Consider the following 55,837-nt stretch of genomic DNA (forward strand, 5'->3'; position numbering starts at 1 on the left):
ATACCTTGCCGGCCCAGGGCAACCGGTATTTCGCGATCTGCGAGATACCGATATTCCGGTATTCGGGCCTGGTGGATAGTTGCTTTTCCATGGGGCGCTGATTCTTGTCGTGGGGTGATTCGCCGCCTTTGCCGCGAACAACACGGTCTTCGACACCGTGAAGTACCCGGCAAGGGGTGATACGCGCGTATTTTGGCCTTCCGCTGATATACTGTCCAATATCTATCGCATCTTTCTGATATATAAAACGGCAGATATCGCATGGAGCTGCGGCATATTCGGTACTTCCTCGCCGTCGCCGACGAGCGCAACGTCACGCGGGCGGCGGAAAGGCTCGGCATTGGACAGCCGCCCCTCAGCCAGCAGATTCACGCGCTGGAGGAGGAGTTGGGCGTCAAGCTGTTTCGCCGGACCGGGCATGGCGTGGTACTGACGGAAGCGGGCGAGGCGTTCGCAACGGATGCCAGGCGCATCCTCCATGACACGCGCACAGCCGTAGAAAAAGCGCAAAGCGCCGGACGGGGCGAGATCGGGCGACTCAATATCGGATTTACCGGCTCCGCCGCGTTCAACCCGGTGGTCTCCAGGCTGATCCGCGCGTTTCGGCAGGATTACCCCAACGTTGTCCTCACCCTGGCGGAAGGCAATACATCCCAGCTCCTCGCCTTTCTCAACGATGGCCGGGTCGATGTGGCCTTTGTCCGATTGAGCGGGCAGTCGCCGGCCGGGGTTCAACTGCAGCACATTGCGGTGGAACCGATGAAGGTCGTGCTCCCTGCAACCCATCCACTTGCCAGGCGGCGCCGGATATCCCTCGACGCACTGGCGGAAGACCAGTTTGTCCTGCTGCCCCGCGAAGCGAGTCCGACCTTGCATGACGTCATTGTGGGCGCTTGCAAGCAGGCCGGATTTGATCTCATCGCCGGGCAGCAAGCGCCGCAGCTCTCTTCGGTCGTCAATCTCGTGGCAGCGGAGTTCGGCGTTTCCATCGTTCCTGCCTCGGTTTGCCAGATACAGGTCGAGGGCGTTGTCTATAAGGACATCGTTGGCAGCCCGGTCTCGATCCGGCTGGCACTGGCTTCCCGGATCGAGTCGACGCCTGCGAAAACGGCCAATTTTCTGGCAATGGCTCAGGGATTCCGTGCCGGCGCCAACGCAGGCTGAGCCGTAGGGCACCGCAGTCGTTCGAACGGACGCGCCGGGCACGCAGGTACAATCCCCGGAAAATCGACACATAAATAAGAGGGGACAACACCATGACTGGTGTGGTTTCAGGCCGCCTGGCGCAGAGGTGCCCTTGAATACACGTTTCATCGAGGCCTTCATGTGGGTCGCGCGGCTTGGCAGCTTCCGCGCCGCTGCCGACCACCTGCACATCACGCAGGCTGCCATGTCGAACCGCATCGCCTCGCTCGAGCAGGAAATTGGAGCCCGCGTCTTTGAACGCGAGGCCCGCGACCTGCGGCTGACGCCGGTTGGCCTGCGCCTGCTCAGCTATGGCGAGCGGATGCTCGAACTGCAGCGCGAGATCATGGTGCTGGGCCGCTCCGACCAGCAACTGCTCGGGCTGGTGCGCATCGGCGCCATCGAAACCGTGGTGCATACCTGGCTGGTCGACTTCCTGCGGCACCTGAGTTCGACCTATCCCGGCATCGAGGTGCAGATCACCTCCGAGACGACCGAAGGGCTGCACAAGAGCCTGCGCGCCGGCGCCATCGATATCGCGCTGCAGACCGACACCGCTGTCGGCGAAGGCATTGCCAGCATGCCCTGCCTGCCGATGGCGATGGGCTGGGTCGGCCCGCCGGGCGGGCCGCAGCCGGGTGAGGGCGTGCTGGCCGGGCTGCTGCAGCATCCGACCATCACCATGAGCCGGGGCTCGCAACCCCATGTTGCGCTCAAGGAGCTGTATCGCAAGGCCGGACTGCCGGTGGGCAAGGTGCATTGCGTCAGCTCGATCGCTGCCATTGTCAGGCTGGTCAGGGGCGGTTTCGGCAATGCCCTGATGCCGCTGGCGCCGGTGCGCGAGCAGGTGGAGCGTGGCGAACTGCGCCTGCTTGCCTGCGATGTCCCGCTGCCACCGCAGCGCGTCGTGGTCAGCTATCACGACCACGGCGTTTCCGAGGCCATCCGTTTCGTTGCCGAACTGGCCTGCCGCGAATCGGACCGGTTCGTCGAGTCGCTGCCCGCACCATATTCGGGTGCCTAGAGCGGCCATTGCGCCAGCCTGGTGCGGTTTCCCGGCCGCATCCACAAGAAAAACTGATCGGAAGGACCAACAATTTCCCGTTTGTCCTGACTCGCTGCTGCAACGATCATCGACTCATCCGCCGAACACGGCGATCACCCCATCAGAGGAGATAGAGTCAGATGAGCAATCCTGCGGCCATTCCCCAACATGGCTTGTTGTTCGTCGCGTCCGATGTGGACGCGGCGGATGAAGCCGATTTCAACCTGTGGTACGACCGCGAACACGTAGAGGAGCGTGCGCGCGTGCCGGGCTTTATCTCGGCCGCGCGTTACCAGGCGGTGCACGGCGGCCCGAAGTACCTTGGCCTCTATCGCACCGAATCGCTGGCCGCGTTCACCTCGGCCGCCTACAGGCAATCCTTCCGGCACCAGACCCCGTGGTCGGTCACCAATCTCGGGCGCATGCGCAGGCCGATGCGCCGCGTGTGCGCGGTCAACGCCTCGGTGGGGCAGGGCAGCGGCAGCTGGATCGCGGTCCTTCCACTGCCGCGTGCAGACGATGCCGTGTCCCTCATCGAACGGGCCGGCGAGGTTGGAGATGAACTCTCGCTGCGCGCGGGGTATGTCCGCTCCTATCTTCTGGTCCCCGACGACGAACTCAGTCAACCCTTGCCCAACGAGAGCCTGGAAGGCCGCGAGCTGCTTCCCCTGTTCGTCGTGGAGAGCAGCGATGAACAGGCAAGCGAGCTTGCGCTGAGCATCGCGGCGCAGGGCCTGCACGCCGATGCCGCAGGCGCAACGCGCTACATCCTCAAGTGGAAACTCTACGCAAAGGAACTGACGTCATGAGCGAAATGATCTCTACGGCAGCCGACGTCGGCTCCGCAGCCGGCGCGCACGAGGCAAATGCAAACGCAAACGCCAACGCCAACGCCAACGCCAGCGCAAGGATGCGCCGCCTGGCCGCGGCCAGCTCGATCGGGACCACGCTGGAGTGGTACGACTTTACCGTCTACAACCTGATGGCGGCGCTGGTCTTCAACGTCATCTTCTTTCCGTCCTTCGATCCGCTCACGGGCACGATCCTGGCGTTCTCCACGTATGCCGTCGGCTATGTGTCCCGGCCGCTCGGCGGCATGGTGTTCGGCCATCTTGGCGACAAGCTCGGCCGCCGCTTTGTGCTGGTGACCACGCTGATCCTGATGGGCATCGCCACCGGCGTGATGGGCCTGTTGCCGACCTATGCATCGTGGGGCATCTGGAGCCCGCTGCTGCTGGTGGCACTGCGCTTTGTCCAGGGCGCCGCCATCGGTGGCGAGTGGGCCGGCGCGGTGCTGCTGGCGATGGAGCACGGCAGGCAGGACCAGCGTGGGCGCAATGCCTCCTTTACGCAGGTGGGTCCGTCGGCCGGCACGCTGCTGGGCACCGGCTTCATTGCGCTGGTGTCGCTGTTCCTGAGCCCGGAGGACTTCCTGGCGTGGGGCTGGCGCATTCCGTTCGTTTCCAGCGTGGCGCTGGTGGTGTTCGGCTTGTGGCTGCGGCGCGGCGTCGAGGAAACGCCGGCGTTCAAGGAAATGGCTGCGCACAATGCGCAGGCCAAGACCCCGCTGAAGGAAGTGTTCGTCTCGCACTGGCGGCGCCTGCTGGTGGCCGGCGGCGTGCGGATCGGCTCGGACGTGCTCTATGCGCTGGTCGTGGTGTTTACGCTGACCTATGTCACCAGCGTGCTGCACCTGTCGCGACCGCTGGCACTGACCGCGACCATGCTGGGCGCGGCCGGCAATGCGCTGACGGTGCCGCTGTTCGGTGCGCTGTCCGACAAGCTCGGCCGCCGGCCGGTCTACATCGTCGGGGCGCTGCTGGGGATCGTATGGGCGTTCGTGTTCTTCGTGCTGATGGACAGCAGCCAGCCGTGGCAGATCTGCGTGGCGGTGGTGCTGGGGCTGCAGATCCACGCCGTCATGTACGGCCCGCAGGCAGCGTTCGTGACCGAGCAGTTTCCGACGCGGGTGCGCTATGCAGGCTCGTCCCTGGCCTACACCCTGGCAGGCATCCTCGGCGGCGGCTTCGCTCCGCTCATCATCACCAGCCTGTACAAGGCGTACGGCACGACCGGCGCGGTGTCGCTCTACGTCTGCGCGGCACTGGGCGTGACGCTGGTTGCGCTGCTGGTTGCCCGCGAAACGGCGCACAAGCCGCTCGAACACTAGGCCGGCCATGGCCCGCCGGCTTGTCCGGCGGGCCGCGCCCAGCGGCTGCGTTGCGCTCGCAGCCCCATCATTCCAACCACTTGTACCGTATGCCTACTTTGGAATTCCAGCTCGCCGGCGAAGGACCGCTGGCGCTGCATATCGACCGGCTCGTCATTGCCGGCTGGACCGGGCGCGATGCCGACGCCGTCAACCACCACATCCGGGAACTCGAAGAGATCGGCGTGAAGCCGCCGTCGACCGTCCCGTGCTTCTACCCGCTTGCCGCGTCGCTGCTGACGACCGCGCCGTTGCTGGAAGTGCCGCGGGAGGATTCATCGGGCGAGATCGAGTTCGTGCTGATGGCGGGCCCCGACGCGCTCTATGTCGGCGTGGGCTCGGACCATACCGATCGCAAGGTCGAGGCCTATGACGTCACCGTCTCCAAGCAGATGTGCGCCAAGCCGGTCGGCAGCAAGGTCTGGCGCTTCGACGATGTCGCGGCGCACTGGGACCGGCTCGAGATGCGCTGCTGGCGCACCCGGCATGGCGTGCGCGAGCTTTACCAGGAAGGGCTGGTGACGCGCCTGCTCGATCCGCGTGACCTGATCCGGCGCTTGCACGGCGATGTGCATGGCGCAGACGCGCTACCGCCCGGTACCGCGATGTTCTGCGGCACTCAGGCCGTGATCGGGGAACTGGGAGGCGGGGAGGCGTTCGAAGTCGAGCTGCACGATCCGGTATTGCGGCGTTCGCTACGCCATGCGTACCGCGTGGCAAGCCTGGAGGTGGCTCCTTGATGCGTACCGATCTTCCCACCATCGCCGAACTGGCCGCCAGCCTGGATGCCGGGCGGACGACCAGCGTCGCGCTGACCGAACAGGCGCTGGCGCGTATCGACAGCCATCGCAAGTCGGGCGGCGCGGCTTTCGTCGAGGTCGATGACAAGGGCGCCCTGGCGGCGGCCGCGGCGGCAGACCAGGCGCGTGCCGCCGGCTATGTGGCATCGCCACTGGCCGGCCTGCCGGTGTCCGTCAAGGACTTGTTCGATGTGCGCGGCCAGGTGACGCGGGCCGGCTCAAAGGCGCTGGATGGCGCCGCTGCGGCCGCCGATGCGCCGGCCGTGGCGCGCCTGCGCGCGGCAGGCGCGGTGCTGATCGGGCGCACCAACATGAGCGAGTTCGCGTTTTCCGGGCTTGGCCTGAACCCGCACTACGGTACGCCCCGCACGCCGTTCGACGAAGCCTGCATCGCCGGGGGCTCGACCTCGGGCGGCGCCGTCAGCGTGGCGCTCGACATGGCCGTGGCCGCGCTCGGTACCGACACGGGCGGCTCGATCCGCATCCCGAGCGCATTCTGCGGGCTGACGGGCTTCAAGCCCAGCGCAAGGCGCGTGCCGCTGGCGGGCGCCGTGCCGTTGTCGACCTCGCTCGACTCGGCCGGCCCGCTGGCGCGTTCGGTGGCTTGCTGCGCGGCCTTCGATGCGGTCCTCAGCGGCGAAACGCTCGACAGCGAGCCCGCTGCGCTCGCCGGCCTGCGCCTGTACGTGACGCGCGATTTCGTCACCGAGGGTCTGGACAGCGAAGTCGCGCGTGGTTTCGACGCAGCGCTTGCCAGCCTGTCCCGGCACGGTGCGCACGTCATCCCGTTCGATTTCCCCGAACTGCACCACCTGCCCACGATCAACGCCGGCGGCGGCCTGACCGCGGCCGAGGCGTGGCACTGGCATCGCGCGCTGCTGGACGAGCGCGGCGCTGCCTACGATCCGCGTGTGGCGACACGGATACGCCGCGGCCAGCAACAGGGCGCTGCCGACTATCTGACGCTGCTGAAAGAACGGGAAGCGATGCGCCAGAGCGCAGCCAAGCTGCTGCGCGATGCCGACGCCTGGCTGATGCCGACCGTTGCCGTCCGGCCGCCGCGGCTCGATGCACTCGGCAGCGATGAGGCCTTCTTTTCGATCAACGGGCTAGTGCTTCGCAATCCCAGCGTCATCAACTTCCTCGATGGCTGTGCGGTATCGCTACCGCTCCCCGCAGCCGTGCCGGGCGTCGCGCTCAGCGTCTGTGGCTTGAACGGTGCCGACGCGCGCATCCTGCAGGTTGCCGGGGCGATCGAAAGGGGCCTTTGCTGAAGGCATCGTGCGCGCGTGCGCAAGACATCGGGTTGCCGGCCGCCGCTGGTTATGCAGCGGCCGTTGATCAGATGTCCAGCACGATCTTGCCGATGTGCTGATTCGCTTCCTGGTAGCGAAAGGCGTCGGCCATCGCTTCCAGCGGGAAATGCCGGTCGATGACCGGGCGGATGCCGGTGGTATTCAAGGCACGCACCATGTCGAGCTGGTGCTGGCGGCTCCCCACCAGCAGCCCCGTCAGCCGCAGGTGCTTGCGCAGCAGCTGGGTGACGGTGACCGGCCCGGTCGGGTTTCCCAGTGACCCGATCACGGCGATATGTCCGCCGACACGGGCTGCCGTCATCGACTGGTCCAGGGTGGCGGCGCCGCCAACCTCGATGACATGGTCTGCGCCTGCGCCATCCGTCATCTCGCGTACTGCCTCGCCCCACTGCGCCGTCTTGCGATAGTTGATCAGGCAGTCTGCGCCAAGCTTGTGCAGCCTGGCCAGCTTCTCGTCCGAGGATGAGGTGGCGATCACCCGCGCGCCGGCCGCCTTGGCGAATTGCAGCGCAAAGACCGATACGCCGCCGGTGCCGAGTACCAGCACGGTCTCTCCCGGCTTCAAGCCGCCATCGGCAAACAATGCCCGCCAGGCAGTCAGGCCGGCCGTGGTCAGCGTGGCGGCCTCGGCATGGCTGTAGCCGTGTGGAGCATGCGTGAAGCACGCTTCGGGCAACGTCACAACCTCCCGCGCAAAGCCGTCGACGCCATCCCCGGGGACGGTAGCAAAATCGCACAGGAACGGCCCTCCGTCATGCCACGTCGGAAAAAAGGTGCTGACAACATGGTCGCCGACCGAGAATGTCTTCACGCCGGCACCAACGGCGGTGACTTCACCGGCGCCGTCCGCCATCGGAATGCGCCTTTGCGCCAGGGCCCGACGGCCTGAAACCACGGCGTAGTCATGATAGTTGAGCGAACTCGCATGGATGCGCACGGTGATCTCCCCCGGTCCGGGAGGGGCGGCCGTGGCTTCCCCGACGACGATGCGCTCGAAACCGGCAGGTGGATCGAGATATATGGCTTTTGCAGCAGTCAAGGCATTCCCCAGGTCGCCGACAGAAGATGCGGGCCGAGTTTAGCTGCCGAACGCCGGAAAGACCACCGGCTCGTCAGGGTGGCTTGCCAGATCTCTACAGGGTTTTCCCTCTGTTTGCGCGAATTGGTAAAAGCATGTCGTGATCGGCCTAGCCGGTTGACGTGCCGCGCTCCGAGAATAGAAAAAAAGAGGTGAGCAGTCCTCACGCGCGTGGCCCGTGGTGCGATATGCCGCTTCCGTCATCGACAAAGCTTTCCAAACACGCAAAGCAGCAATCAAGAGGTACAGACATGAAGAAGCAGGCCAATAGCTTATGGTGGCAAGGATGCGCCCTGGCATTCGGTGTTGGTGTCGTCGGCTGGCTGCCCGTGGCTCACGCCCAGCAGGCCTGGCCAACGAAGCCGATCCGCCTGGTGGTGGCGGGGCCTGCCGGCGGCAGCGCTGACGCACTGGCGCGGCTGCTCGCGGAAGGCCTGCATAAGGCATGGAGCAAGCCGGTCATTGTGGAAAACAAGCCTGGTGCGGCCGGTGCGCTGGCGATCAGCGACATGCAGTCCACCGGCAAGGATGGCCATACCCTCCTGGTCATCCAGGGCGGTGTCGTAAGCGAGGCGCCATTGGCCTACAAGGTCCAGTACAAGCCGTTTGCAGACCTGAAGCCTCTTGCCCAGATCAGCCGCACGGGGCTGGTGCTGGTTGCCAACAAGGACCTTCCTGTTTCCAACCTGAAGCAGCTTGTGGACTATGGCAAGTCGCAAAAAGACGGGCTCGTGTTTGCTTCTTATGCTGCCGGACTGAAGGGGCACACCTCGGGCATATTGCTCGGACAACTCACCCATGTGCCAATGCGGCACGTAGGCTACAAGGGCTCTCCACCCGCGTTGAACGACCTGATGGGTGGGCATGTGCCGCTGATGTTCGATGGGGTGACTACCTCGTTGCCGCTGATCAAGGCGGGGAAGATCAAAGCGATTGCGGTGGCCTATCCGGCCCGGATCGCGGGCCTGGCGGATGTACCTACCTTCAAGGAGCTTGGCTACCCGCAGCTGGCGCAAGCTGGCTGGTTCGCCGTGTGGTCACGCCCGGATGTCGACCTGGCGGTACAGCAGAAAATCCGCGACGCCACGCTGGCATATTTCAAGCAACCCGCCGTGCAGAGTCGCATCAAGGACATGGGCATGGAGCAGGGCGATCCCGCGACGTCGGAAGAGATGATGACGGACCTGAAGCAGGCATACCAGCAACAGGCCGCGCTGCTGAAGTCCATCAACTACCAGCCGGAGTAAGCAGAAGGAGCCGTGAGCGAACTTGCCACGGCTCCTCCGGCGTGCATGGCACGATCACCGGCGCCGCGGGCCATGTCCGTTACGAGCGGCCTGTGGCACCAGGCGGTGATCCGCTTTACGAGAGCTCGAGGATGAGCGCTTCCGCCTGCGGCCATTCACCATAGCCGGAAGCCGGATTCAGATGCCCGACGTCGCCGAGTTCGACGAAACGGCTTCCCCAGGCCTGCGCCAGGTCGCGGGCGCGCTCGAGGCGAGTCAGCGGATCGTTGCTGCTTGCCGCAACGATGCTCGGGAACGGCAAGGCGGCGCGAGGGATCGGCAGCCAGCCGTGATCGCGCAGTGTGTCGGTCGCCGGGTAGCCTGCCGGCATGGGCGTCTCGAGGTCCGCAGGTGCCGCAAGCAGTGCGCCGAGGATCTCGCGTTTGCCGCCTCGGGCTGCCCAATGGACGACCATCATCGCGCCGGCGCTGTGTGCCACGATGATGACCGGCCCCTCGATAGTAGCCAGGGCGCGCTCGATCGCATCCACCCGGGCAGCGCAGCTCAGCTTGTCTTGCTCGAGTGGGGCGACGGAGACCACGCGGGGCAGCTTCGCTGCCAGCAGGGTCTGCCAGTGTTCCGGCACATGGTCACGCAGGCCGGGGACGATGAGAACGGTTGGTGTCGTAGGGTTCATGTCAGACTTTCAAGATGGCGCGTCACCGATGATGGCGGTTCGCTCCATCTTTCGGTGGCACGGGGATAAGGCTGCGGTGCTCGATCAGACAGATCAGCCCTCGTGAGTTTGGATGTTGCGGGCTGCGTCCGCTTGACGGGACGTGACAAGCATTTACCATTTCATGGCACAAAGCTGACACGCGCGTCTGGATCGCCCTGCCTCCGGGCGAGTGCGGCCGGCTCAAAAAGCAAGAGCCTGCTTCCCCCTCCGATATCCCAAAGGTCCTAGGCACTCCCCTCGCTTTCGAGCCACTGAATCGCAAAGCGCATCAACTCCTTGCCACTGGAAATGTCGAGCTTTTCCTTGATGTTGGCTTGATGTGCCTCGATGGTCTTGACGCTCCGATTCAGCTTCATGGCGATCTCGCGCGTGCTGAAGCCGAGCCCGATCAGGTGCAGGACTTCGAACTCACGATCAGAAAGACTTGCAATCGAGCCTGCCAGGTTGTTCCTGGGGACGGCCAGTGCCCGTGCAAGCCTGGTATGCATGGCGGCGCTGAGGTAGATATTGCCGGCCAGCACCTCGCGGATGGCACTCATGACATGCCCGGTGGCCTCGAGTTTCATCAGATACCCGTTGGCGCCCGCTCGCAATGCGCGTTCGGCAAACAGGGCTTCGTCGTGCATGCTGAGGACCAGTATTGCCAGGTTCGGATAGTGTTGCCGGAGCGTCTTGATAAGATCCAGGCCGGAGTCCGCCTGCAGGCTGAGATCCACAATGGCCATGTCAGGCCCGCACGCCATTGCGGCCAAAGCCTCTTCCGTACTGGCTGCCGCGCAGCAGACGTGCAGATTCTCCTGCTTCAGCAAGTGGGTCAATCCTTCCCGGATGATAGGGTGGTCGTCGACGATCAGGACCCTGGTTGCAGGGCGAGGGCTAGGTGGCGTCTCTGGCATGGCCGGGCCCCCTGCGTATCGGATAGCTGATGGCAACCGTGGTGCCACCCATGGCATTGCGGGTGACGGTGCACGAACCGTCCAGCAGGCTTGCCCGGTGACGCAGGTTGTGAAGTCCCAGTCCCGAAGTGCGTTCCATCTGCTCCGGGTCGATCCCCACGCCATCGTCACTGATCGAAAGCGTCTGGCCGTCGCCTTCGCGCTCCAGGTCGATCCAGATATGGCTGCCGTGGCTGTACTTCAGGGCGTTATTGACGGCTTCCTGTGCGGCACGGTAAAGGTTGGTCTGCATTGGCGGATCCGGCAAGTCCACATCCGTCGCGATGCGAAGCGTACAGCCAATGCCGTTCAGCGAGCGTGTCGATTCCGCCAGGCCTTGCAGGGCGACCGAGAGGTCACCGGAGTCCATGGTGACGGGGTCCAGCCCATGGGCAATCCTGCGAGTCATCAGGGACGCCTGTTTCACCAGTTCAACAACGGTTGCCGCATCCGCCGCTGCCGGGTTTCCCTGCCTCTGCAGTTCCTGGCTCACAGTGGTGCAGTAGAAGCCCAGGCTCGTGAGGTGCTGCCCGAGGCCGTCATGCAGTTCCCGGCCAATGAGCCGCTGTTGGTGATCGCCGATCCGGATCAGTTCCGACTCCAGCCGGCGGCGCCTTTCCATCTCCTGCTTCAGTTCGTTGTTGGCTCGCTCAAGGTCCTGGGTTCGTTCTTGCACGCGCCGTTCAAGTTCCTTGTGGGATGCCATCAGGAGACGATGAATGCGCTTCTGCTGGGCATGTGTCGCCACCAGCAGCAGCCCGGTGATCGCCACCACGTTCGCGAACACACACCATCTCACAAGGCTATCCACCGGTGATTCCGCGACAAAGGGACCAGTGCCGTGCGTGGTGCCCCGGACGGCGATGATCGCGACCAGCAAGGTCGCGAGGCTGGTACCAAGATGGTCAAAGCGCAGGGCGGCCCAGATAACGAACGGAAAGATCGCCATGGCCGCAGGATAGTAGCCGTGCCCGGCAAGCTGCGGGGCGCCGAAGATCAGGTGACTCACCCCGAGGATCACCACGGCAAGTCCGCACGCTTCCACGGCCTGGCTCGCCGAACGGACGGGACTTGAATGGGTGAGCAGGTTGAGCAGCGGCGGAGCTACCACGAGCACCCCCATCATGTCGCCGAGCCACCATTTCAGAAAGGCGCCGCTGTATTCGTCGACTGACAGCATACCTTCGCCCCGGAGGGCGCTCGTGCCGATCCAGGCGCTCAGTGCCGAGCCAAGCGTCGCAGCCAGGATGATCAAGGCCAGCACGTCCCTGATGCGATCAAGCGATACCTGGAAACCGGCGACCCGCTTCAGCAGCCATGTGGCCGTCAAGGCGGCCATCGTTGCGCCGAGGCCGATTACCGCGGCAACATGCGCAGGTATGCCCACCGACATGTTCGCCAGCATCGAGCCAATCGCAACGCCAGGGGCAACGCCGACGCCCATCGTGAGCAGCGCAACGAGGGCAATGCCGCTGGATGGCCAGACCAGGGACACCGCACCGCCCACTACCGCATACGCAAGACCCAGCTTTGCACCTGCAAAATACGCCAATGCGACAAATGCGCTTCGAATGAAGAGGTTGAGCCTCGCTTTATGCAGAATGATGGTCATTGTTCGATTCAAACCATCGAGACATGCCCTGGCAACACCAGCCATTGTCACGTTATCTGAAATGACAAAAGTCTTGCAAAAAGCCAACGTGTCTAAATTTGTTGAAAATCGCCAATTTCTATCGAATCCGGGCAATGTGTAGGCGGATCGAATCCATTCGGTGTTGCAGTGCACCCTACCAATCTATGCCAGAATGCTGCTGCGCGGTAAGCCTTCTTGAGGGAATTTCGAAAAGTTCCCGTCCGCCTTCCGAATAGGGCATTCCCCTAGCCCCTTTTCGGAAACAAGCCCTATTCATCTACCTACCGCCAGGACATACATTGCAGTCGTACGAAGCTATGTCCTCACACGGGAGCGAAGCGGATTCGCTGCCGGGCCCTTGCAACCGCATAAGTAGGAGGTGAAAAAATGGTAAAGACACTCATTTTGCTAGCTGGCGCGTGCGCGGCGCTTGGCTCCAGCCTGGCCTATGCCGGCATCGGGGCGCGAGATGTGTACACGGACGGCGCGAGCGTATTGGGGCCGCGGGATCCGTATGCCGATGGAAGCGCAAAGTTTGACGTCTACTCGGATGGCGCGAGAGTGGTAGACAGGCGAGACGTGTTCACCGACGGTGCGAGAATTACCAATCGCGACGGGCTGACAGACTAGGGTAAATAAGCAACTACGTAGTTGCCTCGAGACGTCTGGACTTACATGCGTGGACCGCGCCACGTCAGCGGCCACAACCCGATATCCCCCGAGCACGGCTCGGGGATTTTTTTGCTCTTTACCGATTATTTGAGGAAAGGCCGCCGTTGATCAGCCAGGATGCCATGCTGGCAAGAGATCGAGTCGACGCCGCAATCGCCTGGAGGGACCTCAGCGACCTAAATACGCGCTTTCGCGCGCTGCTCCTGCGCGCCTCATCACTTGCTCGACAGCCCAGGCCAGGAAGGGGGACTGGTCACCGACCCGGTAGCTCATGATGACCGGCGAGACGAAGCCGGGCGCATCGATCGGGCAATAGCGAACATCATCGCGGTGCAGCCGCTGGATCGACGCGGGCACCAGCGTGATGCCGACCCCTGCGGCAACCAGGCCCAGCGCCGTCTGCAGTTCGTTGGCCTCTTGGGCCACGCGCAACTGGATCCCGTGTGCACTGAATAGCGACAACAGGTGGTCAGCGTAGCTCGGACGCGGCCGGGCCGGATAGAGGATGAAGGATCGCGCGGCCAGTTGCCGGGGCGTCAGCTGGGCGATATCGGGGATCGGGTCAGACGCGGGTATCGCCGCCACCAGCGGCTCCGACATGACCTGCTGCTGCCGGATGGCCGGATCGTTGAGCGCGATGCGTCCGAAGCCAAGGTCGATGCGGCCTGACTTCAGCGCTTCCACCTGCTCGATGGTAATCATCTCCGCCAGGCCGACTTCCACCTGCTGCTCGGACTCGCGCAGCTCGCGAATCAGTTCGGGAAGGACGCCGTACAACACCGAGGGTACAAAGCCGATGCCGAACCAGCGTTTGTCCTGCTGTCCGATGCGCCGCGTCGTCCCGATGACCTCTTCCAGCCGCACCGTCAGCTGCTTGCTCTGTTCCAGCAGGAAACGCCCGGCTTCCGTCAGTCTAATGCCCCGGCCGACCCGGTCGAACAACGCCACGCCGACTTCCTCTTCGAGCTGGCGGATCTGGCGTGAAAGCGGTGGCTGCGCCATATGCAGCCGCTCTGCCGCGCGGGTGACGTTGAGTTCCTCGGCCACGACCTGGAAGTAGCGCAGATGTCGGAGTTCCATTCCAATACCTTGAAGGTATCAATCGCAACATCATCGGTCTTGGACGTGGTCTCAGTCAAGCGCCATACTTGCCTGGCCACCTTCAGCCTGCGCGTGCCGCAAGGCCTGAATCTGCTGAGCGGGTGGCACGGACAAGCCGCCCAAGCGCGGCAATGCAGAGAGGAGACCATGGATACGTTGTTTCAGGGGCTGGCCCGTACCGGCCGGGCGGGCGCGCTTGCCCTGGCGGCAAGCCTTTCGTTTGCTGCGCCCGCGGCGAAGGCGGCATACCCCGACCATCCGATCCGCTGGATCGTGCCGTTCCCCGCGGGCGGGGCAATGGACAACATCGCGCGCACGCTCGGAGAAGACATGTCGCGTACGCTGGGCCAGTCGATCGTGGTCGAGAACCGCCCCGGGGCGGGCGGTAATATCGGCGCTGAACTGGTGGCGCGCGCGCCTGCCGACGGCTATACGCTGATCATCGTGGCCAACGGCATGGCAGTGAACCCGGCGCTGTACGGCAAGCTGTCGTATGACCCGGTCAAGGATTTCGCTCCGGTGTCGCTACTGGCCGTAGTGCCCAATGTGCTGGTCGCCAACAAGTCGCGCCGGCAGGAGACCACGGTCAAGGACGTGATCGCCCATGCCAAGGCAGCACCGGGCAAATATACCTATGCTTCCGCCGGCAACGGCACCTCGATCCACCTTGCGGCCGAACTGTTCACGTCGATGGCCCATGTCGAGATGCTGCACATTCCCTACAAGGGCAGCGGACCGGCCATGACCGACCTGCTGGGTGGGCAGGTGGACTATATGTTCGACAGCATCACGTCGGCCAGGCCACAGATTGAATCCGGCAAGCTGACCCCGATTGCCGTCACCACAAGCAAGCGCTCCAGCGCGCTCCCCAACGTTCCCACTGTGGCCGAAGCCGGGCTGCCGGGCTACGAACTGTCGCCCTGGTTCGCCGCCTTCGTGCCGGCGAAGACGCCGCAGCCCGTGATCGACAAGCTGAACGGCGCGATACTCGAGGCGCTGCGTAATCCTGCCGTGCAAAAACGCCTGGCGCAGATCGGCGCCGAGCCGATCGGAAGCTCGCCGGCGGTATTGCGCGACCACCTGACCAGGGAAACGGAGAAGTGGGGTACGCTGATCCGCCAGCGGGGGATCAGGGCCGACTGATTTAAACCGCGCCTGGCAACCCCGGGCGAGCACCACGGGGAAGACACAGTACCTCCAACACAAAGAGGCCCTTGGCAATCAAAGGGCCTCTACCTTGGTTCTGCGCGGTGCAAGCGACTATAGCTTGCGAATCTTCGAGGCTTGTGGGCCTTTCTGGCCTTGGGTGACCTCGAATTCAACTTTCGCGCCTTCATCGAGTGACTTGAAGCCAGTCCCCTCGATTTCGCTGTGATGCGCAAACAAGTCCTTGCCGCCATCATCCGGCGTGATGAACCCATACCCCTTTTCGCTGTTGAACCACTTCACAGTGCCAGTCGCCATCTCGTCCTCGGATTTTGGTACGCACGGGCCTGGTGCCCAGAAATCCTTTCATGACTTCGGCGCACGCCAGACATCGTTGATTGTCAGCATAGGCGAAGCGGTGAGCAGGTGCCAAGTGAGGCGGTATCGGAGCGGGCACATTGCCGTCAGCCGATACGGCCCACGAGCGGGATGACCCCGAAGGCAACTGTCGCAACCAGCATGACCACCGCCGCCGACAGCGCCCACAGCAGGGTGTAGCGCTGATGGTCGCCGAACTCGACTTCCGCCAGGCCGACCAGCAGATAGGTGGATGCAACCAGCGGGCTCAGCAGGTGGACCTGCTGCCCGATCAGCGACGCGCGCCCGATCTCGGCGGCGCCGATGCCATAGACCGCGGCGGCCTTGGCCAGGATCGGCAGGATGCCAAAGTAGAACGCGTCGTTCGAAATAAAGAACGTGAACGGGACGCTCAGCACGCCGGTCACCAGGGCCATGTAGGGGCCCATCCAGTCAGGCACGGCGCTGATCACGCTGTGGGCGATGGCGTCGACCATCTTCGTGCCCGACAGGATGCCGACGAAAACGCCGGCAGCAAAGATCAGCGATACCACCGGCACGACGTTGGCAGCGTGGGCGCCGATGCGTTCCTTCTGTTCCTGCAGCGTCGGGTAGTTGACCATCAGCGCGATCGCGCAGGCCACGATAAACAGGGCCGGCAGCGGCACGGTGCCGAGGATCAGCATGGCCATCAGGCCGACGGTCAGCAGGAAGTTGAACCACAGCAACCTGGGCCTGGCGATTTGCGGATCGCCGGCAGCTACCTCCGGGTCGGTGTCGCCGGCGCGGCCCGAAAACAGGCCGGCATGACCTGGCCCGGTGCTCATCAGGGCCAGGGTGCCAAGCCGGTTGCGCTCGCGGCGGCCCAGCACGAAGGCCACGAACACGCCCCACATGCCGGTGACGATCATCGGCAGGATCATCGGCACGAACAGCGAGCCCACGTCCACGCCGAGCGCGCTGGCCGCGCGCGCGGTGGGTCCGCCCCAGGGCAGGATGTTCATCAGCCCGCCGGCCATCATGATCACGCAGGCCAGCACGAGCCGGCTGATGCCCAGCCGCTTGTAGAGCGGCAGCATGGCGGCGCAGGTGATCATGTAGGTGGTCGAGCCGTCGCCGTCCAGCGATACGAGCGCGGCCAGCACGAAGGTGCCGACCACGATCTTGACCGGGTCGCCGCCGACGAGTTTCAGGATGACGCGCACCACCGGGTCGAACAGCCCAGCGTCGATCATCAGGCCGAAATACAGGATGGCGAACATCAGCATCACGCCGGTCGGGGCCAGCTTCCTGACGCCCTCGAGCATCATCGGCCCGAGTTCCGGGCCGAATCCGCCGACGGCGCCGAACGCAATTGGCACAAGGATCAGCGCCACCATGGCAGAGAGCCGCTTGGTCATGATCAGTGCCATGAACACGATCACCATCGAGTAGGCGAGCAGGGTCAACATCTTGTTCTGTATCTCTTTGCCGGCCAGGCCACGAGAACACGAATGGCCCCGAGGGAGGAACCAGGGGGTACCCGAGCCGGCTGTGTGCGTCCGTCCGGCGCACGGATTTCAAGGCAAGCCGATCCTGCCGGCACGGGACAGCGTGCCGGAACAACGAGGAACGACCGGGGAGAGGCAGCCTTGCGCGCTGGCAAGGCGTGCCAGGCGTGGGCGGGTCAGCCCGCGGAAACGATGCGCTTCGTTACCGCGTCGGCAAACTGCAGCGTTGAGGCAGTACCGTGGAGGTCGCCAGTCTTCACCTGGTCCTGGTTGAGCGTCAGCTCGATGGCGCCGCGCAGCCGCGTGGCGAGGTCCTGCCGTCCCACGTGGTCGAGCATCAGCCCGGCGGCCAGCATCAGCGAGATCGGGTTGGCAATGCCCTGGCCCGCGATGTCGGGCGCCGAGCCATGGACCGCCTCGAAGATCGCCGCGTCGTCGCCGATGTTGGCGCCCGGCGCCATGCCGAGCCCACCGACCAGGCCGGCGATCTGGTCCGACAGGATGTCGCCGAAAAGGTTGGTACAGAGCAGCATGTCGAAGCGCCACGGGTTGAGCACCAGCTGCATCGCGCAGGCGTCGACGATGATGTCGTCCATCGCTACGCGGCCGGCGTAATCGCTGGCCACTTCCCGCGCCGCTTCCAGGAAGATGCCGGTGAGTGCTTTCAGGATATTCGCCTTGTGCACCACCGTGATTTTCTTGCGGCCGTTCTTGACGGCGTACTCGAACGCGAAGCGGGCAATGCGGCGGCAGGCGTCGCGCGTGTTGGTGCCCGTAGATACGGCCACCGCATGCGGGTCGTCGCCGACCGGGATGTAGTAGTCGTGCGCCACGTAGAAGCCGCCGACGTTCTCGCGCACCAGCACCAGGTCGATGTTGTCGAAGCGGCCGGGCACCAGCGTTCGCGCGGGGCGCACATTGGCGTAAAGGTTGAATGCTTCGCGCAGGCGCACATTGACGGAGCGGAAGCCGCCGCCCACCGGCGTGGTCAGCGGGCCCTTCAGCGCAAGGCCGGTGCGGCGGATGCTATCCAGCGTGTCTTCCGGCATCGGATCGCCGCTGTATTCCACACCGGCCATGCCCGCGCGCCGCAGGTCCCAGGCGAACGGGGCACCGAGCGCGTCCAGCACCCTGACGGTGGCATCCACCACTTCGGGACCGATGCCGTCGCCGGGGATCAGTGTGGCCGGGATCTGTTCGCTTGCTCCGTTTTCCATCTGTGCTCCTGTCGAGGTGTCCGAACCGCTGGCTCGCCGAGGCCGGACGCTATCCGGCTCGTGCCGCAGGTCCGGCTTGCGAGGGGCAGATTCTATGGGGGGAAGCTGTCAGCAAACTGTCAATGTAACGATTGTGTCCTCGGGGTTTACGCGGAGTCTTCGCCCGGGTGCGCGGCAGCCTGTAGCGCCGGTTGTCAAAGGGCTTCCCCAATCAAGCCTGCGATGCGCCCTCCGTCAGAGCAGCTTGCATGCCTCGTCGAATTCCAGGCGAGGGCCACGCGGAAACAGCTTGGCGGGGTCGCCATAGCCCAGATTGCACAGGAAGTTCGATTTCACATGGCTGTCCGGGAAATATTCGAGCTGGAAGGCATTCTCCTTCGGGTCCGCGGGAAAGAACTCGTGATCGACCTTGGCGTTGTCGAAGCCGGACATCGGCCCGCAGTCGAGTCCCAGTGAGCGGGCCGCAATGATGAAGTACGCGCCCTGCAGGGAAGAGTTGCGCCTCGCGGTGGTGAGCGCGAGTTCCGGTGTGTCGGCAAACCATGAGCGTGCGTCCGCATGCGGGAACAGCTTGGGCAGAAGTTCGTAGAATTTGACGTCATAGGCGATGATGGCAGTGACTGGCGCCGCCATGGTCTTCTCCACATTGCCCGGCGCGAGTGCGGGCACCAGGCGCTGCTTGGCCTCAGGGGTGCGCAGGAACAGGATGCGTGCGGGAGAGCAGTTGGCGCTGGTCGGCCCCCATTTCATCAAGTCATAGAGTTGCCGCAGCGTCTCGTCGCTCACGGGCTGGCTCAGCCATGCGTTGTGCGTGCGTGCCTCGCGAAAGAGCAGATCCATGCCGTCTTCACTCAAGCGCTTGTTCATGGTTGCCTCCTTGTACTGGGATGGACTCCGCGGCTGACCGGCCAGCCCGCCGCTCCTGACTAGCATAGTCACGGATGCCCCTCCGTTCAGCGCACTGCTGATCTGTCCCATCGCCTTGTGGGTCGATCAACAAATGCTTATGGTCGGCAGAAGAATCTTTGATTGTCATTAATGTTTTGCCGGGTCTAGGCTTTTCTCAAGTTCACGTGATTGCTTGAGTGTTTGAACATGGACCACCCCACCTCCAGCCAAGGTCGCACTCCCAATGCAGTGCCACCGGCTGCTGACCAATAACTGCGAGCATTTCTGCGCCTGGTGCCTGTATGGGGAAAGCCGTAGCGAACAGGTGCTCGCGTGCTTCATCGACCCGCGCGCGGCCTTTCGGACTCCCTTGCGCTTCTTCACTGCATTTGTTGCGGCGGCATGGTCGATGTGGCGCACCGGAGCTTGCGTGAGCTGATCATCGATTCTTGCCGGTCGTGGCCGATCACCGTGGTCAGGAACTGGTCGAAGGCCGCGTGGAAATGGCCGCGCGGAAATGGCCGCGCGATTTCACCACCACCGTGCGGGTTTGCGCTGCATTTGGCCGCGACTTCATCTAGGCCGTTTGTTGAAAGGGCGCTGCGGTGCTAGGCTGAAGGCGAATCTTGCCGCCCAGGCGGAGACACCAATGGTCGAAGCTTCCGGACTGAAGCCGGGCATGGTCATCATGCTCGAGGACGAACTTCACAGCGTTACCAGCGCCGGTTATCACGCCGGCAGTGGCCAGCAGGGAAGCGCAGTTTTCGCCAAGTTCAGGAACCTGAAGACCGGTCACATCAAGGAGTTGCGGTTGCGCCCGAGCGACAAGCTCGAGGAGGTCGCGCTCGTTCACCAGGAGATGGAATATCTGTACACCGATGGTGCCGCCTTTTATTTCATGAATCCCGAAACCTTCGAGCAGATCAGTTTTCCCGCAGAGACCATAGGCGCATATCAAAAATTTCTTCGCCCCAGCATGCGAATCCCGGTGCAGCTTTATGAGGGCGAGCCGGTCACCATCGCATTTCCCCCTGCAGTCGAGTTAACCATCGTGTCCACGCCGCCGGGCTTGCGCGAGCATGAAACCTCTACCTTCAAGACCGCGACGCTGGACAACGGCATGGAGGTTCTCGTTCCTCAATTCATCAAGGAAGGGGACACGGTGCGAATCGAGGCTGCTTCAGGAAAATACCTGGAGCGGGTAAGGCACGGGACGCGGAAATCGTGAATCCCATGCTGCGGCATCGCTCCCGGCATGTGCAGCGCCGCGTACAATCGCGCCGGGACGGGCCGGCAGCGGCGGCGGCAGTACCGTATCCGGTACCTGTCCTTCACTTTGAGCCTCGCGTCTGCATATTATGCAAGTATGCGCATGCCATGCATGCCGCATGACCATCGTCGTCGCTCAGGAGTTGTTCATGCACAAGCCACCCAAAGTGGATTTGGGCGGGACGCGGCGAAGCGGACCACCGCGTCGGTCTCACGCCAATCGCTCCATGCCCAGCATCCTGGATCCGATCGAACCGGAAGAGGTATGGGAAGACGTTGAACGGGCCGTCGAGCAGATCGTCGAACGGGTGGTGGAGCCGGTCGATTTTCCCCATGGCCACCATCCGGATGATGACGATGCGCCGGAGGACGGCCGCAACGAGATCACCCGCGCTGCAGAGAGTATTCCCTCGGACAGCCCGGCAGACAGGGCGGACCATAGCGCCGTGCGGGAAGAGCACCCGCCAATGCCGCCAAGCATCGATGACATCCTGGACCAGGATCTGGTCCCGGACCGGATGTACGGCGCGCGGCACGCCGGGAAGGCGGGCAAGCGATAGCCCTGCGGCTGCAGCCAGGGGCGGGCGTCGTGCCCGGCCGGCTTCGGCATACCTGTTGTCGCCAAGCTGGCTGACTTGTTCCCGAGGTTAGCAGGAACCCCGGGCTCACAGCGAAGCGGTTGGCCGATTCTGACCTAGACTGAAAAAGTGTCCTTCGCGCGCTTGGCGGCCGCTTTGGCGCAATGCAACTTCGCTGGCAGCCCGCTCGCGGGCGAATGACAATGGCACGGGCAACGCACTGTTATCTGCTGCCTGAATTCATGTGGATGGATGTTCACGAAGGGGGCATCATGTTGCAAGCCAGCGAAATGCAGCAACGCTTTAGTCATCTGCAGCAAACCATCAGCGAGACATCACGGACTTGTCATGCCGAGGCGGCGATTCCACCGGACTTGATGAACTGGGTGGATGAACTCGACAAGGAATGCAAATCGGCATCGAAGGTCATGTCGTCCAAGGACGAGGACCGGATCCGGCAGTGGGTCGATGATCTCGAACGGATCGGCGATCGTGCAGACCGCGCTTGCCAGCAGGCCGGCGGTCTCGATGCAAAGGTCAAGGATGCAGTCAGTTCGATGCATTCGGAGCTTGCTGACCTGAAGCGCCAGCTGCACTAACCACACTAACCACACTAATCACATTAACCAGCCTGACAGCCCCGGTGCAACCCGCCGGGGCTGATTTCAATTCGCCGCGTTCAAACTTAGGTGATGCACGACAGGTGTCGCCCCGGTTACGCCGGAGGTGCCGGCGGTGGCCCCACCCGTTGCTCCGCCTGGCTTTCCAGCCATTCGCGCCATACGGCAAGCAGCACCGCGAGGATCACCGGCCCGACGAACAGGCCGATCAGGCCAAATGCGGCGAGTCCGCCCACAACGCCGAACATCACCAGCAGGAACGGAATCTTGGTGGCCCCACTGATGACGAGCGGACGAACGACGTTATCGACCCAGCTCACGGCGGTAGCGCCCCACAGCAGGAGCCCGATCCCCGCCACGGTGTGGCCGGTGATGAGCAGCCATGCGCCGATGGGGACCCAGACCGCAAGCGCACCAAAGGGAATCAGCGCAAGGATGGCCGTGGCAATGCCCCAGAACACCGGCGCTTCGACGCCTGCCGCCCAGTAGCCGATTCCGGCGAACGACCCTTGCGCGACTGCGGCGAGGAAGAGGCCGAACACCACGGCCCGCGCGGTGTCGCCCACTGCGATGACATACCCGTGCGCGCGCGGCCCGAGCACCCCTTGCAGGACCAGGCGCAACTGCGCAAGCAATTTCTCGCCGTCGCGGAAGAAAAAGAATGCCGTAAGCAGCGTCACGCCAATGAGCCCTGCGTTGAGTCCCACGCCGCCGGCCAGCCTTGCAAGGGCGCCGCCCCATCGTTCGATCAGCGGCGTGACCTGGGCACGCAGGGCTGCGCGGTCACCTAACAGCACTGATACCCATTCCTGCAGCCATTCGCCAACCCAGGGCAGGCGTGCGAGCGAATCCGGCAGTGCCGCACCCGCGTTCAGGATTTCAGCCGCCTCGCGGTAGGCCGCGACCATCTCGGCACGCAGGAGGATAGTGAGCCCGATGAGCGGCACGCCCAACAACGCGGAAAGTATCAGCGTGGAGATCAGCGCAGCCCAGGTTCGCCGCTGGCGCAGCACGCGGCGCAGCCGCGCGTTGAGCGGCCAGGTGATATAGGAGAGGATTGCGGCCCAGGCAAGTGGCACAAGGAACGGCCGTACCACGACAAAGGACAGGGCGAGCAGCCCGCCGAGCAGGCACACCAGGAGAGTCCGGCGTACCCATACGGCTGCTTGGGAATCGGTCATGGAAGGGCACCTGGGCACGGCATCCGGGCGATGCACGTTGCCAATATGCTAACCGCGGCGCATCACGCCGCATAGGATGCGGTAGCAGCAGCGCGCACATGGGTCAGAAATCGGCGCCAGCCTGCGCGCTGCCTTTCTATGCTGGAAAGCAGCGTGCAGACGCATTCCCGGGGATGGCAAAGCCATGAACGCCATGAACGACAATGCAGCCCTGGCCGGCCGGATCCTGGAGGTCGCCCTGATGCTCGGCGAGCGCCGCGGCTGGGACGCCCTGCATCTGCATGATGTCGCCGACGACATGGGCATCGGCCTGGAAGAGATCCACCGGCATTACCGGCAGAAGGACGACCTGGCTGAAGCCTGGTTCGAGCGCGCTGACCTGGCGCTGGTGCGCGTGTCCGCGCGTGAAGGCTGGGGCGCCCTGTCCCATCGCGAGCGGCTGGAGCAGGCCATCCTCGCCTGGCTGGAGGCGCTGGCCCCGCACCGGCAACTCACTGCCCAGATGCTGCGCTACAAGCTGCAGCCGGAGCACGTACACCTGCAGGTGCAGGGCCTGCTGCATATCAGCCGCACCGTGCAGTGGCTGCGCGAAGCTGCCCGCCTGCCGGAATCCGGCTGGCGCCGCGAAGCGGGCGAGGTCGTGCTGACCGGCATCTTCGTTTCCACCTTCGGCTGCTGGCTGCGCGACCATTCACCGGATGCAGGCCGCACGCGGGCCTGGCTCGATCGGCAACTGCGCTGCGCCGAGCGCCTGGCGTGGCGCCGTCCTGGCGACACCGGAGCGCGGCCCGGATGGACACGATCACCCACGCCTTGATGGGCGCGCAGGTTGCGCTGGCCGTCCCCATGGACGAGGCTCCCGGCCGGCGCCTCGGCACGCGCGAACGACTGCTGCTTGGCGCTGCCGCCGGAGCCTTTCCGGATATCGATTTCCTGGGCTTCCTGGTCCATCCGCTGCGTTTCCTGGCCCAGTGGCACCAGGGGCCGACGCATTCGCTGCTGCTGCTTCCGGCCTGGGGCGCATTGCTGGCCGGACTGTTCTGCCTGGTGACGCGCCGGCACCAGGCCTGGCGCGAAGCGCTTGCCGTCAGTTGCCTCGGCGTGGCCAGCCACATCGCGCTGGACCTGATCACCGTTTATGGCACCCGCATCTTCTATCCCGGCTCCGAACGGCGCTTCAGCCTCGGCACCACCTTCCTGGTCGATCCGCTGCTGAGCGGCATCGTTGTATCCGCCCTGGGCCTGGCACTGTGCCTGGCACCGCCGCTGCGTGCGCGGGCAGCCCTGGCGGGCATGGTGCTGCTGTGCGCCTATGTCGGCGCCCAGGGCGTGCTCAGGCAACGCGCGCTGGAACTGGGCAACGAATCCTTGCATGCTGCCGGCATCCAGGCGCAGGGTGTGGACGCGCTGCCACAGCCGTTTTCTCCGTTCAACTGGAAACTGATCGCCCGCGCGGGGAGGGACTACCATGTCGCCCACGTCAACCTGGCCGGGCATCCTGCCTGGCTGCCGCCATGGCCGGTGCTGGGGCGCCTGCCCGCCATGGCCAGGGCCTATGTGCCGCCCGCGCACGTGGAATGGACGCTGCGGCCGCAGCTGCTGCAGCTTCCGCTGGCGCGGTCCGGGCAGGCGCTCGCATGGCAACTCTGGGTGCGGCCGGACTTTGCCGATTTCAGGCGATTCGCTGTCTATCCGGCCCTTTCCGCCATCACTGCGATGCCGGCAACGGACCTGCCGCCGCGCGAGCCAGGCGAAACGGCCGCCTGCGTCTGGTTCACCGACCTGCGCTATGACCTGCCCGCGGTGGAAGACATCTTCCGCTATGGCTATTGCCGCGACAGTGTGCAGGCACCATGGCGGCTATACCGGCTTGCCTATTTCAGCCAGGAGCAGCGCCAGCGACTTGACTAGCACGACATGCGAAATCCCGTCTGCGCCCCCCACAGCTCTCCTCGACGCGCGCGGTCACCATGATTTCAGCGACCGGGATATCCATCTCCCGGCACACGTCCAGTAGCGGCATGCCATTCCTGCCGGCCCCGACCTACCAGGCCATGACCAGGACGGTGGGGCTCAAAATGGAGTGAAGGCCGCGCTGGAACCGGCGCGCTGATGGCGCGTCGTCAAAGCTATGTGCTTGCACTGTTGGGGCTCGGGATGCGGCATGAGTTCTGAGCCGAGCTCCGGCAGTGCCGCGAAGCGACCGACGTTCAGCGCATGGCACAACGATCGGTGCCGTTGTCGTAGTTCACCCGATCTCCCCGCTGGCCCCCGCTATCGGGACCGCATGAGCTGATACAGGGAAAGCGCCCTGGATGGTGTCTTCGTAATCCGGAAATAGGGTCTCTGAACAGCACCGAATCCCCGGAAGAAGCGTTCCACCGATTCCAGCATGGAACCTGAAAAGTCATAGATCCTGGTTACCGTCGAGGCGAATTTGATGGTTTCCCATATGCAGTAGCTGCCGGCTCCGGTATTGGGTGGCAGGTCCCGGTTTGCGCCACCCATCAGGCCATAGGCGCTCTGCTCATCCCACACGAGATAGGCGCTATAGTGAGCCCGTCCCTCCTCGTCCTCGACGATGAATATCTTGCGCTGCCCACGCTCCTTGCACGCGGCATCGATTCGCCTCGCGACGTCATCGGAATAGCCTCGTCGCCATCTTGGGTCGGTGCCGACATTGCGGTTCAAGGGCAGGAATTCATCAATACTATCGGTGTGGCGCACGTGAAGATTGAAGCGGCCAGTCGCTTTCCGGATGTCCTGTTTCACGGTGGGCTGCATGGCGTTCCAAAGCGATGTCTCGTCGCTAAGGTCCGGGAGAACGTAGGTGTATCGCGTGGTCTGCCGGTAGCCTTTCCAGAAAAAAGGCAGCCAGTTGGTATCGGTGTAATGCCACGCCTGCGCGAAATGATCGAACCTCGGCAATTGTTCAATCAACTCGGTCATCAGCTCCTTCTGCTGGCTGAGCAATTTTGTCGGTTTCGCGTCCTTGCACGCCAGCCAGGGACCCAAGCCATGGCCAGCGGGAGGCTGGGTAAGAATGACAAAACCGTATCTTGTTTTTCTGACATAGGGCATTGCCGCGATCACCTTCCCTGCCCGTTCCACCAGGGTCGCGCTCCACCGTTCAGGCCCGACCGTCGCGTCCAGCCACCAGGCCTGGCTGGAAAACGGGATTGAGCGTTCGATCTCGCAGAGCTCTCTGTACTTCTGCTGATTGATGTCCATATGTCTCAGTCACCGGTGAATGGCCGTTGTCGCTGTACGGCTGGCCCAACCAGACTAGCGGATCCATGGCCGGCGCAACATCATGCCGATGGCGATCAGCCGTCGGACGGACGGTATCGCGGATGCCCCGCAGAAATGCCGGCGCGGCATTGCATTCATCGGCTGGGGAAACGGACTTGCGTGCCCACGGTTAATCGAATGGTGCACTCACGTTGCCGCCTTGTATTTGTTCGATTTGAGTCAGACCGATTGCGGGACCAGCCGCTTTGGGCAGGCAAAAAGTCATGCCGATAAGGCAGAGCAAGATTATGAAGCTTGGTCGCAGCCCCTTGCGCCTGATCGTACGGCTAATGTAGCCGCTCGGTAACATCAATTGGTGAGCCTGGAATGAGACACCGTGCGCCATCGCACCCAGTGCCGTTGTAACGCCTCCCGGTGATCTCGATAATGTGCTCAACCTGAACGGCTGCCTCACGATGCTGTGGCACGACTCCTCGCTCGGCACTGCAAAGGAACGGGCCCGGTATCTGGCGGTGCTCGCACACACCTGAGCCCTTTTGTCGGACAACGGCTTCGGGACCGGTCTGCACAATGTTGGCGATCGCGCCTGCTTCGAGGCAAAGGCGATCGCGGTCGGGCTGGGGCTCTTCACGGAGACCTTCGGCATCCCTCCAAGGCGTGGATATAGGATGTGAGGAGAAGTGACCATGGCGAACACTACCGGCACGGATATGCAGCAAGCGGTCTCCCTGAAATTCCTGGGTCATAACGGCTTTCTGGTCGAGTCGTCAACGGAATATCTTGCGATAGACCCCTGGCTCACCGAGAACGGGGCATTCCATGGCAGCTGGTTCCAGTATCCGAAAAATCATCATCTCCAAGCGGAATTCATAGAGATAAGCCAAAGGAAGAAGGGCTGGATATATATCTCCCATGAGCATCAGGATCATTTTGACGTGGACACCCTGAGCAAGATCGGCCGGGATGCGGTATTTGTTATTCCACGATTTCGCGATGATGCCCTGAGGAGCGAGATCGACAAACTGGGATTCCAATATATCGAACTTCTCGATGGCCGGCCAAGCTTGATGAGCGCATGGTTGACGCTGACCTGCTTTGTGTCGGACATTGGAGTGAATCATGACAGCGCGCTTCTGATTGAAACGCCTGCTTTCAGTTTTTTCAACCAGAACGATTGCAAGATATTTGATCGGCTTGATCAGCTACCCCGGCCGATAACCTACTATTCGGTTCAGTTTTCCGGCGCGACCTGGCATCCGGTCTGTTATGAGAATTACAGTGAAAGCGAACGAGCGGAGCTCAGCAAGGAAAAATCGATCAAGAAGCTCGACAATGTGGTTGGCGCGATGCAAAGGCTTAAGCCGAGATTTTTCATCCCGGCTGCGGGGCCTGCAATTTTTCCTTTTCTGCCCCTGTCCCTGTCATACGGGGTCGGCACCATTTTCATTCACCAACCAGAGCTTCATCAATATTTATTGGGCGCCAATATTGAAAACATCCTGTACCCAAGGCCAGGGGATGAGATAAATGAACTCACCGCACGGGAGCCTATCGCCCCACCCGGGGAGCGCGATATTCTTGATTACAAAAAGAATATTCCAGATCGCTGGGAAGGTCTTGCTATCGATTTTTCAAAGGAAAGACTGATAGATGAAATAAATAACAGACTGGACCAGATCTGGGACCTGGAATTCCAATGCGAGTCTCTTCTGGTACTGGCCTGGGGTGATGGCGAGGATGACTCCATATGTATTGATTTGTCAGAGAAATCCATTATTGATTTGCCTGGTTCCATGCCGGCATTCTGGCGAATTACCGCGGACAGGAAATACTTTGCCCTGATGTGCGGTCGCGACCGATGGCAGAACATTCACCTCTCGCTGAGGGCAAAGCTATATCGCGCTCCTGACAGGTTCGACAACATCATAAACATATTCCTGCTTTCGGATGTCTCGAATCTTCGCGATTCCATACTCCAAACACTCGCCATTCCGAAGGAAAGAATAACGATTTCCCGGGGCAGTGGAATGCGTTATGAGATCAATCGATATTGCCCTCATCAAGGAGCAGATCTGTCTTGCGCCACTATTACGGAAGATGGCAAGCTCATATGCCCGCGCCATGGGTGGGCTTTCTCGCTTGAGGATGACGGAAAGGCATTGGATGGAAGTTGCAGCCTGGAAGCGAAAATTATAGAGCTGGAAGGATGAGACCTGCTGCAGCTTTATCCCACCGGCGCGTCATCGGCGAGGCGGCTGGATAGCGGGGACCGGTCCTTTGTTTGCCCGGCTGCAGCGCGTCCTGCTTCTTGCCATCCGTCTGTGGCAAGTCCATCAGATAGGAAACTGCGTCGTCGATAGCACCTGCTTGAGCACCATGAACGAGCGGATCTGCCTGACACCTGGCAGGTAGAGCAATTGTTCCGCGTGGAGGCGGTTGAAGCTCTCACTGTCTCTTGTGCGCACCAGCATGAAGTAATCGAATTCGCCGGTCACGACGTGGCATTCCATGCAACCGGATACTTTTTGCGCGGCAGACTCGAACTGCGCGAAGGACTCGGGCGTGGAGCGATCCAGCACCACGCCGATCATCACGAGCATTCCCGCATCCAGCGCAGAGGGGTTGAGCAGCGCCACGATGCCGCGGATCAGCCCCATTTCCTTGAGCCGCTCCACGCGCCGCAGGCAGGCGGGCGGGCTTAGGTTGACCTTTGCGGCCAAGGCCACGTTGGAGATCGATGCGTCCTGCTGCAGGGCTCTCAGGATCGCCTTGTCGGCGCGGTCGAGCGAGTCCACGTGGGGTGCGGGTGGCAGCGTCTGCGATGGCGCCTGGGAGGGTGCGGCCCGCGCGGATTTGGTGCGAAATTTTGTTTCTTTCATTTTGATTATGGGAGAATTTTCCGACTGAATGAATGGTGATGACTTACTAATGGTGTTCAAAAGCGCGCTTCTTTGCAAGCACGTTTCGTGGCTTTTTTTCTAGGATAGAGTCCGTCGCCGCATCGTTGGCCTTGCTGCAAGCCGCACCGATGACGGAACCACACCCTAACCCTGGAGCTGCCACCATGAATCTCAAGCGCTTTGCCCGTTACCCCCTGACCTTCGGCCCCACGCCCATCCAGCCGCTCAAGCGCCTCTCTGCCCACCTTGGCGGCAAGGTCGAGCTGTACGCCAAGCGTGAGGACTGCAACAGCGGCCTGGCCTTTGGCGGCAACAAGACCCGCAAGCTCGAATACCTGATCCCGGACGTGCTGGCGCAAGGCTGCGACACGCTGGTCTCGATCGGCGGCATCCAGTCGAACCAGACGCGCCAGGTGGCCGCCGTGGCCGCGCACCTGGGACTCAAGTGCGTGCTCGTCCAGGAAAACTGGGTCAATTACTCTGACGCGGTCTATGACCGGGTCGGCAATATCCAGATGTCCCGGATGATGGGGGCCGACGTGCGCCTGGTGGCCGACGGCTTTGACATCGGCATCCGCAAGAGCTGGGAAGAGGCCATGGAGAGCGTGCGCAAGGAGGGTGGCAAGCCATATCCGATCCCCGCCGGCTGCTCGGAGCATCCGCTGGGGGGCCTGGGCTTCGTCGGCTTTGCCGAGGAAGTGCGCGCACAGGAGGCCGAACTGGGCTTCAAGTTCGACTACATCGTCGTGTGTTCGGTAACGGGCAGCACGCAGGCGGGCATGGTGGTGGGCTTTGCCGCCGACGGCCGGGCTGATCGCGTGATCGGCATCGATGCCTCCGCCAAGCCCGCCCAGACCCGCGCGCAGATCCTGCGCATCGCCAGGCACACGGCGGGGCTGGTGGAACTGGACCGCGACATCGCCGACGCCGACGTGGTGCTCGACGAGCGCTATGGCGGCCCCGAGTATGGCCTGCCGTCCGAAGGCACGCTCGAAGCCATCCGCCTGAGCGCCAGGCACGAAGGCATGATGACCGACCCGGTCTACGAGGGGAAATCGATGCACGGCATGATCGACATGGTCCGGCGCGGCGAATTCCCCGAAGGCTCGCGCGTGCTGTATGCCCATCTCGGCGGCGCACCGGCCCTGAATGCCTACAGCTTCCTGTTCCGCAACGGCTGACCGACGCACGGAGGTGCTGCGATGAATCCCACTCTACATTCGTCCCTGCGCAGAGCCTTCGTGGCAGCCCGGGCGCTGGCGCTGCCAGCGCTGGCGGTTGCCGCCGTCGGGGCCCACGCTGCATCGGCGTATCCGGTCCGGCCCGTCACGCTCGTGGTGCCGTTCCCGGCCGGCGGGGCGGTCGACATGATCGGCCGGCTCGTCGGCAAGAGCCTTGGCGATGCGCTGGGCCAGCCGGTGGTCATCGAGAACCGCGCCGGTGCCGGCACCATCGTCGGGGCCGGCTACGTGGCCAAGGCCGCGGCCGATGGCTACACACTGCTGGTCAGCTCGGGCTCGACATTCACTGTCAATCCGGCCATCAACGCGAGCCTGCCGTATGACCCCGTGAAAAGCTTCGAGCCCGTCGGGCTGGTGGCGCGCGTACCGCTGATTGTGCTGGCGAACAAGGCGGTACCGGTGGATACGCTGCCGCAGATGGTTGCGGCGGTCAACGCTGCGCCGGGCAAGTACGTCTATGGGTCCTTCGGTACCGGCACCACCGGGCATTTCGCCGGCGAGATGCTGCTGGGCGCCACCGGCATGAAGCTGCAGCACATCCCGTACAAGGGCAGTGCGCCGGCCGTGGCCGACCTGATCGGCGGGCAGATTCCGTTCTCGGTCGATACGGTCGCCGCGTCGTTGCCCCATATCCGCAGCGGCAAGATCAAGCCGATCGCGGTCATGGGCGCCCGCCGCGCCACGCTGCTGCCTGACGTGCCCACCGTCGCGGAAGCCGGTTATCCCGGCTTCGATGCCGACTCGTGGGTAGCCATCGCGGCGCCGCGCGGCTTGCCGGCCGACGTCAAGGCCCGGCTGGAAAAAGCGGTCGCGCAGGCGATGAAAGACCCTGAGGTCCAGCAAAAGCTGCTGGCCAACGGGCTGGAGCCGAACTACGCGGGCCCGGAGCAGGTCAGCGCCATGATCAGCAAGGAGCTGCCGCTGATGCGCGCCACCGCACAGCGCGCGAGCATCACGGCGAATTGATGGTTTCCATCGCCTTGCCTGGCGGCAGCAGCATTCGAGCCGGCAACCGGACAGTGCCGCCGGACATTGTCCGCCGCAGCCGTCCTATGTTGCCTGCTCCCTGATCTTGTCGACGACCTCCGGATTGGCAAGCGTGGACACGTCGCCAGGTTCCTGCCGGTTGGAGATCGCTGCCAGCACGCGGCGCATGATCTTGCCCGAGCGTGTCTTGGGCATGTCGGGAACAATCACGACCCGATGCGGACGCGCAATGGCGCCGATCTGGGACACCACCGAGGCCGAGACTTTGTTCGCGATCTTGGCGGAAGGCGACAGTCCCGGCTTGAGCGACACATAGAGATCAGGCACCTTGCCCTTGACCTCGTCGGCCACCGGCACCACCGCCGCCTCGGCGACCTCGGGCACGAGCAGCGCGGCCGATTCGATCTCCTTGGTGCCGAGGCGATGGCCGGAGACGTTGATCACGTCGTCGATGCGGCCAAGGATTCGAAAGTAGCCGTCCGCCGCCTGCATTGCCCCATCGCCCGCCATATACGGCCAGTCGCGCCAGTCCTTGCTGTCGGGATTCTTGCAGTAGCGCGCATAGTACTGGCGCACGTAGCGGTCCGGATCCTTCCAGACGGTCTGGAATATGCCCGGCCAGGGATTGCGGATGCAGATATTGCCCGCCTTACCCGAGCCGGCCGGGACCTCCTTGCCTTCCTCGTCAAAGATCACCGGATGGATGCCCGGGATCGCCGGGCCCGTGCTGCCGGGCTTCATCGGGTGGATGCCCGGCAGCGTGCTGCAGAGGAAACCGCCATTCTCGGTTTGCCACCAGGTGTCCACGATGACCGCTTCGCCCTTGCCGACTTCGCGGTGGTACCACTTCCAGACTTCGGGCTCGATCGGCTCGCCCACCGTGGTCATGTGCTTGAAGTGGTAGTTGTATTTCGCCGGCTCGTCCGGCCCGTTGCGCCGCAGCGCGCGGATTGCGGTGGGCGAGGTGTGGAAGATATTGACGCCAAGGCCTTCCGCAATACGCCAGGGTCGGCCGGCGTCGGGCCAGGTCGGCACGCCCTCGTAGACGACAGACGAGGCGGCGAGCGCGAGCGGGCCATAGACGATGTAGGAATGCCCGGTGATCCAGCCAATATCGGCCATGCACCAGTAGACGTCCTCGGGGTGGATATCCTGGATGTACTTCGAGGTCCACGCCACATAGGACAGATAGCCGCCGGTGGAATGCTGGCAGCCCTTGGGCCGGCCCGTGGTGCCGCTCGTGTACATCAGGAACAGCGGTGCCTCGGCCGGCATCGGCTCGGGCTCGACACGCCTGCCGCGGAAACCGGCGAGCATGTCATTGAGAATGAGATCGCGGCCCTCCACCAGCATGGCGGCGCTGGAATACTTGCCCGGGTAGCGCTGCCAGATCAGGACCTTCTCGACCTGCTGACCGGCGCTGGCGGCCTCTGCCACGGCGATGTCGGCCTTTTCCTTGTGACCGAGCAATTCACCGCCGCGGTAATAGGCGTCCATGGTGATTAGCAGCCGGCTCTCGGAGTCCGCGATGCGCTCGGCGCAGGCCTTGCCGCTGAAGCCGCTGAATACCTGTGAATGAATCACGCCGATGCGCGCGCATGCAAGCATGGTGATGGGCAGTTCGGCCACCATGGGCATATGCAGCGTGACGCGGTCGCCAGCCTTCAGGCCGCAGAAATCGCGCAGCAGGGCGGCCAGCTCGTTGACGCGAACAAAGAGCTCCTGGTAGGTGAGGTGATGCACCGACTCATGCTCCGGCTCGGGCACGAAATGAATCGCGGTCTTGTTCCCATACGCAGCAAGGTGGCGGTCCACGCAGTTGTGGCAGGCGTTGATCCTGCCGCCGACGAACCAGCGCCAGAAAGGCGGGTTGCTGGTATCCAGCGTCGTTTCCCAATACTTGTACCAGTCCAGCAGGTCTGCGAACTCCTTGAAGCACTCGGGGAAGCGATCGAGGGAGAAGCGTTCGAAAATGCGCGGATCGGTCAGATTGGCCTGCGCAATGAACTGCGCGGGCGGCGGGACATAGTCTTCCTCGGGCCAATGGACCGCGATTTCCGCCTCGGACACATCGGCCGATTCCTGCTGTGTAGCATGATGTGGCGCTTTGTCTTCAGGCATGACGATTCCCCTTCACTTTCCATGACATCCATCCAGGCAGGTGCCACTATCCTGCGATAGCCGCCTGAAATAACGACTAGTCCATATTAAGTCCGGGCACGGGGAGTTGCCAGGGAATCGGCCGCCGCTGTCCGCCGAGCCCAGAGCTTGCCTGCCGGCCGCGATACGCTAGATTCGTATTGGGGGCATTGGAGAATCAGCAATGACCAACGATCTTCTTGTGGAACGCGTGGACGTTTGGGCGGCAAGCATACCGGACCGGCCCGGCGGCCTCGCGGAGGTACTGGAGGCCCTGCGCGATGCCGGCGCGGACCTGCAATTCGCGATTGCGCGCCGCACGCCGGAGGATCCCGGCAAGGGTGTCGTGTTCGTGACACCGCTGCAGAATGACAGGGAAATCCGTGCAGCTGCCCAGGTCGGCTTCAATGTCACGCACAGCCTGCACTCGGTGCGTATCATGGGCGGGGACCGGCCCGGCATCGTGGCGGAACTGACCCGCAAGCTTGCGGAAGGCGGAATCAATCTACGCGGATTCTCTGCCTCCGTCATCGGGGTACAGTTTGTCGCGTACGTGTCAGTGGACTCGCTCGACGATGCGAACAAGGCAATGGCGATCTTGGGCAAAGGCTGACGAGGCGCGGGCCTTCTACGGCAAAACGGGTTAGGTACTGAGGGCCATTCACTACCGCCCGTCATCTGCTATCAGGGGGACGTATGCGCATACTGGTCATTGGAGCCACAGGGCTCCTCGGGAAAGAAATTACGGCCTTATTGTCGGACGAGCATGACGTGATAGGGGCCAGTCGTGGGTCTTCGGCGCTCTCCGTGGACATCTCCGACAAGCAGTCGATTCTGGCGATGTACAGACAACTGGGCACGGTTGACGCCGTGGTCTGCGTAGGGGGCACCGCGAAATTCGCCCCACTGGACGCCCTGACTGACGATGATTTTGCATTCAGCCTCGCCAATAAGCTGATGGGGCAGGTCAACCTTGTGCGGTATGGGGTTCCCTACATCTCCCAGGGCGGGTCGGTCACGCTCACCAGTGGCACCCTCGCGCAGCATCCAATGCTCGGTGGTGCCGCCGTGAGCACCGTGAACGCCGGCGTCGAGGCGTTCGGGCGGACTGCAGCGCTCGAACTGCAAGGCAAAATTCGCGTGAATGTCGTCAGCCCCGGATGGGTGTGGGAGACGCTCGAAGCGATGGGACGCGACCCCGCCAAGGGCGTTCGGGCAGCGGTGGTTGCACAGGTTTACCAGAAGTGCATTCTGGAAGACTTTTCCGGGCAAGTGGTGTCGGTCACCCATTGACTCGCAGTGCCAGCTGCAAATGCCTCACGCGGTGTCCGGCGCGCCCACCAGCGCCATCAGTGGCGCCATGCACGGGCTGGCCGCCGCCAGCGCGCGCTGTTCGTCGAGGATGTCCTGCAGGATGGCATGCGTCGTATCCGGGTTGGCCAGTACCACGCGGAACACGGCAATCGGGCGGCCACCCCACTGTGTCGACGTCAACTGTGTGCGCGATACGAACGAGCGGCCGGCATCGCGCTGCATTTCCTGGATGCTGATGGTCAGCGCATCCAGCGCGTCCAGGATCTTCTCGCGCCGGTCGGCCGAAGCCGTTGCCAGCGCGGCACGCACGGTCTCGGGCACATGGCGATAGGTCAGGATGCAAAGCTGCGGGTGGCTGTCGAGCTCGAAATCCGGCTGCTGCGCAATCAGGGATGCAAAGTAGCGGGCGTTATCGATGCTACGATCGATCAGCTGCGCCAACCCTTTGCGACCGAGCAGATGCAGGTTCGCATAGAGCATGACCGCCGCCGCGCCGCGCGATCCTTCGAGCGTATGGCGCCCCAGGTCCACCGAGCCCTTGCGCACGATGTAATTCGCTTGCTGGATGATTTCCTGCGTCCACGCCGGGCTGCGAAACAGCACCATGCCCGCACCCATCGGCACGTAGAACTGCTTGTGCGCATCGATGACGACGGAATCGGCACGCTCGATGCCCGCGAAGCGCCAGCGCTCGCGCTCCGACAGCAGGGTTGCGCCGCCCCATGCCGCATCCACGTGGAAATGACAGCCGGCCTCCTGAGCAACATCTGCAATCGCGTCGAGCGGATCGACCGCGCCTGTCTCCGTCGTCCCCGCTATGCCGACGATTGCCATCGGCCGGATGTTGCGCTGCTGCAGGTCACGCATGGTGTGGCGGAGCAGGTCGATGCGCATGCGACCGTCTGCATCGACCCCGACCGGTACGAGATTGTTGCGCCCGATGCCAAGGACATCGGCTGCCTTGCCCAACGAGTAGTGCCCGCGCTCCGAGACAACGATGGCAAGCCCGTCATGGCCGTAATGGCGTAGCGCAGCCATCAGTCCGGCGCCATGGATGCCGGCGAAGCCATCACGCGCGCCCAGCAAGTTGTTGCGGCTCGCCCATAGCGCGGTGAGGTTGGCGACCGTGCCGCCGGAACAGATCGCGCCGAGCGCGTGGTCGGCGTCGTGCAGCCATCTCGCATAGAACGCGCTGTCCTGGGCAAACACCAGCTTGTGCAGCATGCCGATGACCTGGCGCTCGAGCCCTGTCAGCGCGCCCGACGTCTCGAGCTTCACGACGTTCTGGTTTAGCGCTGCCACCACCTTGGCCAGCGAAGGCATGAATGACGGCAGCGATGACGTCATGTGTCCGACGAACGTTGGCGATGCCACGGGCATCACGTGCCGAAACACGTCGTTGAGCAGATGATCGGCATGCGCTTGCGGCGATGCCGGAGTTTCGGGCAGCTCAACCGACGCGAACACCGCCTCGCGTGTGGCGCACGCGCCAACCGGATCAAAGCGCTCGCCCGCAAAGAAATCCGCCGGATGCTCGGCGATCCATCGCTCGAGCGATTCGAATGCGCCCCGATCCGCGTCAAACCAGCGCAAGGGGCAGTCGTCGCCCCTGTCCGTGCTTTGTGAGCTCTCTTCGCGAGAGATGTCCGGCTTCATTTGCATTACCTAATTCAATCCCGTATCGCCATGGTTCGCCCGGGATTATGCCGGATCGGACGGATTCGGATGGCCGAGGGCCCCGACCGGCACCTTTGACGACGTCCGACGCTGCCCGTGGGCGACCTTCATATGCCGCCCAGGAAAATAAACTCTGTCCCTGGACGCTCCGTGTCGGCGGTCTGAAAGTCCCGGTTCCCCAAAAGCAAAATCCCCACACTCTGGAGAAGTGTGGGGATTGGAGCGGGACCGGATTTGGGGAGGTGTCCCCGATCGGGAAACAGCCCTTAGAGCGGGGCGCGGTCGGACGCGATGTAGTACCTGGCGCCGTCCGTATAAGTGTCGAATTTGCCGCTTTTTGCGCCGTCAGTATAAACATCGTACTTTCCAGCCCGCGCGCCGTCAGTGTAAGTATCGAATTTACCACTCTTAGCAAACACGGGGGCCGCCGCGAACGTGGCAGCGAGCGCGGCGACAGCGAGTAGGGCACGGAGATTGGTATGCATGGCTCACCTCTTTCTTCAAACTGGTGAATGCCATTCCGTTTGGTTCAGTGCTTGTTGCACCGCGGCATTCAATGGGTGCGATATTAGGGATTTCCCTTGGAGCGGTAAACCCTTACCCGAACAATGATCGGTTTCAAAAACCACAATAATCTGTTCGGGCCTGGTCAAGGGACTGAACGCCAGCATGCGGGTCGTCGCGTTGCTGCCCGAGTTGCTGCCCGAGTTGCTGCATTGACGGGCTATGCACCGGTAGCGCGAGGCGAGCAGCAATGCCTGCTCCCGTCCATTCGACAATAGCCAGGAGCGCCCGCCATGGGTGACTCAGCAGCGACTCCACCTGCTCGCTGCGGCTTTCCCCAGTCAGGCACCACGTACAAAAGTGCTCGCAGTTATTGGTAAGAAGGCGGTAATCGTCTTCTCCTAGCCGCGCCCTTGCGCGCCGTACGATCTCTGATCCGGGGTATCTGGCTTGCGCGGCCCGCGCGAGGCGGAAGCCGTAGCCGTCGGCAAAGTCGGCGAGAGAAGTCCTTTCGACCGGGCCGCAACGCAGGAAGCCTTTGAAGCCGGCATAGTGCAGGACTTCGCCGTTGCCGGCATAAATACCATGGTGAATATAGCCCCGCCGGTCCGTTTTCAGATGCGCGCCAAGAGGAATGTCCGCGGCGATTGCTGCAAGGCGCTGTGCATGTCCGATGTGGTGGTCGTCGCTCATCGCTTTCCCCTTGTTGATTCGTGGCGCTGCTCGCTCCTAATTTGGGGCGCCGGTTTCTGGCCGGGCGCCAGCACTCCTGTGTCCCGCTTATGCCTGTCTTATGCCTGAAGTATTGTTGTCGGCCGCCGATGCCGAAATCATCACAGTGCCGAAAATGCTGTCGGCTTTTTGCCAGGCCGCTTGTACGTGCTTTGAGACGGCCTTTGTCCGTCATGCGCCCGCGGCCTGTCAGCGAAATCCGACATGAACGCGGCAGTTATGCCCGGTATTCCCGGGCTTGGTTGAGATGAAGCGAAGCTGTGCGAAAAGGTAAGCACGGCGTGCGCTCGGCCAAGCAAGCCATAGCGATCGGCTTGTCGGAGGCGCGCCGCGCTGGAGTCGATGTTCCGCCGAAGAAGGGCGCCACCAAGGCCGAAACGAAGTCCGCCGCCGCTAAGGCTGCACCGCGACGTGCGAGTTCAGAAAGCACTGCCAAGCGCTCCCAGGCTGCGCTCAAGGCACTCAAGCGCGAGAGCACAGCCGGCGCTTCTCCTAAGGCGCTGTCCGCGCAGGCCAAGGGCGCGGCAAGCAAGCGCACGGCGGCCGAGCGCTCGGCTGCAGCCAGGAAGGCTGCCAGCACGAAGGGTGCTGCCGGCCGCTCCGAAGCGGCCCGAAAGGCTGCTCGTACGCGCGCCGCCGGCCGCTCCGAAGCGGCCCGAAAGGCTGCTCGTACGCGCGCCGCAAAAAAGACCTCAGCTCGCTAGTCGCTAGTATTTGCATACGCTTGGGTGTACCGCCCTCAACCGTGAAAGTCTGGACGCGGGTAGCGCTGCGGCGGTTATCGGCTCCCCCCTTCATTCAAGCTCGTCGTGGTCTGCCGGCAGCGTCCGGCCGCGCCGGGGCATTTCGGAGTCGAGCACCAGGCGGCCATGTACCCGTCCGTTCATGCGCGTGACGTAATGCGTGCACTCTTCCATATGGGCTGACATTAACGTGCGTACCGTCTCGGCGTCGCGCTCGCGTGCCGCCTCGACAATGCGCTTGTGGAACTTGACGTTGGCAGCGCCGAATTTCTCATGCTCGCAGGCAGGGGTGTCGTTGCCGAACACCACCAACTGACGGATCATCTCGTTGATCAACTCGCAGGAAAACCGCAGCATCGGGTTGGGATTGGCCGCGGCAAGGATGTCGTGGAAGGTCAGGTCTTCCTGGCGCTGGTCCAGCAGCGGAGTCGCGGCCGCGGCCGATGCCGGGTCGCACAGGTCGATGGTGCGTTCCAGCGCCTTGAAATCGTCCTCTGTGAGGTGTGGCACCGCGCCGGCGGCAAGCTCCGGCTCCAGCAGTCGGCGCACGGTATAGATGTCGGCAATGCCGACGTCCTTGAAGAACAGGTAGTTCTGCATGAGCTGGAAGGTGCGGTCCAGCGGGACTTCCACGATCGTGCCCCCGCCCGTCGGCCCGGTGCTAACCCGAATCAGGCCCTGCACTTCCAGCGACTTGAGCGCCTCGCGGATCGTGCTCTTGCTGACAGAGAACATCTGCTGCAGCTTGACCTCATGCGGCAGCTTGTCGCCAGGGCGCAGGTTGCGCTGGGTAATCAGCCGCTTGAGTTCTTCTGCCACCAGGTCCGCGCGCTTTTGCTTGCGGATCTCGATGGCGCCAGTCTTGCCCTCCCGAAACATCGCCATTGCTCTTTCCTTGTCATGCGCCCAAGCCATCGAGGCTTGGGCGTTTGCATTCTAGCCAAGCGGGGCAGCGCCATGTGCGCGCAGCCGGCTTGCCCCCTCTCAGTGCATGCTGCCCGGTTGGCAAACATGGCTAGACCGCTCTCTCACCTTTTTTGTCCCGCCAATGAGGCAATACGGGGGTTCGCATGTGTCCTTCGCAGAGGGTGTGTAAACCCTGACCTTTCCATTATTGACAACGGTTCCGGCCGACTCCTAAGATGATTCTATTCTATTTATACGTATAAATAGGATAAACAGGTTCGATTCTTGCTCGGCCATGTCGGCGCCGGGCGAAGTCACCAGCATGTCGGGGAGACGGTGCAGCGCCACATGGTGTTGTCCAGACTTTCGCCCCGTGCAGCCCAATCCCCACATACCGAGGAGTGAGCCTTGAATCGTCGTGACCTGCTAAAACTGGCGGCTGTGTCTGCTGTCCCCACATCCCTGATCCATGCCCGTAGCGTCTTTGCCGCGGGCGAGGCCCTGGAATTCGGCTGCCCGGTGCCCATGTCGGGCGCCTTCGCCGCCAATGGAAAATTTGCCGACCTGGGCATGCGGCTCGCCCTTGACCAGTACGGCCAGGTGCTGGGCAGGCCGCTGCGCTACAGCGTGCTCGATACCGAAGGCAAGCCCGCCACCGCGGTGCGCAAGGTGCAGGAACTGGCGCAGCAGAAGGCGGCGCGCTATTTCGCGGGCGGCATCCTGTCGTCCGAATCGCTGGCCATGGGCAAGGAGGCGGAAAAATTTGGCGGCGTGTTCGTTACCACCGCGGGGGCCGACGAGATCACCGGCAAGGACTGCAACCGCGCCACCTTCCGCTGGTCGGTGCCGACCTTCGGCGCGATCGAGCGCACCGTGCGGCCCCTGATCGAATCGATGCCCAAGGCCAAGCGCTGGTACACCATCACGCCGCAATATGTGTTTGGCGACGGGCTGCTGTCGGCAGCAAAGGCGATCTTCAAGGAGAAGGGCATCGAGCACGTGGGCAACAGCTACCACGCCCTGACCGAGAAGGAATTCAGCGGCTACCTGACCAATGCGCTGGCCGCCAAGCCAGACGTGCTGCTGATCCTGAACTTTGGCTCGCAGTCCGCCGATACGCTACGCCAGGCCGTCAGCTTCGGCATGAAGAAGAACACCACCATCCTGCTGGCATGGGCTTCGGGGCTGGAGCAGTTCGAGTCGCTTGGCGCCGACCTGTGCGAGGGCGTTTATTTCGGAGCGCAGTACTGGCACGGCGTGGATACGCCGCTGAACCGCGAACTCGTCAAGCGCACCCACGACAAGTTCAAGGCCAATCCCAACTACAGCCTGGCAGGCTCCTACATCTGCACCAAGATCATGGTGGACGGCATGATCAAGGCCGGCAGCGCCGACCCGAAGGCCGTGGTCGCTGCGCTCGAAGGCATGAAGTACGAGGGCCTGACAGGGCCGGAGGAAATCCGCGCCGCTGACCATCAGGTCCTGAAGAACTACTACCTGCTCAAGGGCAAGGCCAAGGCGCGCATGAAGGACAAGGACGATTACGCGGAGGTCGTGAGCGTCGGCAAGGCCTTCCTGCCGGTCGACCAGACCCAGTGCAAGATGGCCTGATGCCCTGACATTGCGCGGGGCCGCCGCCCCGGCAGATAAACACTGAAGCACACCGAAGCACCATGCCGCGCAGTTCCGCGCGGCGTGGCGGCTTCCTACATCCGTACGACTCATGAACGTCTATCTGTTGCAGGTGATCAACGGCGTCGGGATAGGCATGCTCTACTTCCTGCTGGCGGTAGGACTGTCGATCGTTTTCGGCCTGTTGCGCTTCGTCAATTTCGCGCATGGCGCCTTCTATGCGCTGGGTGCCTACCTCTGCTTTCAGGCTCTGCAGATCGGGATGAACTTCTGGGTGGCGCTGGTACTCGCACCGATCGTCATCGGCGCGCTGGCCTGGTTGACCGAGAAGCTCATGCTGCGCCACGTCTATGCGCAGCCGCACGAGTTCCACATCCTGGTCACGGTTGGCCTGGCCCTGGCCATCCAGGAGCTCATCATCGTCGGCTGGGGGCCGCTCGGCGTCGACGTGCCGCCGCCGGATGCGCTGCAGGGCGTGGTGATGTGGGGCGACTTCGTCTATCCCAAGTACCGCCTGTTCGTGATCGGCTTTACCGGCCTGCTCGCCATCGGCCTGTGGTGGCTGCTGGAAGGCACGCGCCTGGGCAGCGCGGTGCGCGCGGGCAGTGAATCCACCGAGATGGTGTCGCTGCTCGGCATCAACGTGTTCCGCCTGTTCAGCCTGATGTTCGCGCTCGGCGCCGCCACTGCGGCGATCGCCGGCGTGCTGGCCGCACCGATCCGCGGCGCCGAGCCGTTCATGGGCGTCGAGGCGCTGGGCGTGGCCTTCATCGTGGTCGTGGTAGGAGGCATGGGCAGCTTCACCGGGGCGCTGGTGGGCGGCTTGCTGGTTGGCGTGGTGCAGAGCCTGATGAGCACGCTGTGGCCGGAAGGCGCGCGGCTGATGATCTATGTCGCCATGGCCGCGGTGCTGCTGCTGCGTCCGCATGGCTTGCTGGGGAGGGGATGATGGCTACGCAGAAACAAGGGTTCTTGCGCTACCGCTTCTGGTGGCTGGCACTTGCCGTCACGCTGCTGCTGCCGCTGACCATGCGCTCCGGCACGCTTGCCACTGAAGTGCTGATTTACGCGATGGCCGCCATGGCGTGCAATCTGCTGCTCGGCTACACCGGCCTGCTGTCGTTCGGTCAGGGGATCTTCTTCGGCCTGGGCAGCTATGCCGTGGGGCTGGCGCTGACCCGCGCAAGCCTGCCGATGCCGCTGGCGCTGCTGCTGGCGATCGCGATCGGCGCGTCGGCGGCGGCGCTGGTGGGCTGGTTTGCGATCCGCCAACGCGGCACCTACTTCGTGATGCTGACGCTGGCGTTTGCGCAGATGTTCTACTTCCTGGCCTATACGGCGCCCGGCATCACCGGCGGCGACAACGGCCTGCTGGACATCCCGCGACCGCCCTTGTCCATAGCCGGTAATGCGCTGGTGCCGCTGGCATCGCCGTGGCAGTTCTATGGTTTCGTCGCGGTGCTGTTCCTGGCGGTCTTCCTTGCGGTGCTGCGCGTGACCGAGTCTGTGCTGGGCCGCACGCTGCTGGCGATCCGCGACAACGAAGAGCGTGCCTTGGCTGTCGGCTACAACGTCAAGGCGTTCAAGCTGCTGGCGTTCATGGTTTCCGGCGCGGTCACCGGGCTGGCCGGCGCGCTGCACGCCATGCTCACCGGCATCGCGCCGCTGACCAATATCGACTACCACGCCAGCGAAATGATCCTGGTGATGACCGTGATCGGCGGCACCGGCAACATCTTCGCGTCAGTGCTGGGCGCCGCCTTCTATGTGCTGCTGGCCGACTGGCTGTCCACGCTGTGGCCGCGCTGGCTGATGCTGCTCGGTTTCCTGCTGATTGCTGTCAGCCTGTTCATGCAGCGCGGGCTGTGGGGGCTGGGTGCCACGGTATGGGATCGCCTGCGCGGCGTACGCCGCGCGCCCGTCACGCAGGAGGAACGCGCATGAGCATTACCACCACCCCCATCCTTGAAGCCACCGGCATCGTCAAGCAGTATGGCAAGTTCATGGCGCTGGGCGGGGTCGACCTGCGCGTGATGCCGGGCACGATCCATTCCGTGATCGGCCCCAACGGCGCCGGCAAGACCACGCTGTTCCACATGCTGACCGGCACGAAGGAAGTCAGCGCGGGCCGGATCGTCTTCGACGGCAAGGACGTCACGGCAGAAGCCGACTACCAGCGGGTCCAGCGCGGTATCGCGCGCTCGTTCCAGGTCACCAGCCTGTTCCCGAGCCTGCCGGTGCGCGAGAACCTGCGCCTCGCCGCGTTGGGCACGTCGCCGCGCAAAGCCATGAGCGGATGGCGTTTGCCGGTTGGTGAGCTTGCCTGCGGCGGGATCGTCGACCAGGTGCTCGAACGGCTGGAACTGACGCGCGTCGCCGATAGCGCAGCGGGCGTGCTGTCACACGGCCAGCAGCGGCGCCTGGAGGTCGGCATGGCGCTGGCCGCGCGTCCGCGCGCGATCTTCCTGGACGAGCCGACGTCGGGCATGGGTGTCGACGATCTCGGCGCGATGAAACGGCTGATCCGCGGGCTGGCCGCAGACCACACAGTCGTGCTGATCGAACACAACATGGACATCGTCATGGATATCTCAGACACCGTCACGGTGATGCAGCAAGGCAAGGTGCTGATGGAAGGGCCGCCCGCAGTCGTGCGCGGCGACCCGCGCGTGCGCGCCGCCTATCTCGGCAACATGATTACCGGAGGCAAGGGATGATGCTCGACGTACAAGAGATACATGGCTACTACGGCAAGAGCCATGTGCTGCAAGGCGTATCGCTGGCGGTCGGCGAAGGCGAACTGGTGACGCTGCTGGGGCGTAACGGCGCAGGCAAGTCGACCACGCTCAAGGCCATCTCCGGCATCGTCCAACCCCGGGGCGGGCGTGTCATCTTCCGCGGCCGGGACGTTGCCGGCATGGCGCCGCACCGGATTGCCGCCGAAGGCCTGTGCCTGGTGCCCGAGCACCGCGGCATCTTCAAGCTGCTGACGGTGGAAGAAAACCTCAAGCTGGCCGCGCGCAGCGGTTCGCCGTGGCAGTTGCAGGATATCTACCGCATCTTCCCGCGCCTGCGCGAGCGGCGCGGCAATGGCGGCGCGCAGCTGTCCGGCGGCGAACAGCAGATGCTCGCCATCGGGCGCGCCATGATGAACCATCCGCGCCTGCTGATGCTCGACGAGCCGGTCGAAGGGCTGGCACCGGTGATCGTGGAAGAGATCGTGGCGCAGCTCAAGGTCATCAAGGCGGCCGGCGTGCCCATCCTGCTGGTGGAGCAGAACCTCGAGGTCTGCACGCAGCTGGCCGACCGCCACGTGATCATCGAGCAGGGCAGGGTGGTCTACACCGGCAGCAATGATGCGTTCCGCGCCGATGAGGCGGTCAAGGACCGCTATCTCGGCGTCGGCCTGGCGGCCTGAAACGGCATCATGCAGGCCGCAATGCCGGCCGACCGATACAAGGAATGACATGACGACTTTGCAAGCTGCGCGCGCGGCAGCGGCGGCCGCCGGCGCGCGCGCCGACCTGCGCATCGACGGCGAGCGCCTGTGGGACACCCTGATGCGCCTGGCCACCATCGGCGCCACGCCCAAGGGCGGCGTATGCCGGCTGGCGCTGACAGACCTGGACCGCCAGGGCCGTGATTTCTTCGTCGCCGAGGCCAAGGCGGCCGGATGCGCGATCCGTGTCGATGCCATCGGCAATATCTTTGCGCGGCGCGCCGGGCGCGACGATGCCTTGCCACCGGTGATGACCGGCAGCCATATCGACACCCAGCCGACCGGCGGCAAGTTCGACGGCAACTACGGTGTGTTCGCCGGCATCGAAGTGCTGCGCACGCTCGCTGACGCCGGCATCGTCACCGATGCCCCGCTCGAGGTCGCGGTCTGGACCAATGAGGAAGGCTCGCGCTTCGTCCCGGTGATGATGGGCTCGGGCGCGTTCATCGGAGAGTTTGCGCTGGCGGACGTGCTGCAGCAGCGCGACCGCGATGGCATCTGCGTCGGGCAGGCGCTGCAGGCCATCGGCTATGCCGGGCCGGAGCCGGTCGGTGCGCGTCCGGTCGGCGCGTACTTTGAAGCGCATATCGAGCAGGGGCCGGTCCTGGAGGCAAACGACACGACCATCGGCGTGGTCACCGGCGCGCTCGGACAGCGCTGGTACGACGTAGTGCTGACCGGGATGGAAGCGCATGCGGGTCCCACGCCGATGGCGCTGCGCAAGGATGCGCTGCTGGCGGCGTCGGAGCTGGTGACCATCGTCAACCGCATCGCGCTCGACCATCCCCCGCACGGCCGCGGCACAGTCGGTTGCCTGGCCGTGCATCCCGATTCGCGCAACGTCATCCCCGGCAAGGTGACGATGACGGTGGACCTGCGCGCCGGCGACGACGCGGTGCTATCCGCGATGGACGCGGCGCTGCACGGGGAGGTTGCCGCATTGGCGGCGCGCAGCGGCATCGCCATCGATCTGCAGCAGGTGGTGTACTTTCCGCCGCAGCCGTTCGATGCGCGACTGGTGGAGGCGGTACGAGGCGGCGCGCGGCGGCTCGGCCATTCCGCCATGGAGGTGATCAGCGGCGCTGGCCATGACGCAGTCTACCTGGCCCGCGTCGCCCCGGCCGCGATGATCTTCGTGCCGTGCAAGGACGGCATCAGCCACAACGAAATCGAAGACGCGAGGCCCGAGCACCTTGAGGCCGGCTGCAACGTGCTGCTGCACGCCATGCTCGATGCCGCCACGCGGCAATGACAACCGAACGGACTGCCCCAATGAAGATCCTGATTGCCCGACTCAATCACGAGACCAATACCTTTTCACCGGTGCCAACGCCGCTAGCGTCGTTCGCGCCGGCCTATGGCGACGCCGCCTATCGCGCCGCCAAGGGCACTCGCACGGCCGCTGCGGCCTTCATCGACCTGGCCGAGGCCGCCGGCGCCGAAATCGTGGTGCCGGTGATCGCTGGGGCCAACCCGAGCGGACGCGTCGCCGCTGCCGCCTACACGCACCTGTGCGACACCATCGTCGCAGCCGCCGACGGCTGCGACGCGGTGATGCTCGACCTGCATGGCGCAATGGTGGCCGAAAACAGCGACGACGGCGAAGGCGACCTGCTTCGGCGCCTGCGCGGCGTGCTACCGCATGCACCGATCGCGGTCGCACTCGACCTGCACGGGAACATCACGCAGACCCTTGTCGACCATGCCGACATCGCGGTCAGCTTCAAGACCTACCCGCACGTTGACATGTATGAAACTGGCGCGCATGCCGGCCGACTGCTGCTGGACATGGTCGCCGGGCGCGTGCGCCCGGTCATGGCGTGGCGGCGCCCGCCGCTGATCACGCACACCTTGCGCAGCCGCACCGACGAAGGCGCCATGCAGCGCGCCGTGGCGCTGGCGCGCGAGGCCGAGCGGGACGGCATGCTGGCGGTGTCGGTGCTGGCCGGTTTCGGCCTGGCCGATATCGCCGCGCCATGCCTGAGCGTCATTGTGGTTGGCGACGGCGACCCTGCCAGGGCCGACAGGGTCGCCCGCCGGATCGCGGAGCAGGCGTGGGCAGAGCGCGATGCCTTTGCCTACCAGGCGGAGCCGCTTGCCAGTTCCATTGCACGCGCGGCACAGCTTGCCGACAGCGCAGACAGTGCGGACGCACGACCGGTGCTGCTGCTCGATCATGGCGACAATTGCATGTCCGGCGGCACCTGCGACAACATGGCGGTGCTGCACGAGGCACTGGCGCAAGGACTTACCGGCATTGCAGTCGGGCCCGTATGCGACCCGGAGGCGGTGGCAGCGCTGGTGGATGCCGGCGTCGGGGCCAGCATCACGCTGCCGGTCGGCGACAAGGTGCCGTTGCCCCAACTGGATGTCTATCCCCGGGCCAAGCCGCTGACCGGCAAGGTTGCGGCGATCAGCGACGGCGAGTACATCATCACCGGGCCGACCTATACCGGGCAGCGCATCCGCATGGGGCGCACCGCCTTGCTCGATATCGGCGCAGCGCAGGTGATCGTGACCGAAACCCCGCAAGAGCACTGGGACATGGGGATCTTCACCCATATCGGCATCGACCCGCATCGGGCGCGGTTCCTGCTGCTGAAGTCGCGCATATATTGCCGTCCGGTGTTCGTCCCGATCGCCAAGGCGGTGGTCGAGTGCGACGGGGAAGGCGTCACCAGTTCGCGCTACGATCGCTTCCCGTTTCGTCAGGTCAGCAGGCCGGTCTATCCGCTCGACGACTCAGCTGCCTGGGCAGGCTAAGGCAGCGCTAGGTCAGCGCACACATTGAGCTGGTTTCGAAACAGGTGGCGGTCTGGCTCTCCGGCCTGACTCCTTGTCGGTGTCACGGGGCGGCCTTGAGCCACAACGACCGCCGCTCGACGGTGGTGCGCCAGTCCCGCCACAAAGCCCGTCAGGCCGGAGCGCGCGCCGTTGGAGAGGCCCAGCACGTCGATCGGTGCCTTGACCGCGCCGCTGGTGATGTTGATGATGCGGCCCCACTTGCGCGCGATCATGCCGTCGACGGTGGCCTTGATCAGGTCGATCGGCGTCAGCATATTGGCGTTGAGCGCGGCCATCCACGTGTCGCGGTCCCAGTCGCGGAAGTTGCCCGGCGGCGGGCCGCCGGCGTTGTTGACCAGGATGTCGAGATCGCCGAGCCCGGCCACCGCGTCCAGCGCGGCGGCGCGGCCCTCGGGCCTGGTGATGTCGGCAGCCACGGCGACCACGCGGTGGCCATGGCGCGCACGGATGTCGCTGGCGGCTTGCTCCAGCGCATCGGCGTTGCGCGCCACGATTAGGGCTGCAAACGTCGACGCGGTCTCGATCGATAGCGTGGCACGCCGATGCCGGCATCGGCGAGCGTGCGCTCGAGCGCGAACCGCATCGGCGTGTTGACAGGGTAGGCTACCCATGACGCCTCCGCGAGGTCGCGCAAGGTCAGCGTCTTCCTGCAGGTGAGGGGGTGCGCGCGCGCGGCCACCACCGCAAGCGGCTCGGATTCGAGCGGCACGCAGTCGTAAGCTTCCGGGCGCCGGCTGCCGCCGCGGCGGCAGATGGCGAGATCGACGCGCCCCTCGTCGATCAGTGCCAGCAGGCTGGTGCTGGTCCCCTCCACGATCCCGATCGAAAGATGCGGCTGACGATGGCGCAGGTCGGTCAGCGCACGGGTCAGCAGCGGCACCGCGCCCATGATGACGCCGACCGCAAGGTGGCGCCGTGTCCCTGCGTCAGGGCAGTGACCTCGGCGTGCAGGTGTTCCAGGTCGCCGTAGATCAGGCGCGCATAGCGCGTGACGCAGCGCCCGAGATCATTGGCGACCAGCCCTTTCGGCTGCCGTTCGAACAGCGGCATGCCGAGGATGTCCTCGATCTCGCGCAGCACCTTGGTCGCGCCGGGTTGCGAGATGGCGATTTCCTCGGCCGCCTTGTGCAGCGAGCCATGGTTCTCTAGCGATCAACAGCCTTAACTGCTTGAGGCGAAGACGCGATGCAATGTTGGCGAGGGAAGGAACAGCCAGCGGCTTCATGGCAACGACAGGACCGAAAGCCGACACTATAGCTTTTTGCGGCATTGGACGGCGGTCGTCTGCACCTTCTCAGATCACCTCGGGGAGCGACGGCGCGTCAGCCCGCCTCCACCGTTGCGATCTCCGGTACCACACTGCTCGCCTGCAGCAACAACGTCTTGCGGAAGATCTCCACCAGCGGCCGGAGGTTGACCTTGTGCCACGCCGCCCACAAGGGCGTGCGGTAGCTGAACCACGACAGTTCGTGCAGCACCACGCCCTTCGGTGCCTGGTGGCGCAGGCTTTGCTGGATCGTGGTCACGCCCAGTCCCGCGGCCACGAGCCCCAGGGCCGCCAGCGGCTCGGTCGCCTCCATCGTGATGGTCGGCGTGAAGCCGGCTTTGGCGCAAGCCGCGATGAACGTGTCATGCCGCAGCGCGGTTTCCTGGTGCATCACGCCGATCCACTTCTGCGCAGCGAGGTCGTCCGGGGTGAGCTGCTCCGCCCTGGCAAGCGGGTGGCCTTCGGGCAGCGCCAGCAGCATCGGGTCATTGAGCACCTGTGCGGCCTCGAGATCCGGATCGTCGGGCGGCGGCGGCTCGCACACGAGTGCGATATCCAGGCTGCGCTGGCGCAGCCCCTCTAGCTGGGCCGCCGACTGCTGGTTGTACAGCGCGATGTGCACGGCGGGCCGGTCCTGGCGCAACTCGCGCAAGGCGTTCGGCAGGATGCCGGAGTGCATCGCGTATTCCAGGTAGCCGATGCACAGGCCGCCTTCGTCGCCGCGCCCGAGCCGCCGCGCCAGCGATTCGAGCCGGTTGGCATGCGTCAGGAAGGCGCGGGTCTCGGCCAGGAACGTGCGGCCGTCGCGCGTGAGCCGGATGCGTTGCTGGGAGCGCTCGAACAACACCAGCCCGAGCTTTTCCTCGAGCTGGGCAATCTGCCGGCTAAGTGGCGATTGGGAGATATGGAGCCGTTCGGCGGCGCGTCCGACGTGCTCGTCTTCGGCCACGGCCACGAAATAGTGAAGTTGGCGGATATCTAGCATGTCCAGTCCTGAATTTCAGACCTCTAGGGAATCAAGTCTTTCAAATTCTGTCTTGGACAGACTTAACTTGCAACCCTAGACTGCCTTCACCCCAACTTAATTTGTGGAGCAGTCATGAGCATCAAGGACAAACTGGCCGGCAACGTGCTCGGCTTTGGTACCGCCCCGCTGGGCAATATGTTCCGCGACATCCCGGAAGCGGAGGCGCAGGCCACCGTGGACGCGGCCTGGGCGCAAGGCGTGCGCTACTACGACACCGCGCCGTTCTACGGCGCGGGCCTGGCCGAAATCCGGCTGGGCGAAGCGCTGTCCCGGCACCCGCGCGACGAATACGTGCTCAGCACCAAGGTCGGCCGCCTGATCCTGGACGAAGTCGAAGACGCCAGCGCGCGGGCGCTGGGCGAGAAAAGCGGCCTGTTTGCCGCCGGCCGCCCGAACAAGCTGGTCAACGACTACTCGGCGGACGCCACGCTGCGCTCGATCGAGGACAGCCTCAAGCGGATGAAGGCCGACCGCCTCGACATCGTGTGGGTCCACGACATCGCCCAGGACTTCTACGGCGACGAGTGGCTGGCCTATTTCGAGACGGCCCGCAAGGGCGCTTTCAAAGTGCTGACCCGGCTGCGCGAAGAGGGCGTGATCAAGGCCTGGGGCCTGGGCGTGAACCGCGTCGAGCCGATCGAACTGACGCTGGACCTGACCGAAGTGCAGCCGGACGGCTTCCTGCTGGCGGGCCGCTATTCGCTGCTCGACCACGAGCGCGCGCTGCAACGCCTGATGCCGAAGGCCGCGGAGCGCAAGACCGAGATCGTGGTCGGCGGCCCGTACAGCTCGGGCATCCTGGCCGGCGGCTCGCACTTCGAATACCAGAAGGCGCCGCCCGAGATCATCGACAAGGTCGAGCGCATCAAGGCGATCGCGCAACGCCACGGCGTCAGCATCAAGGCCGCCGCGCTGCAGTTCGTGCTGGCCAACCCGGCGGTCGCCGCCGTGATCCCGGGTGCAAGCCGGCCCGAGCGCATCGCCGAGGACACCGCCGCGCTGAAGGCGGTCATTCCCGCCGATTTCTGGCGCGAGCTGCGCGAGCAGCGCCTGGTTGCGGCAAATGCACCGCTGCCTGGCGACAGCAACTGATCCGGGACCACATTCGATTCAAGGAGTCCATCATGGCACAAGCTTCCGCAACGATCACGCTGCCGGTAGCACCGGACCGCGTCTGGCAGCTGATTGGCGGCTTCGATTCGCTGCCCGACTGGCTGCCGTATATCCCCAGGAGCGAACTGAGCGAGGGCGGCCGTGTGCGCAGCCTCGTCAACCCGGACGGCGACGCCATCGTCGAACGTCTCGAGGCCTTTGACCAGGGCGCGCGCAGCTACACCTACTCGATCCTGCAGGCGCCGTTCCCGGTCACCGGCTACCGCTCCACGCTGCGCGTGGTCGGCATCGACGGGGACCAGGCATCGCGCGTCGAATGGTCTGGCCAGTTCACGCCGGCAGGCGTGAGCGATGACGACGCATCGCGGCTGTTCGAGGGCATTTACCGGGATGGCCTCAAGGCACTGGAGGCAACGCTGGCCGGGGCGGCATCATGAGAGGGCTGATGGCCTTGTCGCTGGCTTTCGCGGTCATGTTCGGCACGTCGGGGCTTGCGCAGGCGGCGGTTGGCGTGCCTGGCGAAGGGCGCCTTCTGTTCCAGTATGGCGAGTAAATCCGTGGGATGGCGCGCCGTCGCGCCACCTGCACTGCACCCCGTCAGCCGGAATCCGGCTGACGGGGTGCAGTGCCATTACGACGGCATCTTCATCAGGCCGTTATCGATGGAGAGCCGATTCGCATCGATGGCGCGAGGCTGGGCAAGGATGGGCACACCGTCCGGCTTGCCCGCCAACCTGAATCAGACGTCGAGGGAGGCGGTCGAGTTTGCCGAGGCGCTGATGCTGTCAATCGGCCAGAGCGTGGTCCATGTGCACAAGGAGATCGAAGGATTCGTCCTCAACCGGCTGCAGGCTGCGCTGCTGTGGGAAGCCTGAGCGCTGCAGCGCGACGGCGAGGCAAGCTGCGTGCGGCGTCCTGCGTGATTGCTGCCTGCTCTCTCACAGGACAGGGACGCTCGCACAGCACTCACGAAGCGACCAGGGCGCGCCTGTCTGCCCGGCTGAGCCACACCACCAGGAATCCCGCCGCAGCCAGCAGGCCGCCAGCGACTGGCACCGCGCGATAGCCGAGGTCCAGGCTGAGGACCCCGCCACCGAGTGCGGCGCCCAGGGCATTGCCGAGATTGAACGCGCCGACGTTGATCGACGAGGCGAGTCCCGGTGCTTCCGCCGCGGCTTCCATCACCCGCATCTGCACCGGCGGGACGACGGCGAAGGTCGCGGCTCCCCAGGCAAGTAGTCCAAGGGCCGCGGTGACGTGGTGGGAGAGGGCGAAGGGCAGCATCAGCATGATGACGGCGAGCGCCGACAGGACGATCTTCGTCGCGCCATCGAGCGACCAGTCCGCGAGCCGTCCCCCTACGTGATTGCCGACCGTGAAGCCAACGCCGATCAGCACGAGCGAGAGCGTCACGAAGGTGTCGGATGCGCCGGTGAGATCGGCAAGCACCGGCGCGATATAGGTGTAGAGCGTGAACATGGCGCCCGCGCCCAGCACCGTTGTTGCCATCGCCAGCAACACCGGCGGGCGGGTGAGCACGGCCAGTTCCCGGCGCACATTGGGCGGGGTGCCGCGCTCGCCCTGCGGCAGCGCCAGCCAAAGCGCAGCAATGGCGACCAGCCCCAGCACAGCGGTGCCGGCGAACGCCAGGCGCCAGCCGACCTGCTGCCCGATCCAGGTCGCCGCGGGCACGCCACCGATGTTGGCGATGGTCAGTCCCATGAACATCGTTGCCACGGCGCTGGCCTGCTTCTCCTTCGGCACCACGCTCGCGGCCACCACGGCCCCGAGGCCGAAGAAGGCGCCATGGTTGAGGCTGGTGACCAGGCGCGACGCCAGCAGCGTGGCGTATCCCGGCGCCAGCGCCGACAGCAGGTTGCCAACGGTGAAGATGGCCATCAGCGCCATCAGTGCGGCGCGCTTGCCGAAGCGGCTGAACAGCAGGGTCATCACCGGCGCGCCGACCATCACGCCAACCGCGTACGCGGTAATCAGCATACCAGCGGTGGGGATGCTGACGTCGACGCCTTCGGCGATCACGGGGAGCAACCCCATCGGGGCGAATTCGGTGGTGCCGATGCCGAAGGCGCCGATGGCGAGCGCTAGCAGCGCGGTATTGGATTTCATCGTGGCAGATCCTGGCAGGTGCCTTACGCTGCGGCCTTGCCATCGTAGGCGGGATAGTCGGTGTAGCCTTCGGCGCCGCCGCCATAGTGGAGCGCGCGATCGGACATGGCCAGGGGCCAGTCGTTCTCGAGGCGTGCGACCAGGTCGGGGTTGGCAATGAACGGCTCGCCGAATGCCGCAATGTCGATCAGGCCATCGGCGATGAGATCCTCGGCGCGTGCGCGCGTCATGCCTCCGGCAAGGATCAGCACGCCTGTGAATCGGCTGCGGAACTTTGCAAGGAAGTCACCTGGCGTGGCCGAACTGCCGCGCGTGCTCTGATCCATCAGGTGGACGTAAGCGATATTCCGCTTAGAGAGTTCATCGGCGAGATGGAGATACGTTTCCTCGAGCTCAGGGTAGGCGGCCATGTCGCCGAGGCCGCCATAGGGCGACAAACGAATGGCCGTGCGTTGCGCACCGATTCGCGCCGCAACCGCATCGATGGCTGCCAGGGCGAAACGGGTGCGGCTTTCCACGGTGTCGCCGCGGAATTCATCGGTGCGATCGTTCACCGTCGGGTTCAGGAACTGTTCGATCAGGTAACCATTGGCGCCGTGCAACTCGATGCCGTCAAAGCCGGCCTCCATGGCATTGGCGGCGGCCTCGGCAAAATCGGCGATCACGCCATAGACCTCGCCGGTCGTCAGTGCGCGGGGCGCGGACACATCGACCGCACCCGGCATGCCGTCGGCGGTGTAACCCCAGGCCTTGGTGTTCTTCGCAGACTGGCCGGTGGCACTGACCGGCTGTATGCCGCCGGGCTGGATCGAAACATGGCTCACACGGCCGACATGCCAGAGCTGGGTGAAGATCGTGCCGCCCTTGGCGTGGACGGCGTCAGTGACCTTGCGCCAGCCATCGACCTGTTGTGGTGTGTACAGGCCAGGGTTGAACAGGAAGCCCTGGGCGCTGGGCGATATCACCGTGCCCTCGGTCACGATCAGGCCGGCGTCGGCGCGCTGGCTGTAGTAGAGCGCGTTGAGGTCGTTGGGAACCCCGTCCGGATTGCGGGAACGGGTCAGCGGCGCCATGGCGATCCGGTTAGCGAGCTGGCGCTCGCCCATGGTAAAGGGCTTAAACAGGAGACTCATTTTGGGACCTTGATCAGGGAGGGGGGCGGCCACCGGGGTAGTGGCGGCGCGCTCGGTAAGTTCGTCGATGGACCGCAGTTTGCGCGGTTTATATTTGTTGATTAAGCCGTGTATGGGTCAAATACTTTTGATTTCATATCAAATGTCAGGACCCGTCGGACCAGGCACAGGTGCCCGCGATGACTCGGCGCTTATGCCGATAAGTGCTCACCGGACCCATTGGCGCCGCGAGCCCCTTCTGAATAGGGATCGCGCGGGCTGTTGCCGCGCGCACCGTCCAGGTAGGGGTCGACCTTGCGGGTGGCAATGTAGCCATCCCGATTGGTGATCCTGGCGCCATCGGTGTAGCCGTCCCGGTTGCTGATGCGGGCGCCATCGGTGTAGGCGTCACGAGGCGTGTCCACGCGGAACGCGTTGCCGGCGGTTTCCGGCTGGGCGGCTGCGTGGGCCACGCCGGCAGTCAGGGCCGCGGCCAATGTGATGGCCGCGAGGATGGTCTTTGCTTGCATGATGCTCTCCTGTTTAGTCCGATCGGCCGGGCAACCTTTGGGTTTGGTCGCAGGGCCAGTCTGTCATCGAGATGGCAGCTTTTAAGTGATGCTATCTACGAGTAGATAGATAAGCGGATCAAAAAAAACTGCCGGGTCTCACTGTTAAGAACCCGGGCATTGCCCGGGGGTGACTGGAGTCTAGGTAGGGGCGGCATGCCTGTCCAAGACGGAATGCGTCGAACTTAAGACCTTGCAGGTCTTGCGGGCCGGTTTGCTCCCCTCTCCCGCCCGCGGGAGAGGGGCCGGGGGTAAGGGCCGGCGCCTCCGGCCGCCACCCCGCAGCCCAGCAGTGCCCCTTACTTTTCGGCAAGACGGCCCAGCGTCTCCGGCACGATCGTAGCGCCCACCAGATAGACCAGCGTGACGGCCGCGAGGAAAACACCAAGGATCACCGGCAGGTCGGCGGGCGTGCCGGCGGCAAGCGAGGCCAGCGTCGGCATCATCCCGCCGAGGGCGAAGCCGATATTCCACGACAAGCCCGTGCCGGAGGCGCGGATGCTGGTGGGGAACCGCTCGTTCAGGAAGATGAGGATCGGCGCGAAGCCGGCGCACCCGAGCATGCTGAGCGCCACCGCGTAGACGCCGCGCAGGGTGGCGGTTGGCGCGGCCGGCATCCACTGGTAGAGCAGCGGCATCAGCACCAGGCTGAGCGCGCCGATCAGCAGAAAGGCCCGCTTGCGGCCGACCAGCGTGCTGAAATGCCCCGCTGCCACCGATGCGACGATCACACCGAGGCTGCTCAGCATCAGGATGGCCGAGGACTCGCCGGGGGATGCCTTGACCACGACCTTGAGGAAGGTGGGAAGGTAGCCGGAAGTCAGGTAGTAGGCGCTGCCTGCGCCCACGGTCAGCAGGATGTTGACCAGCAGGATGCCACGATACTCGCGCGAGAACAGCGTGCGCAGCGGATGCGCTTGCGGCTTGGCGTGGCCGCTGGCGGCCTTTGCCGCCTGCAGCTGCTTCCACAGCGGCGACTCTTCCAGCGAATTGAAGATGACCAGCCCCAGCACCGAGCTGACGATGCCGGCGAAGAACATGCAGCGCCATCCCCAGACCTCGAAGGCGTCGCCGGGAAACAGCGCCGTCATCGCCATGTACGTGATCGACGCCAGCAACGCGCCGATGCCCGCGCCGCCGCCGCCCACCAGGCCGGACACCGCGCCGCGCCACGACGGCGGCACCGATTCCGTGCCGATGGTATGCGTCGAAGCGACCACGCCGCCGACGAACACGCCTTGCACCAGCCGCAGCAGGATGAACAGCGCCGGCGCGAACAGGCCGATCTGGGCGACTGTCGGCAGCAGCCCGAACGCCGCCGTCGACAGGCCGACGCCGGTCACGGCCACCACCATGGCACCTTTGCGCCCGTGCCGGTCCGCGTAGGCCCCGAAGATCGCCGAGCCGAGCGGGCGCATCAGCAGCGTCACCGCGAACGACGCGTACACCGCCGCCAGCGACAGCATCGCATGCTCGGACGGAAAGAACAGCTTGCCGATCACCGGCGCCACGAACAGCAGGATAAACAGGTCGAACAGGTCGAGCGCCCATCCCATGCACGAAGCCGTCACCGCGCCCAGCACCTGCCGGTTGTTCGCGGCCGCGG

Annotated in this window: 53 protein-coding genes and 4 pseudogenes (1 of these 57 cut by a window edge); 31 read left to right on the forward strand and 26 right to left on the reverse strand. The window is 64.1% G+C overall.

Annotated features, from left to right (window positions below; translation table 11 throughout):
• A pseudogene (locus IPF36_RS35205) lies at nt 1–91 on the reverse strand (succinate dehydrogenase, cytochrome b556 subunit); the annotation flags it as partial.
• A 170-nt stretch (nt 92–261) separates the two neighbouring features.
• Between IPF36_RS35205 and IPF36_RS33365 the strand changes: the two are divergent.
• The 6 genes from IPF36_RS33365 to IPF36_RS33390 all read left to right on the forward strand — a co-directional run bounded on the left by IPF36_RS33365 (nt 262) and on the right by IPF36_RS33390 (nt 6,513).
• Nucleotides 262–1,164 (forward strand): LysR family transcriptional regulator, encoded by a 903-nt coding sequence (locus tag IPF36_RS33365; protein WP_133098238.1) that lies wholly within the window; start codon nt 262–264, stop codon nt 1,162–1,164.
• Nucleotides 1,165–1,297: 133 nt separating this feature from the next.
• Nucleotides 1,298–2,209, forward strand: a complete 912-nt coding sequence (locus IPF36_RS33370) for a LysR family transcriptional regulator (protein WP_195432241.1) — start codon at nt 1,298–1,300, stop codon at nt 2,207–2,209.
• A 161-nt stretch (nt 2,210–2,370) separates the two neighbouring features.
• Nucleotides 2,371–3,039: a DUF4286 family protein gene (locus IPF36_RS33375; RefSeq protein WP_195432244.1), complete on the forward strand. Its 669-nt coding sequence runs from the start codon at nt 2,371–2,373 to the stop codon at nt 3,037–3,039.
• A gap of 101 nt (nt 3,040–3,140) precedes the next feature.
• Nucleotides 3,141–4,400 carry an MFS transporter gene (locus IPF36_RS33380; RefSeq protein WP_135706266.1) on the forward strand — a complete coding sequence of 420 codons (1,260 nt, stop codon included), beginning with the start codon at nt 3,141–3,143 and terminating at the stop codon, nt 4,398–4,400.
• 89 nt (nt 4,401–4,489) lie between these two features.
• Nucleotides 4,490–5,179 carry a DUF2848 domain-containing protein gene (locus tag IPF36_RS33385; RefSeq protein WP_135705168.1) on the forward strand — a complete coding sequence of 230 codons (690 nt, stop codon included), beginning with the start codon at nt 4,490–4,492 and terminating at the stop codon, nt 5,177–5,179.
• A complete protein-coding gene (locus IPF36_RS33390; protein WP_133098242.1) occupies nt 5,179–6,513 on the forward strand; it encodes an amidase in 1,335 nt (444 codons plus the stop codon). The genes IPF36_RS33385 and IPF36_RS33390 overlap by 1 nt, the downstream gene beginning before the upstream one ends.
• 67 nt (nt 6,514–6,580) lie before the next feature.
• Here IPF36_RS33390 and IPF36_RS33395 read toward each other — a convergent pair whose 3' ends face one another.
• Entirely contained in the window at nt 6,581–7,594 is a 1,014-nt protein-coding gene (locus IPF36_RS33395) for an NAD(P)-dependent alcohol dehydrogenase (RefSeq protein ID WP_133098243.1), read from the reverse strand.
• Between the two features lie 290 nt (nt 7,595–7,884).
• Here IPF36_RS33395 and IPF36_RS33400 point away from each other — a divergent pair, with 290 nt between their 5' ends.
• On the forward strand, nt 7,885–8,880 hold the full coding sequence (locus tag IPF36_RS33400; protein WP_133098244.1) for a tripartite tricarboxylate transporter substrate binding protein: 996 nt from the start codon (nt 7,885–7,887) through the stop codon (nt 8,878–8,880).
• Nucleotides 8,881–8,995: 115 nt separating this feature from the next.
• On the opposite strand, the gene IPF36_RS33405 is transcribed toward IPF36_RS33400, so the two are convergent.
• From IPF36_RS33405 to IPF36_RS33420, 4 genes are all read right to left on the reverse strand, one after another.
• A complete protein-coding gene (locus tag IPF36_RS33405) occupies nt 8,996–9,556 on the reverse strand; it encodes an alpha/beta hydrolase (protein WP_135705169.1) in 561 nt (186 codons plus the stop codon).
• 266 nt (nt 9,557–9,822) lie between these two features.
• On the reverse strand, nt 9,823–10,494 hold the full coding sequence (locus IPF36_RS33410) for a response regulator transcription factor (protein WP_133098246.1): 672 nt from the start codon (nt 10,492–10,494) through the stop codon (nt 9,823–9,825).
• Nucleotides 10,475–12,145, reverse strand: a complete 1,671-nt coding sequence (locus IPF36_RS33415) for an MASE1 domain-containing protein (protein WP_135705170.1) — start codon at nt 12,143–12,145, stop codon at nt 10,475–10,477. Before IPF36_RS33415 ends, IPF36_RS33410 begins: the two co-directional genes overlap by 20 nt.
• Nucleotides 12,146–13,006: 861 nt before the next feature.
• A complete protein-coding gene (locus IPF36_RS33420) occupies nt 13,007–13,918 on the reverse strand; it encodes a LysR family transcriptional regulator (protein ID WP_135705172.1) in 912 nt (303 codons plus the stop codon).
• A gap of 168 nt (nt 13,919–14,086) precedes the next feature.
• Between IPF36_RS33420 and IPF36_RS33425 the strand changes: the two genes are divergently transcribed.
• Nucleotides 14,087–15,082: a tripartite tricarboxylate transporter substrate binding protein gene (locus IPF36_RS33425; protein ID WP_135705173.1), complete on the forward strand. Its 996-nt coding sequence runs from the start codon at nt 14,087–14,089 to the stop codon at nt 15,080–15,082.
• 117 nt (nt 15,083–15,199) lie between these two features.
• Here IPF36_RS33425 and IPF36_RS33430 read toward each other — a convergent pair whose 3' ends face one another.
• The 4 genes from IPF36_RS33430 to IPF36_RS33445 form a co-directional block, all read right to left on the reverse strand.
• Nucleotides 15,200–15,403 (reverse strand): cold-shock protein, encoded by a 204-nt coding sequence (locus tag IPF36_RS33430; RefSeq protein ID WP_133098249.1) that lies wholly within the window; start codon nt 15,401–15,403, stop codon nt 15,200–15,202.
• Between the two features lie 146 nt (nt 15,404–15,549).
• Nucleotides 15,550–16,893 (reverse strand): CitMHS family transporter, encoded by a 1,344-nt coding sequence (locus tag IPF36_RS33435; RefSeq protein WP_135705174.1) that lies wholly within the window; start codon nt 16,891–16,893, stop codon nt 15,550–15,552.
• Nucleotides 16,894–17,108: 215 nt separating this feature from the next.
• On the reverse strand, nt 17,109–18,149 hold the full coding sequence (locus tag IPF36_RS33440; protein WP_133098251.1) for an isocitrate/isopropylmalate dehydrogenase family protein: 1,041 nt from the start codon (nt 18,147–18,149) through the stop codon (nt 17,109–17,111).
• Nucleotides 18,150–18,383: 234 nt separating this feature from the next.
• Nucleotides 18,384–19,016 carry a malonic semialdehyde reductase gene (locus IPF36_RS33445; RefSeq protein ID WP_135705175.1) on the reverse strand — a complete coding sequence of 211 codons (633 nt, stop codon included), beginning with the start codon at nt 19,014–19,016 and terminating at the stop codon, nt 18,384–18,386.
• 274 nt (nt 19,017–19,290) lie between these two features.
• Here IPF36_RS33445 and IPF36_RS33450 point away from each other — a divergent pair.
• The 5 genes and pseudogenes from IPF36_RS33450 to IPF36_RS33465 all read left to right on the forward strand — a co-directional run.
• Nucleotides 19,291–19,476 (forward strand): annotated as a pseudogene (locus IPF36_RS33450) (lecithin retinol acyltransferase family protein); the annotation flags it as partial.
• Nucleotides 19,477–19,486: 10 nt separating this feature from the next.
• The gene (locus IPF36_RS34960) at nt 19,487–19,618 is read left to right on the forward strand and encodes a hypothetical protein (protein ID WP_255519991.1); all 132 of its coding nucleotides are present in this window, start codon (nt 19,487–19,489) and stop codon (nt 19,616–19,618) included.
• Between the two features lie 68 nt (nt 19,619–19,686).
• On the forward strand, nt 19,687–20,265 hold the full coding sequence (locus tag IPF36_RS33455; RefSeq protein WP_133098254.1) for an elongation factor P: 579 nt from the start codon (nt 19,687–19,689) through the stop codon (nt 20,263–20,265).
• A 160-nt stretch (nt 20,266–20,425) separates the two neighbouring features.
• Complete coding sequence (locus tag IPF36_RS33460) at nt 20,426–20,866, forward strand: hypothetical protein (protein WP_133098255.1); 441 nt, start codon at nt 20,426–20,428, stop codon at nt 20,864–20,866.
• A gap of 290 nt (nt 20,867–21,156) precedes the next feature.
• On the forward strand, nt 21,157–21,483 hold the full coding sequence (locus tag IPF36_RS33465) for a hypothetical protein (protein WP_133098291.1): 327 nt from the start codon (nt 21,157–21,159) through the stop codon (nt 21,481–21,483).
• Between the two features lie 116 nt (nt 21,484–21,599).
• Here the strand turns inward: IPF36_RS33465 and IPF36_RS33470 are convergent, their stop codons facing one another.
• Nucleotides 21,600–22,685 carry an AI-2E family transporter gene (locus tag IPF36_RS33470; RefSeq protein ID WP_135705177.1) on the reverse strand — a complete coding sequence of 362 codons (1,086 nt, stop codon included), beginning with the start codon at nt 22,683–22,685 and terminating at the stop codon, nt 21,600–21,602.
• 184 nt (nt 22,686–22,869) lie between these two features.
• On the opposite strand from IPF36_RS33470, the gene IPF36_RS33475 reads away from it, so the two are divergent.
• Nucleotides 22,870–23,502, forward strand: coding sequence for a TetR family transcriptional regulator (locus IPF36_RS33475; RefSeq protein WP_243737093.1), 633 nt, complete (start codon nt 22,870–22,872; stop codon nt 23,500–23,502).
• Nucleotides 23,478–24,596, forward strand: coding sequence for a metal-dependent hydrolase (locus IPF36_RS33480; RefSeq protein ID WP_195432246.1), 1,119 nt, complete (start codon nt 23,478–23,480; stop codon nt 24,594–24,596). Before IPF36_RS33475 ends, IPF36_RS33480 begins: the two co-directional genes overlap by 25 nt.
• A 363-nt stretch (nt 24,597–24,959) precedes the next feature.
• Here IPF36_RS33480 and IPF36_RS33485 read toward each other — a convergent pair whose 3' ends face one another.
• Nucleotides 24,960–25,916 carry a methicillin resistance protein gene (locus tag IPF36_RS33485; protein WP_133098258.1) on the reverse strand — a complete coding sequence of 319 codons (957 nt, stop codon included), beginning with the start codon at nt 25,914–25,916 and terminating at the stop codon, nt 24,960–24,962.
• 707 nt (nt 25,917–26,623) lie between these two features.
• Here IPF36_RS33485 and IPF36_RS33490 point away from each other — a divergent pair.
• Entirely contained in the window at nt 26,624–28,147 is a 1,524-nt protein-coding gene (locus IPF36_RS33490; protein WP_195432251.1) for a Rieske 2Fe-2S domain-containing protein, read from the forward strand.
• Nucleotides 28,148–28,270: 123 nt separating this feature from the next.
• Here the strand turns inward: IPF36_RS33490 and IPF36_RS33495 are convergent, their stop codons facing one another.
• Nucleotides 28,271–28,816 (reverse strand): Lrp/AsnC family transcriptional regulator, encoded by a 546-nt coding sequence (locus tag IPF36_RS33495; protein WP_240745993.1) that lies wholly within the window; start codon nt 28,814–28,816, stop codon nt 28,271–28,273.
• Nucleotides 28,817–29,001: 185 nt separating this feature from the next.
• Here IPF36_RS33495 and IPF36_RS33500 point away from each other — a divergent pair, with 185 nt between their 5' ends.
• Nucleotides 29,002–30,018: a 1-aminocyclopropane-1-carboxylate deaminase gene (locus tag IPF36_RS33500; RefSeq protein ID WP_195432252.1), complete on the forward strand. Its 1,017-nt coding sequence runs from the start codon at nt 29,002–29,004 to the stop codon at nt 30,016–30,018.
• Nucleotides 30,019–30,039: 21 nt separating this feature from the next.
• Nucleotides 30,040–31,044, forward strand: coding sequence for a tripartite tricarboxylate transporter substrate binding protein (locus IPF36_RS33505; protein ID WP_135705181.1), 1,005 nt, complete (start codon nt 30,040–30,042; stop codon nt 31,042–31,044).
• 84 nt (nt 31,045–31,128) lie between these two features.
• On the opposite strand, the gene acs is transcribed toward IPF36_RS33505, so the two are convergent.
• On the reverse strand, nt 31,129–33,186 hold the full coding sequence (gene acs / locus IPF36_RS33510; protein ID WP_195432253.1) for an acetate--CoA ligase: 2,058 nt from the start codon (nt 33,184–33,186) through the stop codon (nt 31,129–31,131).
• A gap of 202 nt (nt 33,187–33,388) precedes the next feature.
• On the opposite strand from acs, the gene IPF36_RS33515 reads away from it, so the two are divergent.
• Together IPF36_RS33515 and IPF36_RS33520 are read left to right on the forward strand one after the other, a co-directional pair.
• Nucleotides 33,389–33,817 (forward strand): ACT domain-containing protein, encoded by a 429-nt coding sequence (locus IPF36_RS33515; protein ID WP_133098263.1) that lies wholly within the window; start codon nt 33,389–33,391, stop codon nt 33,815–33,817.
• 83 nt (nt 33,818–33,900) lie between these two features.
• Nucleotides 33,901–34,497 (forward strand): short chain dehydrogenase, encoded by a 597-nt coding sequence (locus IPF36_RS33520; RefSeq protein WP_135705183.1) that lies wholly within the window; start codon nt 33,901–33,903, stop codon nt 34,495–34,497.
• 24 nt (nt 34,498–34,521) lie between these two features.
• Here IPF36_RS33520 and panP read toward each other — a convergent pair whose 3' ends face one another.
• From panP to IPF36_RS33535, 3 genes are all read right to left on the reverse strand, one after another.
• Complete coding sequence (gene panP, locus IPF36_RS33525; protein WP_135705184.1) at nt 34,522–36,174, reverse strand: pyridoxal-dependent aspartate 1-decarboxylase PanP; 1,653 nt, start codon at nt 36,172–36,174, stop codon at nt 34,522–34,524.
• Between the two features lie 287 nt (nt 36,175–36,461).
• Nucleotides 36,462–36,680: a hypothetical protein gene (locus tag IPF36_RS33530; RefSeq protein WP_133098266.1), complete on the reverse strand. Its 219-nt coding sequence runs from the start codon at nt 36,678–36,680 to the stop codon at nt 36,462–36,464.
• A gap of 133 nt (nt 36,681–36,813) precedes the next feature.
• Nucleotides 36,814–37,392 carry a lecithin retinol acyltransferase family protein gene (locus tag IPF36_RS33535; RefSeq protein ID WP_135705185.1) on the reverse strand — a complete coding sequence of 193 codons (579 nt, stop codon included), beginning with the start codon at nt 37,390–37,392 and terminating at the stop codon, nt 36,814–36,816.
• A 293-nt stretch (nt 37,393–37,685) separates the two neighbouring features.
• On the opposite strand from IPF36_RS33535, the pseudogene IPF36_RS34965 reads away from it, so the two are divergent.
• Nucleotides 37,686–38,135 (forward strand): annotated as a pseudogene (locus IPF36_RS34965) (DUF6496 domain-containing protein); the annotation flags it as partial.
• Nucleotides 38,136–38,225: 90 nt separating this feature from the next.
• Here IPF36_RS34965 and IPF36_RS33540 read toward each other — a convergent pair.
• Nucleotides 38,226–39,059 carry a FadR/GntR family transcriptional regulator gene (locus IPF36_RS33540; RefSeq protein ID WP_133098267.1) on the reverse strand — a complete coding sequence of 278 codons (834 nt, stop codon included), beginning with the start codon at nt 39,057–39,059 and terminating at the stop codon, nt 38,226–38,228.
• A gap of 429 nt (nt 39,060–39,488) precedes the next feature.
• Between IPF36_RS33540 and IPF36_RS33545 the strand changes: the two genes are divergently transcribed.
• From IPF36_RS33545 to IPF36_RS33575, 7 genes are all read left to right on the forward strand, one after another.
• Nucleotides 39,489–40,691 (forward strand): ABC transporter substrate-binding protein, encoded by a 1,203-nt coding sequence (locus tag IPF36_RS33545; protein ID WP_133098268.1) that lies wholly within the window; start codon nt 39,489–39,491, stop codon nt 40,689–40,691.
• A gap of 112 nt (nt 40,692–40,803) precedes the next feature.
• Entirely contained in the window at nt 40,804–41,661 is an 858-nt protein-coding gene (locus IPF36_RS33550; protein ID WP_135705186.1) for a branched-chain amino acid ABC transporter permease, read from the forward strand.
• Nucleotides 41,661–42,656: a branched-chain amino acid ABC transporter permease gene (locus IPF36_RS33555; protein ID WP_133098294.1), complete on the forward strand. Its 996-nt coding sequence runs from the start codon at nt 41,661–41,663 to the stop codon at nt 42,654–42,656. Before IPF36_RS33550 ends, IPF36_RS33555 begins: the two co-directional genes overlap by 1 nt.
• Nucleotides 42,653–43,429, forward strand: coding sequence for an ABC transporter ATP-binding protein (locus IPF36_RS33560; RefSeq protein ID WP_133098270.1), 777 nt, complete (start codon nt 42,653–42,655; stop codon nt 43,427–43,429). Before IPF36_RS33555 ends, IPF36_RS33560 begins: the two co-directional genes overlap by 4 nt.
• Entirely contained in the window at nt 43,426–44,130 is a 705-nt protein-coding gene (locus IPF36_RS33565; protein WP_135705187.1) for an ABC transporter ATP-binding protein, read from the forward strand. The genes IPF36_RS33560 and IPF36_RS33565 overlap by 4 nt, the downstream gene beginning before the upstream one ends.
• 49 nt (nt 44,131–44,179) lie before the next feature.
• Complete coding sequence (locus tag IPF36_RS33570) at nt 44,180–45,463, forward strand: Zn-dependent hydrolase (RefSeq protein ID WP_135705188.1); 1,284 nt, start codon at nt 44,180–44,182, stop codon at nt 45,461–45,463.
• Between the two features lie 20 nt (nt 45,464–45,483).
• Nucleotides 45,484–46,974: a M81 family metallopeptidase gene (locus IPF36_RS33575; RefSeq protein WP_135705189.1), complete on the forward strand. Its 1,491-nt coding sequence runs from the start codon at nt 45,484–45,486 to the stop codon at nt 46,972–46,974.
• Nucleotides 46,975–47,102: 128 nt separating this feature from the next.
• Here the strand turns inward: IPF36_RS33575 and IPF36_RS33580 are convergent.
• The 4 genes and pseudogenes from IPF36_RS33580 to IPF36_RS33590 all read right to left on the reverse strand — a co-directional run.
• Nucleotides 47,103–47,627: pseudogene (locus tag IPF36_RS33580) on the reverse strand (SDR family NAD(P)-dependent oxidoreductase); the annotation flags it as partial.
• On the reverse strand, nt 47,510–47,905 hold the full coding sequence (locus tag IPF36_RS34435) for a LysR substrate-binding domain-containing protein (protein ID WP_205751652.1): 396 nt from the start codon (nt 47,903–47,905) through the stop codon (nt 47,510–47,512). The gene IPF36_RS34435 and the pseudogene IPF36_RS33580, both read right to left, overlap by 118 nt.
• Nucleotides 47,884–48,147, reverse strand: coding sequence for a LysR family transcriptional regulator (locus IPF36_RS34440; RefSeq protein WP_205751664.1), 264 nt, complete (start codon nt 48,145–48,147; stop codon nt 47,884–47,886). Before IPF36_RS34440 ends, IPF36_RS34435 begins: the two co-directional genes overlap by 22 nt.
• A 191-nt stretch (nt 48,148–48,338) precedes the next feature.
• Nucleotides 48,339–49,268: a LysR substrate-binding domain-containing protein gene (locus IPF36_RS33590; protein WP_133098274.1), complete on the reverse strand. Its 930-nt coding sequence runs from the start codon at nt 49,266–49,268 to the stop codon at nt 48,339–48,341.
• Between the two features lie 114 nt (nt 49,269–49,382).
• On the opposite strand from IPF36_RS33590, the gene IPF36_RS33595 reads away from it, so the two are divergent.
• The 3 genes from IPF36_RS33595 (at nt 49,383) to IPF36_RS33605 (ending at nt 51,298) form a co-directional block, all read left to right on the forward strand.
• Nucleotides 49,383–50,402, forward strand: coding sequence for an aldo/keto reductase (locus tag IPF36_RS33595; RefSeq protein ID WP_195432254.1), 1,020 nt, complete (start codon nt 49,383–49,385; stop codon nt 50,400–50,402).
• A gap of 32 nt (nt 50,403–50,434) precedes the next feature.
• The gene (locus tag IPF36_RS33600) at nt 50,435–50,860 is read left to right on the forward strand and encodes an SRPBCC family protein (RefSeq protein WP_195432256.1); all 426 of its coding nucleotides are present in this window, start codon (nt 50,435–50,437) and stop codon (nt 50,858–50,860) included.
• Nucleotides 50,861–51,127: 267 nt separating this feature from the next.
• Nucleotides 51,128–51,298 carry a hypothetical protein gene (locus IPF36_RS33605; protein ID WP_255519992.1) on the forward strand — a complete coding sequence of 57 codons (171 nt, stop codon included), beginning with the start codon at nt 51,128–51,130 and terminating at the stop codon, nt 51,296–51,298.
• 91 nt (nt 51,299–51,389) lie between these two features.
• Here the strand turns inward: IPF36_RS33605 and IPF36_RS33610 are convergent, their stop codons facing one another.
• From IPF36_RS33610 to IPF36_RS33625, 4 genes are all read right to left on the reverse strand, one after another.
• Entirely contained in the window at nt 51,390–52,550 is a 1,161-nt protein-coding gene (locus IPF36_RS33610) for an MFS transporter (RefSeq protein WP_195432258.1), read from the reverse strand.
• Between the two features lie 23 nt (nt 52,551–52,573).
• Nucleotides 52,574–53,683, reverse strand: coding sequence for an alkene reductase (locus tag IPF36_RS33615; RefSeq protein ID WP_195432318.1), 1,110 nt, complete (start codon nt 53,681–53,683; stop codon nt 52,574–52,576).
• A 191-nt stretch (nt 53,684–53,874) separates the two neighbouring features.
• Nucleotides 53,875–54,192, reverse strand: coding sequence for a hypothetical protein (locus IPF36_RS33620; RefSeq protein ID WP_195432261.1), 318 nt, complete (start codon nt 54,190–54,192; stop codon nt 53,875–53,877).
• A 338-nt stretch (nt 54,193–54,530) separates the two neighbouring features.
• Nucleotides 54,531–55,837, reverse strand: the 3' portion of a protein-coding gene (locus IPF36_RS33625) for an MFS transporter (RefSeq protein ID WP_135705193.1). The gene runs 55 nt beyond the window's last position; only the last 1,307 of its 1,362 coding nucleotides appear in the window; its start codon lies beyond the right edge, outside the window; its stop codon occupies nt 54,531–54,533.

Source organism: Cupriavidus sp. IK-TO18 (genome assembly GCF_015549295.1).
Classification (GTDB): Bacteria; Pseudomonadota; Gammaproteobacteria; order Burkholderiales; family Burkholderiaceae; genus Cupriavidus; species Cupriavidus oxalaticus_A.

Coding starts and splice junctions, on each gene's coding strand:
- IPF36_RS33365 (WP_133098238.1), top strand. CDS start 262: ATGGAGCTGCGGCATATTCGGTACTTCCTCGCCGTCGCCGACGAGCGC.
- IPF36_RS33375 (WP_195432244.1), top strand. CDS start 2,371: ATGAGCAATCCTGCGGCCATTCCCCAACATGGCTTGTTGTTCGTCGCG.
- IPF36_RS33380 (WP_135706266.1), top strand. CDS start 3,141: ATGCGCCGCCTGGCCGCGGCCAGCTCGATCGGGACCACGCTGGAGTGG.
- IPF36_RS33385 (WP_135705168.1), top strand. CDS start 4,490: ATGCCTACTTTGGAATTCCAGCTCGCCGGCGAAGGACCGCTGGCGCTG.
- IPF36_RS33390 (WP_133098242.1), top strand. CDS start 5,179: ATGCGTACCGATCTTCCCACCATCGCCGAACTGGCCGCCAGCCTGGAT.
- IPF36_RS33400 (WP_133098244.1), top strand. CDS start 7,885: ATGAAGAAGCAGGCCAATAGCTTATGGTGGCAAGGATGCGCCCTGGCA.
- IPF36_RS33405 (WP_135705169.1), bottom strand. CDS start 9,556: ATGAACCCTACGACACCAACCGTTCTCATCGTCCCCGGCCTGCGTGAC.
- IPF36_RS33410 (WP_133098246.1), bottom strand. CDS start 10,494: ATGCCAGAGACGCCACCTAGCCCTCGCCCTGCAACCAGGGTCCTGATC.
- IPF36_RS33415 (WP_135705170.1), bottom strand. CDS start 12,145: ATGACCATCATTCTGCATAAAGCGAGGCTCAACCTCTTCATTCGAAGC.
- IPF36_RS33420 (WP_135705172.1), bottom strand. CDS start 13,918: ATGGAACTCCGACATCTGCGCTACTTCCAGGTCGTGGCCGAGGAACTC.
- IPF36_RS33425 (WP_135705173.1), top strand. CDS start 14,087: ATGGATACGTTGTTTCAGGGGCTGGCCCGTACCGGCCGGGCGGGCGCG.
- IPF36_RS33430 (WP_133098249.1), bottom strand. CDS start 15,403: ATGGCGACTGGCACTGTGAAGTGGTTCAACAGCGAAAAGGGGTATGGG.
- IPF36_RS33435 (WP_135705174.1), bottom strand. CDS start 16,893: ATGTTGACCCTGCTCGCCTACTCGATGGTGATCGTGTTCATGGCACTG.
- IPF36_RS33440 (WP_133098251.1), bottom strand. CDS start 18,149: ATGGAAAACGGAGCAAGCGAACAGATCCCGGCCACACTGATCCCCGGC.
- IPF36_RS33445 (WP_135705175.1), bottom strand. CDS start 19,016: ATGAACAAGCGCTTGAGTGAAGACGGCATGGATCTGCTCTTTCGCGAG.
- IPF36_RS33455 (WP_133098254.1), top strand. CDS start 19,687: ATGGTCGAAGCTTCCGGACTGAAGCCGGGCATGGTCATCATGCTCGAG.
- IPF36_RS33460 (WP_133098255.1), top strand. CDS start 20,426: ATGACCATCGTCGTCGCTCAGGAGTTGTTCATGCACAAGCCACCCAAA.
- IPF36_RS33465 (WP_133098291.1), top strand. CDS start 21,157: ATGTTGCAAGCCAGCGAAATGCAGCAACGCTTTAGTCATCTGCAGCAA.
- IPF36_RS33470 (WP_135705177.1), bottom strand. CDS start 22,685: ATGACCGATTCCCAAGCAGCCGTATGGGTACGCCGGACTCTCCTGGTG.
- IPF36_RS33475 (WP_243737093.1), top strand. CDS start 22,870: ATGAACGCCATGAACGACAATGCAGCCCTGGCCGGCCGGATCCTGGAG.
- IPF36_RS33480 (WP_195432246.1), top strand. CDS start 23,478: ATGGACACGATCACCCACGCCTTGATGGGCGCGCAGGTTGCGCTGGCC.
- IPF36_RS33485 (WP_133098258.1), bottom strand. CDS start 25,916: ATGGACATCAATCAGCAGAAGTACAGAGAGCTCTGCGAGATCGAACGC.
- IPF36_RS33490 (WP_195432251.1), top strand. CDS start 26,624: ATGGCGAACACTACCGGCACGGATATGCAGCAAGCGGTCTCCCTGAAA.
- IPF36_RS33495 (WP_240745993.1), bottom strand. CDS start 28,816: ATGAAAGAAACAAAATTTCGCACCAAATCCGCGCGGGCCGCACCCTCC.
- IPF36_RS33500 (WP_195432252.1), top strand. CDS start 29,002: ATGAATCTCAAGCGCTTTGCCCGTTACCCCCTGACCTTCGGCCCCACG.
- IPF36_RS33505 (WP_135705181.1), top strand. CDS start 30,040: ATGAATCCCACTCTACATTCGTCCCTGCGCAGAGCCTTCGTGGCAGCC.
- acs (WP_195432253.1), bottom strand. CDS start 33,186: ATGCCTGAAGACAAAGCGCCACATCATGCTACACAGCAGGAATCGGCC.
- IPF36_RS33515 (WP_133098263.1), top strand. CDS start 33,389: ATGACCAACGATCTTCTTGTGGAACGCGTGGACGTTTGGGCGGCAAGC.
- IPF36_RS33520 (WP_135705183.1), top strand. CDS start 33,901: ATGCGCATACTGGTCATTGGAGCCACAGGGCTCCTCGGGAAAGAAATT.
- panP (WP_135705184.1), bottom strand. CDS start 36,174: ATGAAGCCGGACATCTCTCGCGAAGAGAGCTCACAAAGCACGGACAGG.
- IPF36_RS33530 (WP_133098266.1), bottom strand. CDS start 36,680: ATGCATACCAATCTCCGTGCCCTACTCGCTGTCGCCGCGCTCGCTGCC.
- IPF36_RS33535 (WP_135705185.1), bottom strand. CDS start 37,392: ATGAGCGACGACCACCACATCGGACATGCACAGCGCCTTGCAGCAATC.
- IPF36_RS33540 (WP_133098267.1), bottom strand. CDS start 39,059: ATGGCGATGTTTCGGGAGGGCAAGACTGGCGCCATCGAGATCCGCAAG.
- IPF36_RS33550 (WP_135705186.1), top strand. CDS start 40,804: ATGAACGTCTATCTGTTGCAGGTGATCAACGGCGTCGGGATAGGCATG.
- IPF36_RS33555 (WP_133098294.1), top strand. CDS start 41,661: ATGGCTACGCAGAAACAAGGGTTCTTGCGCTACCGCTTCTGGTGGCTG.
- IPF36_RS33560 (WP_133098270.1), top strand. CDS start 42,653: ATGAGCATTACCACCACCCCCATCCTTGAAGCCACCGGCATCGTCAAG.
- IPF36_RS33565 (WP_135705187.1), top strand. CDS start 43,426: ATGATGCTCGACGTACAAGAGATACATGGCTACTACGGCAAGAGCCAT.
- IPF36_RS33570 (WP_135705188.1), top strand. CDS start 44,180: ATGACGACTTTGCAAGCTGCGCGCGCGGCAGCGGCGGCCGCCGGCGCG.
- IPF36_RS33575 (WP_135705189.1), top strand. CDS start 45,484: ATGAAGATCCTGATTGCCCGACTCAATCACGAGACCAATACCTTTTCA.
- IPF36_RS34435 (WP_205751652.1), bottom strand. CDS start 47,905: ATGGGCGCGGTGCCGCTGCTGACCCGTGCGCTGACCGACCTGCGCCAT.
- IPF36_RS33590 (WP_133098274.1), bottom strand. CDS start 49,268: ATGCTAGATATCCGCCAACTTCACTATTTCGTGGCCGTGGCCGAAGAC.
- IPF36_RS33595 (WP_195432254.1), top strand. CDS start 49,383: ATGAGCATCAAGGACAAACTGGCCGGCAACGTGCTCGGCTTTGGTACC.
- IPF36_RS33600 (WP_195432256.1), top strand. CDS start 50,435: ATGGCACAAGCTTCCGCAACGATCACGCTGCCGGTAGCACCGGACCGC.
- IPF36_RS33605 (WP_255519992.1), top strand. CDS start 51,128: ATGGGCACACCGTCCGGCTTGCCCGCCAACCTGAATCAGACGTCGAGG.
- IPF36_RS33610 (WP_195432258.1), bottom strand. CDS start 52,550: ATGAAATCCAATACCGCGCTGCTAGCGCTCGCCATCGGCGCCTTCGGC.
- IPF36_RS33615 (WP_195432318.1), bottom strand. CDS start 53,683: ATGAGTCTCCTGTTTAAGCCCTTTACCATGGGCGAGCGCCAGCTCGCT.
- IPF36_RS33620 (WP_195432261.1), bottom strand. CDS start 54,192: ATGCAAGCAAAGACCATCCTCGCGGCCATCACATTGGCCGCGGCCCTG.